Genomic DNA, 57,671 nt, shown 5'->3' on the forward strand with positions numbered 1-57,671 from the left:
GAGTTCTTGTGATTGAAAGTTTGTATTCACGGTGACAAGAACGGCTCCAATCGACGCGCAGGCGAATTGCAGCATGAGCCATTCGGGTACATTGGGCGCCATGATGGCGATATGATCCCCTTTTTGAACCCCTAATGCCATAAGACCTTTTCCGGTTTCCTTGACTTCTCGATAAAACGCTTCATATGAATAACGTAAAGAACGTTCTGGATACACAATGGCTTCATGTCCTGGATGCTGATCCTTTTTCTCTTTTAATAACGAGCCGATTGTCTGTGGATGAATCGACATCATGGCTTTCCTCCTCTATTGATGGTAAGCGTTTTCATTATCGGATTACGCTAACAGTTGTCTTGCGATGACTAGACGCTGAATTTCAGAGGTCCCTTCTCCAATTTCCATTAGCTTGGCATCTCTCACAAGCCGTTCTACACCACATTCTTTCATGTAGCCTGTTCCCCCGTGAATTTGAACAGCATCAAGACTTGCTTTTGTCGCCATTTCAGAAGCGAAGAGTTTGGCATAGGCAGCTTCTTTTGTAAACGGCTTGCCGTGATCTTTCAGCCAAGCGGCTTTCCAAACCATTTGTCTAGCGAGCTCTATTTGCATCGCCATATCTGCCAGCTTAAACTGAATCGCTTGGAAGGAAGAAAGGGTCTGCCCAAATTGCTTTCTTTCTTTTGCATGCGAGAGCGAAGCATCTAGTGCAGCTTGTGCGATGCCAACTGATAACGCAGCAATTGAAATGCGCCCCCCGTCTAATGTATATAAAAATTGCTTAAAGCCTTTCGCTGGGTCTCCTAAAATATTCTGGGCTGGTACACGTACACCGTCTAAAATGATTTCTGCTGTATCTGAACCGCGCACGCCCATTTTGTCATATGGATTTGTAATGGTCAGCCCTTTTTGCCCTTTCTCCACAATGAAGGCGGAGATGATCGGGCGGCCGTTTTCATCTTGATCCGAGACAGCAGTGACGATAATGGTTCTGGCAAAATTGGCGTTTGTGATCCAGCACTTTTCCCCGCTAATGACATACTCTTGTCCGTCTTTGACTGCTTTTGTTTTCGTCCCTTTTGCATCTGACCCTGCATTTGGTTCTGTTAATCCGAAGGAACCAAGTGCTGTTCCAGAAGCCAGCGGGACAAGGTGGTCCATCTTTTGTTCCTCTGTACCGAAGTAATAAAGCGGGCTTGCGCCTAAGGAGACGGCTGCGGCATAGCTAAGACCTGTACTACCGCACTGTTTTCCGATTTCTTCTACAGCGAGTGCATATGATATCGTATCTCCTCCTGAGCCGCCGTATTTCTCTGGAAAGGGGATGCCCATAAAGCCGAGCTCCCCCATTTTTTGAAACGTTTTGGCTGGGAATACGGCCTGTTCATCAATGGTTTGAGCGAGTGGTGCAATTTCTGCTTTGGCGAAATCTTTGACCATCTGGCGGATCATTTGTTGTTCTTTCGTTAATTCAAAATCCATCTTGCTTCCCCCTTTAGCTCTTTTCTATCATATTTATTAATCAAGCAGCTGCTTCATGCCAAGCTTGATTGAATTCAGAAAATTAAAACAAGAATAATAGAAAAAAAGCATGAACGAAGAAAATCTCACTCATGCTTTTTCTGTTATTTCACTATTTTTGTAGAAGGCTTGCTTTCGTGATGAAGACGATTCAGAGCCGTAATCTTGTAAGTATCCATTTTCTTTTGATTGACTGGGAGGTCTTTAATCGTTGTTATGGCGCCTTTTTCTTTTCTAACCGTTTGCAGCAATTCATATGTTCCTTTATTTGTTAATCGATAGACTGCATAATAGGATACGGTAGAATGCGGATCATTTTTGATTTGTAAAGCCGTACCATCCGATGTCTTTTTCACAGATTGAATGATTGGTTTTTTAGGTGTTTTCTGATGAAGCCAAGGCATTTCTGGAATGAGAGCTGGTTTGCGGTATGACTCTTCTATCAATCGATCCTTTACATTCAAAGGGTTGCGATTGAGATCCTTCAAGCTGAAATGCATGCTTCCCTGCACAAGCTGTGACTGCCTGTTCAGCTCAATCTGCCTAAAATATTCTTCCGGGTCAGACCAAGCAGGGTCACTGTTTTGATTAATTTTATATGCCGCCTGCCCAATGTACAGGTGAACCGGCTCCCCTTTCACCTCATTTGACCACCATTTCGTCAGCACATCATAAGCGGCAGCTTGAAAGCCGATGCTCCAGTAAATTTGCGGAGTAACATAATCAATATCGTGCTGCTGAATCCACTCTCTTGTATCAGCATACAAATCATCGTAGTTGGTCATTCCTGCAGTGGTGTTTGAACCAGTCGGGTCATCTTTTATGTTGCGCCATACCCCAAATGGACTAATACCAAATTTCACATACGGTTTTTCTTTCTTAATGGTGTCATTGATTTGCTTCACCAGCTGATTCACATTATCTCTTCGCCAATCTTCTATATGAGTAAATGCTTTTTTTCCATATGTTTCATACGTTTCTTGATCTGGAAATGGTACACCGGCTATTTTATATGGATAAAAATAATCATCCATATGCACTGCATCAATATCGTAGTTTTTCACAACTTCTTCGATACCGCCGATAATGAAGTCCTGAGTTTCAGGAATACCAGGATTGTAATATAGCTGATTACCATACGTAATCGTCCAATCAGGATGTTGTCTTGCAGGGTGATCGGCAGACAAACGGCTGAGATCAGTATGATTCATTGTGATTCGGTAAGGGTTAAACCAAGCGTGAAATTCAAGGCCGCGTTTATGAGCTTCTTCGATCATAAACTCAAGCGGATCGTACCCCGGATCTTTCCCTTGTGTTCCAGTCAAATATTCTGACCACGGCCCGTATGCTGAAGGATAAAAGGCGTCTGCTGTTGGTTTAATTTGCATAATGACGGCATTCATATTCATCGCTTTGATTTCGTCTAACAAACGAATAAACTCTTGCTTCTGCTCTGCTACAGGCAGCCCCTTCTTTGAGGGCCAATCTAAGTTATAAACAGATGCAATCCATACCGCGCGCATCTCTCTTGTGCTCTCAAGCTTCCCTTTTGGCACTGCACGAGCTGCTAGACTGCTAGAAGGAATCAATAAAAATACAAACATCAACATCAGTGTTAAAACTGTCATACTGATCTTTTTCAGCATGTTTTGCATCACCTCATCTTAAGTTTATTCCGCTTTTTGTGATGGAATGCCAGCAGATGGTGTAAGCAGAATGTTTTTCATTTCATTGAGCTGAGCTTCAGGGACTTTGCAGGCTTCAATTAAATACCGCTCTGCACTCCCGTATGTCTCCAGCATTTCGTGCAGCACATCTTCAAGATAATCTTGCTGCACACCAACAAGCGGCTGAATTTGTTCTTTTGACACCCGGTATAAACTCATCAATCGGACAAATCGTTCCTGCCTTCTGACGAGCATTTGCACGCCTTCATTGGAACGCATGTATTCACTTAAAACGACAGTCAGCGGTACACCTGCCACCAACTGAATCAGGGCAGATAAAAAACCTGTACGGTCCTTGCCACTCGTGCAGTGAAGCATCAGCGGGTAATGGCTTTGATCTGAAAGCAGTGTGAACAGCTGCCGAATCTCTTCTTTACGCTCTGTCAGCATGCTTTGATATAACTCTTTCATGATCGGTGTAAATGAGAGAGACTTCCCTTCTGTTACCAGCATACGAAACATGGTCCATTTACTTGGCATCTTACTGTCAGGCTGCATCGGAATATGGACGATTTTGTCGTGTTCCTTGATCTTTGGCGGATGTGATTTACGTTCTGAGGCTGTACGGAGGTCACAAACGGTTTGAATTCCGAGTGCTGAGAATATCTCGATGTCTTGTTTCGACAAACGGGATAAGTCTGCGGATCGATAAATCATTCCCTGTTTGATCACCATCCCATCTGTTGTTTGAAGCCCCCCTACTTCTCTAAAATTCGCAAGCTTTGAAAATGGGTTGTTTGATTGATTCATAGAAGTGAAAGTTCCTTTCTGGTTTCTTTCTTTTTTCTATCATACGCTTTTATATCAAAGGAGAAAAGAGAATCAATTGACCTAATCCATGTAAGAGAATTTATTGGTATAATGAAAAAAGGACATTCGGATTGATTGGAGATATGAAGTATGATAAAAACAAAACGGATTCAGCAAATCAAAGAGTATGTGTTTGACCGGGAATCTGCCTCACTTGATGAGCTTGTGGCACATTTTGGTGTCTCAAAAAACACGATACGCCGAGATGTACAGGCTTTGGTCGAGTCCGGCGTACTCAAAAAAGTGTATGGCGGAGTGGCTGTGAACCACTCAACGTTAGTGGTGTATCAAGAGCGAAAGGTCCGTCAGCTCAGTAAAAAGCAATTGATCGGTCAGACGGCTGCTGCTTTTGTGGAAAACGGAGATATGATTTTTATTGATTCTGGTACGACAACGCTTGAGCTGCTCCCCTATTTGACGGAGAAACAGGTGACCATTGTGACCAATAATGTCGATTTCATTACACAAGCGATGCCTTATGAAAATCTCACCATCTTTTCCACTGGCGGGATGCTTGAAAGAAAAACGAATTCTTTCGTTGGGTATCAAAGTGTTGAGCGCTTAAAAGCTTACAATGTCAATAAAGCCTTTATCGCGTCAACTGGTTTATCCATTGATCACGGCGTCACGAATTCGTCTCCGCTTGAAACCGATATTAAAAAGACGCTCGTTCAAAAAAGTGCCAAAACCTTTTTATTAGTGGATGATAGCAAATTCGATCATTACGCCTTGACCACATTTTGTGATTTGCACGAGATTGATATCGTCGTGACCAATCAGGAGCCAAATGAAGATTATCTTCAATATGGAAAAGAGCATGACGTGCGGTTTGTCACGCCTTCATCAAATGAATAGAGGGACAAAAAAACGGCTCAGGAATTTGAGCCGTTTTTTGATTCATTGATTTCAAGCTGCACGATCATACGGAATAAAAATCGGTATACGGCCGAGATGACGTCAATGAAAGCCGTATCTTCGTGAATATCCTCAAGCTCAAGAATCTGTAAGTTCACATCAAATAAGCCATCTTGGCCATTAAATTGAAGCTGAGCACCATTTAATGGCGATAGCACGTCCTTTAGAATATTCGTGTCTTTTTTAGGACGTTTTAAACCGAACAGCACAGTATACGTTTGAAACACTTCATCCCATTCAATGGCCAAGCCATCCACTTTCACGACATCAAACCACTTGGATTCGATATAAATGAATTCTTTTTGATGTTTTTTCACATATGTAAGCGGTGTGTTTAGAAATGAGGCGTTTTCTGTTTGAATCATGTCTTCTGATTCCTTGTCTACACGCTCTATATATACATCGCCAAAACGGGCTTCTTCTTTTATTCGCGCCCCTTCTAATGTCCAATTGCGGCGCACCGCTTCATCATATTCAAAGTCGGTCAGCGCCTGTCCTTCTTTCAGTAAGTCTTGTAAGCGATTTTGCAGTGACATGGCTATGTCTCCTTTCTTCTCCTTCATGTGTGTTTATTATTTTAGCATAACTCATGAAAAGAAAGATATGTCCCAGCATATGATGGTATGATAGTGTCAAAAGAAACATCTCGGAGGGGTACGTTTTGCTCACAATGACACTGGCAGAAAAAATCGTAGACGAGGTTAAAAAGGTGCTGACTGAGGAAATCATCATCGCACAAACAAACGGCACCATCATTGCAGCAACAGATCCAGCGCGCGTTGGACAATTTCATGAAGGAGCGTATCTGACATCTTTTGAAGGACAGAAACGAATTCTCACAAAGGATGACCAGCAGCACATGAAAGGCGTCAAAGCTGGCATCAATCTGCCTATTTATTTTAAGCAAGAGGTCATCGGGGTCATTGGAATGACAGGAGATCCTGTACATGTATCTCCTTTTGGCGAAATATTAAGAAAAATGACCGAGTTGCTTATTCATGAACATGAATTTTTTCAAGAAACTGAAACGGATGAACGTCAGCTCGAAGCGTTTGTATTCGACTGGCTTCATCTGCCAGAGACAGCGGTTGATCTCACTGAAAAAGCGTCGCGGCTTCAGCTTGATATCAACAAGGAGCGCGCAGTTGTCCTGATCGATTGTCAGGATGAATCGTTTATGAAGCAAAATCAATACAAAGAATTGAAGGAAACGCTGCATCTCAACAGCCAGGAGATCATCGTCCGCTGGGGGCATGGCCGCTTTTTACTCATGCTGCAATCAACAGCAGATGATCGTAAAGCCTTGCAGCAGCGCCTGTTTCACATCCATGCCTCCCTCACGGCCCGGAGCACGCCTGGGGTTTTGATTGGTGCGGGAAAACCAGCAGCTGCTCATTTGATGAAGCAATCGTTTCAACAAGCCTTTCGAGCATTAAAAATGGCACATGCTGATACGCCGATTGTATTTGATGAAGATTTAACGCTCGAACTTTTTATGGAGGAAGTAAGTCAGGAAACAAAAGAAGTGTTTCTTGATCGAACGATCGCCCCTCTTCTCCCCTATCCTGAATTAGTGAAAACATTGCGGGTACTCATGACATCAGATTGTTCATTGAAATATACCGCAGAAGCGATGCATGTCCATATCAATACACTGCATTACAGGCTAAAACGAATCCAAGATTTAACGACACTTGATCCAAAACGCATGCAAGATGCCATGCTCTTTTATTTAGCCTTCATGCTATTAGATGATGATCCAAAAAAACGAAGCAAACAGCCCGATATTTTGTAGAATCGTCCATAGGCATGAGGCGATTCTTTTTTTATACTGAAAGAAACGATACGTCTCATCAATAGGAGTTGAATACGTATGTTACATTCTGAATTTTTAAACCAATTAAAAAAGATTGTTGGCGCATCTTACGTGCAGGACAGTAAAGCTGATCGGCTTGTCTACTCTTATGATGCAACACCAAATTTTCAGCATATGCCAGATGTCATCGTAAGCCCGCATACGGCTGAGGAAATCCAGCAAATTGTCCGGCTCTGCGCTTCATATAACATACCGATCGTGCCGAGAGGATCAGGAACGAACCTTTGTGCAGGCACATGTCCCACTCAAGGCGGACTTGTGCTGCTGTTTACAAGAATGAACCAATTAATAGAAATAGATGAAGAAAACCTGACAGCAACGGTGCAGCCTGGTTTGATCACACAGGAACTTATTCGCCAAGTAGAGGGGAAAGGCCTCTTCTATCCACCTGATCCAAGCTCTATGAAAATCTCTACATTAGGCGGAAATATTAATGAAAATTCAGGTGGTCTCCGGGGGTTAAAGTATGGAGTGACGAGAGATTATGTCCTTGGACTTGAAGTCGTTCTGCCAAACGGTGACATCATCAAAACAGGCGGCAAGCTTGCAAAGGACGTGGCCGGGTATGATATGACCCGTTTGTTCGTAGGTTCAGAAGGAACGCTCGGGATTGTCACTGAGGCCACGCTGAAGCTTTTGCCGCTTCCAGAAACAAAACAAACGATGCTTTGCTTATATGAAAGTTTAGAGGAAGCCGCCGCTTCAGTGTCGGCGATTATTGCAGAGCGTATCATCCCCGCCACATTAGAATTTATGGATCAGCCGACTCTGGAAGTCGTTGAAGACTTTGCAAAAATCGGTTTGCCGACTGACGTTCAAGCGGTGCTGTTAATCGAACAAGACGGCCATCCTGAAGCGGTTGCCCGTGATATGCAGCGCATCGCAAAAGTGTGTCAGCAGCATGGTGCAAAAGAAGTGAATATCGCACATTCTGAAGAAGAGGCAAATGCACTTTTAACAGCGAGACGATCCGCTTTATCTGCCCTCGCCCGCTTAAGCCCGACGACCATTTTAGAAGATGCCACAGTTCCCCGGTCTGAAATTGCCAGCATGGTGCGGGCGATCGAAGACATTGCGAAGCAGTACAAAGTGAAAATCTGTACATTTGGTCATGCAGGTGATGGCAATTTGCATCCTACTTGTGCAGCAGATGCAAGAAATGAAGAAGAAATGAAACGGGTGGAAGAAGCCTTTCAGGCCATTTTTGAAAAAGCAGTCTCACTTGGCGGCACCATTACGGGTGAACATGGCGTGGGTCTTATGAAAGCCCCTTACTTAGAACTAAAGGTTAAAAAAGAAGGCATTGCTGCAATGAAAGCGATCAAACATGCGCTAGACCCGGAAAATATCATGAACCCTGATAAAGTGTTCGGAAAAGCCGCAAGAAAGCGGGTGGTGGTCTCATGAGTTCTAAACAAACAGAGATTCAGCAAGCATTTCAGCAGCAAATGGACGAAAAAGAGATGCTCAATTGCATGCGCTGCGGATTCTGCCTTCCTTCCTGCCCTACTTATATTGAATCTGGTCAACAAGAAACACACTCTCCCCGGGGCCGAATTGCTTTAATGAAGGCGGTGAGAGACGGCGTCATTGAGCCAGATGAAGATGTCGAGCATTCACTGAATCTTTGTCTTGGCTGCCGTGCATGTGAACCGGTCTGCCCTTCCGGCGTTAAATATGGACGGTTACTTGAAGATGCAAGAGACATCATTCAGCAGCACAAAAAACAATCCATTCCTGTCAAACTTGTAAGACGTGTCGTGTTTAAAGGTCTCTTTCCTTCACAAAGCCGAATGCGGAAAGCAGCAGGACTTCTTCGTTTTTATCAAACATCTGGTCTCCAAACGGCTGCCCGCAAAACTGGCATGCTGAAGGTGCTTCCACCGCACTTACGCCTGATGGAACAGGCGCTTCCAAAGGTGCCGCGTCAACGAAAAAGCCGTTTGACGGAATACAAAGCCGCCGGCCCAGCGAGAAAACGGGTCGCCTTTTTTACTGGCTGTTTAATGGACACCGTTTTTTCCAGCACAAACGAAGCGACCATCCAGCTTTTGCAGCTGGCAGGCTGTGACGTCATCGTCCCTCCTATTCAGACGTGCTGCGGAGCGCTCCATGGCCATAGCGGTGAAAAAGAACAAGCGAAACAGTTAGCAAAGCGGAATATTGAAGCGTTTGAAGAGATAGATGCGGATGCCATAGTCATGAATGCAGGCGGTTGTGGCGCTTTTTTAAGTGATTATGATTATTTGCTTTGTGATGATCCGGATTTTCAAAAGCGAAGTGAAGCTTTCTCAAAGAAAATCATGGATATATCAGACATTTTAGTGGAGCTGGAATTTCACCGCCGCATGCCGCTTGCTTTGCCAGAGCAGGTCATCACCTATCAGGATTCTTGTCATTTGCGGAACGGAATGGGTGTACAGCATGCACCAAGGGTGCTGATGAAGGCCATTCAAGGTGTATCATTTAAAGAAATGAAGGATTCGGGCCGGTGCTGCGGCTCAGCTGGCATTTACAACATCTTGCAGCCAAAGATGTCGATGCAAATCTTAGATCATAAAATGACAGAAGCCACTCAAACAAAGGCCGCTGCCATCGTTACGTCTAATCCAGGCTGTCAGCTGCAAATGGCAGCAGGCATCAAACGCTCAGGGCACTCACCAAGCATGCGTGCCGTCCATCTAGCTGATTTATTATTAGAAGCCGTTCTATATGGAAAAAAAGCGTCCAGCCCATCAAGCTGAACGCTTTTTTCATGCATATCTTTAGACAATCGGTTAGATAATAGAGGCAAATCGCCGAAGGAGCTGGTCCAAATGCTGAAGAAAAACAAACAACAAAAGGACCCGAATTCAGTATTTGAAGCATTGTCACGTTCTGCTGATTTTACAAATGAGCTGTCTCGGGATGGAGATTTTCTGTATAGGATTTCCTTTTTTCGTTCATTGATTAATGGACATCTTCTACATGAACAAATTCTCCCCTCCCTCAAACAACTGCACCTGTCACCCACTCTTGAAGAGCTGAAAGAACGAATTTCCATTGAGCAGGCTGTCATCACGAGCGATCTTCAAAAAGTGCAAGAAGCCCTTCACCGGGGCAGTATTGCGATTAGACTTGAGACAGACTGGGGCAAAACGCTTCTTTTGCCGATTGAAGAAAAGAAAGGCAGACAAATAGGTCCGCCTGAGATTGAATTTGGGATTATCAGTGCTCAGGAAGCATTTGTGGAGGTTTTAGATACCAATTTAAATTTGGTCAGACGGCGGATGCCGACGCCTCACCTAAAAGTTGAGGAAAAGACGGTTGGTACGCTCTCTCAAACAAAAGTTGCCGTGTTATATATTGAAGAAATCGCCAACCCGGAAAACATCGAAACGGTTCTTCAACGAATTGAGGACGTTGATTATGATCAGATTTTAGATGCGAATTACCTCGCTCAAATGCTTTATGATGTATCCAATACGATCTTTCCGTTGTTTTTGAATACAGAAAGACCCGACCGCGTGTCTTCAGGCTTATCAGAAGGGAAAATTGCCATATTAGTGGATGGCTCGCCTCATGTCTTGCTTGCCCCAACTATTTTACTTGAGTATTTTTCCACGATGGAAGACTACAATATGTCATGGATTGCAGCTTCTTGCTTTAGGCTGTTACGCATATTTGCTGTGATATTTTCCATTTTTGCGACACCTTTATATGTTGCCGTTTTAACCTTTCATTATGAACTGATCCCTAAGGATTTATTAGAAACCATTGTCTCCTCGCGCTATCTTGTGCCATTTCCTCCGATCATTGAGGCACTATTTTTAGAGATTTCGATTGAATTACTAAGAGAAGCAGGTTCAAGGCTCCCAGCTAAAGTCGGTCAGACGCTCGGGATTGTTGGAGGGATTGTCATTGGACAAGCTGCTGTAGCAGCAGGCTTAACGAGCAATATTTTACTCATTATTGTTGCCCTGTCTGCTCTCGCCTCATTTGTCACGCCTATATACAAAATGGGCAGTACCATTCGGCTGCTGAGATTTCCTTTTTTAGTTGCAGCACAGGTTTGGGGCGCATTAGGTATTGCTGTGATGGGATCTTTTCTGCTCACCCATTTAATGAAATTAACTTCAATTGGCCGGCCGTATTTAGAGCCTATTTTTCCAATGCGCCTTGCTGATTTAAAGGGCAGTTTGATTCGTCCTCAGCTCCGTTTTTTGAACAAAAGGCCGGAAAATTTACGTCCGCAAAATGAAACCATCCATCGCTCTAAGCCGAAGCAAGGCCGCAAGGGGAAAAATGATTTTTATGAATAAGGAAGTGAAGGCATGAGCTCTTCTTCTGTCAAAGAGAAATTTCAAGTATCCCCTTATTTTGTGTTTTTTTTCATCAATGCCAATCAAGTCGGTGTCAGCATTTTAAACTTTCAAACAAACCTTGTTCGTTCTATCAATAATGATGGATGGATCGCTATTTTGATTTCTGGCATGAGCGTCAATGGGATGATCTTTCTCATGTACTTGATGTTTAAAAAGGCCCCTTCGGATGAATTTGGTGAAATCACGCAATATGTATTTGGCAAATGGATTGGGCAATTATTGAACATTCTTTATATCTTATATTTTGCTTCTTTGTCGCTGACCGTTCTTATCCATTACATGGATGTGATCCATGTTTGGCTGTTTAAAGAAATCCCTGGTCTTTTGTTTGCATCTGTACTGATGCTGCTTGTGTATTACATTCATACCGGCGGCTTTAGAACCATTGCTGGATGGGCATTTTTTAGTGTTGTACTGACGTATTGGATGACGTTTATTTGTTTTTATGCCATGAAATATAGTCATATTCGTTTCATGTTCCCAATGTTTGATCATACATTTTCGCAAATGCTTGTGGGAGTCAAAGATGCCTCCTTATCCATGTTTGGTTTTGGCACGCTGCTTGTCTATTATCCCTTTATTAAACAAGCTCAGACATCTCAAAAATTTGCTCACATGGGGGCATTATTTACGACATGCTTAAGCTTGCTCACTTTTCTCGTCTCTATTGCGTATTACTCAAGTGCTCAGCTCAAATTAACAAAATGGCCGACGCTAACGTTAACGAGCATTGTGAAGCTTCCATTTATCCAGCGCTTTGAATTTATTGAAGTGTCTCTTTGGCTGCTTCTGATCATTCCAAATATCGCGATTCCATTATGGGCAGCGAGCCGAATGGCAAAAAGAATGCTTCATACGAGCCAGCGCGTCACGTTCATCGGGCTCAGCATCCTCATTCTGATCATGTTTTCGTTTTTTGCCAGTGCAACTTCTTTTGAAACCTTTAATCAATGGGTGGAATTTAGCGGATTCATTATGATCTATGGATTGATTATCTGTATGGTCATTGGACTGATGCTGAAAAAAAGGAGGGGAAAAAAACGAGCATGAAACGTTATATACTTACGGGCCTCATGTTGTGTAGTCTTTTGTTAACCAGCTGTGCAGAGCCCCGCCTTTTAGATGAATTAAATATCTCTCAGGCGGCAGGATTTGATTTATTGGAAGATGGAGAAATGAAGGGCTTCTTTGTCTTCCCTGTCTTTAAAAATCAAGAGCAAGGAAGTTATCAAATATTAAGCGCAAAGTCAAACACCATTAGTAATATTCAATTTCTCGTGTCAGAAGAATCACCTTTTCCAGTAGTCATGGGCCAGGTGCTCGTTATTTTAGTCAGTGAAAAGTTAGCAAAAGAAGTCGGCATGATCGATTTAATGAATTATATTTATCGTGATCCTATTATTGGTTCACGCCAAGTGTTTGCGATTGTAGACGGAGAAGTTAAAGAGTTATTATACACAAAAATGAATCAAACGAACTTAAATATAGGTGTATATCTCTCTGATCTGTTGGCCCAAAATATGCGAAATGGCAATGAACCTGTTACCAATCAGCATATTTTTATGAATCAGATGCTGGCAAAAGGGGTCGATGCATACCTCCCCTACATTAAGAAAAAAGGCAATGGCATCAAGATCACAGGAGTCGCTCTGTTTGATCATGAAAAAATGGTCGGTCATATCCCCGGAAAAGACACGTTCACATTTAAAGCGATGATTGAAAATCATAAAAATGGCATCTACGAATTTCAATTGGCTGATCATGCAAAGACCCATGTCGTCATTGAAAATATCAAATCCCATGTGTCTTACCGAATTAAACCGACGGAAAACCTAACAAAGAAGCCTCAGATCATGATTGATATCAAACTGAAAGGTGAATTAAAAGAATTCATGAAGTCCAAAAAGATTGATAAACCATCTATATTGGACCATGTTGAAAAAGAAGTAGAAAAACGTGTCGCTCAGCAAGGACAAGACCTTGTTCAATCCTTTAAAAAGCAAAACATAGATCCGCTTGGGCTGGGCCTGAGGTATAGATCAAAAGACAAAGCAGTAACACCAGGAAAATGGAAAAGCATTTATCCTGATGCAGAAGTACAAGTTAATTGCCACATGAAGATTGTTCAAACCGGAGTCAGCCAATAAAAAGGCTTATTCGAATATGTCTTGTTTATTCTCCAAAATTTTGGATACTTTCATTTTCGCTCGTGGAACCGGATCTTTTTGATGAACATCATGTAAAATCTTTTCCACTTCATTTTTATCAGTTTTAAGGATTTTAGGTGAATATTGTCGGTCTATTCCCTTTTGCACAGTTTGCCATTGTATCTAGTGCAATGAAGCTGAAAGGTCTTCCTTTGTTTAGCCAAGATCTCATTCTCTCCCAGGTTGGGCAGCTGACGGCTGCCAGCCTTCCCCACTGATCGTGAAAATGGGTGCAATTTGACTCCATCCAATCCAATATTTTGTGAGAAAGGAAACGATGCAGGCAAATAAAAGCCTCTAACGGCAATTCTTTTTCACTGATTGATTTCAATTTTCTAATATATGGTGCAATCCCTCATCTCCCGGCAAACTGCTGGCTGCTGCCCACGAAAATGGGTAAAGGAATTCTTCGTCCGTCTGATCCAAAAGTTCCCTGACCCATTCAGCGGCAAATGTATCTAGAACATCAGCCGTGATCTCTAACATTCGTGATTTCACTTCGGCATGATCCGTTTCATAAAACCTACTTTGTGATGACGACGTCCTCCTCTAGTCGGAAAGCCTGTCCGTCCTCTCCATAAAAATCATCGCGGGAGTAAAAATTGTTTAGGAGAATGGAGAACAGCTAGATTATACCAGTCAATAGGCCGTAATGAATAGCTGAGTAGTCTTTCGTGGCATTGATGGCATAATGGATAAGGCTGTTTCGGTTCATCAGACGATTCTACAACGTTCATTTCGTTTTTTTGACAGGTTTCACATAAAGTAGTTGTCCCCATTGTTTTTACTTCCTTTTACTGCAAATGAATGGTCATTCTGCTTCTTTCATCTTTCATTCGAGAAAGCATAAGGTGAAATAGAGATTATTCTATCTATCACCCGGGGCCATTGATCCATGTTGAATCAACTGAAGAGATATTCTAATCTTCATCCTTTACATCGGGGTCTTCCGGAATCGGTTCATTTAAAATCTCTTGGACGAGCTCTTTATATTGTTCGAGCTGCTTCAAATGTGTTTGAAACTGTCCTTGATAAATGAGATAAGATTCCCCGTCAAATACGTAACGAATCTTTTTTTGCTGGATTAATTTTTCAATATACGTTTCTGATACTTCCAAGTATTCAGCTGTTTCTGCGATTGTTAAATACATGTTTGTGCACCACCCGTTCGTTTCATCTAGCAAATTATATCATGTTCTGCTGAAAAAACGGATGCAGCCTATTTTTTATGATGACCATTTTTCATATATCAAGTAGATCGTCTAAATGCCGGCAAATATGGTATGATAAAATCTGCTAGACGAGAGCTTTTTAACATAGACTTGACCGCAAGCCATGCTGGCATATAGAAAGCATACTCATGAGAAAAGCAAAACAAGCATAGGCTCTTATAAGGATGCTTGAAGAAAATTCGTATTTAAAGGCAGAGTGAAATGAATGGGAACCTTGTTTAATGAAATTTTGACCTGGCTGACAAGCCTAGGTTACGCAGGTGTTGCACTTGGACTGATGATTGAAATCATTCCGAGTGAAATCGTACTTGCCTATGGCGGATATATGGTATCAACAGGCACAATAGGTTTTGTTGGAGCTGTGATTGCCGGCGTCATTGGAGGTACGCTCGCCCAGTGTTTTATTTACTGGATCGGTCTGTACGGCGGACGACCTTTTTTAACAAAGTATGGAAAGTATTTATTCATCCATGAACATCATATCGCGACTGCAGAGCGCTGGTTTGACCGGTATGGAACCGGTGTAGTCTTTACCGCCCGCTTTATCCCTGTTGTCCGTCATGCCATCTCGATTCCAGCGGGTATTGCCAAGATGCCTTTTTTGAAATTTGTTTTCTTGACAGGATTAGCTGCCATCCCTTGGTCTATCTTATTTATCTACCTTGGCATGCAGCTTGGGACAAAATGGGATCATATTCAAAGTGTTGCTCATGCTTATACAACCCCTATTATGGTCATTGCCATCGTCCTGATTGTTCTCTACTTTGTATTCAAAAAAATTCGGACGAATCGAAAACGGACAATCTAACAAAAACGCCTTTCACTGATCTGGTGAAAGGCGTTTTTTTATATGTGTGCTGATTGTTTTTTCATATATTGGGATAATTCTATAATCATTGCTCCCATCCTCTCAAGTGACGGGGCAAGAATTCGGTCTATTCCCTCTTCTTTTAAAGCTTCAGCCGTGACTTTCCCGACAGCTACTGCCAGTACGTCCTGCTCGAATAATACTTGCAATTCTTCTTTTCTGCCCCATTCTGCGGCTAATTTGAAAAAGGCGTGGACCTGGACAGCGGTTGTAAAACAGACGGCATGAACTTGTCCATCTTTCATTTCTTGCAGCAGCGTTTCAGCTGCCTCTGGTTCAGGAGGTGTGTGCTGATATGGTAAAAGCGGCAAAACATCTGCCCCTTTTTCATGTAAAAACTGAATGAGAGCTGGTGCATTTTCACCATGTAGCTGCACCATCACGCGTTTTCCTTGAAACTCCTTGTCTTCAAGCTTTGAAATCAAGTCACGAACCGTTCCGTCTTCATCAGAGACCTCTGGCTGAATTCCGCGTTTTTTCAGCGCAGCAAAGGTTTTGTACCCTCTTGAAGCAATATGTGCGTTTGATAGAATGTTCATAAATTCTTTACCAAGCTGCAGCTCTTCTGCACTCTCAATCAATGTATCTGTACCGATGCCTGTTGTCAAGATCACCCAGTCGGCCCCTTGCCTCACAAAGGTTTCTATGCCTGGCTTTAAATCCTCTTTGGCTAAAAATACGGTTCCTTGAAGAGAGCGAATAACGGCTTGTCCTCCTTGTTTTTCGACAAGTGTACGCATTTCTTCTGTTTTTCTTGTTCCACAAATGGCAATCGTTTTTCCAGATAAGCCTTTACTCATGTTATCCCTCTTTTTCTATCACATTTGATATGTATTCAATATAGATTTATTTGGAAGACGATGCAAGTATCTACTAAAAAAGAGCTTGACGTTTCTATCGAATTCGAGTATCTTTTGTAAGTGCAAATTGTAGGAGGTCATTATGGAAAAACAGAATGTTCAAGCAATTCGATTATCAATTGCAGACCCAACACCACTTGGTTTGTTTGGTTTAGCAGTGGTGACGCTCGTTGCGTCCTCACAAAAACTAGGAATCACAGATGGCACTTCCCTTATTTTACCTTGGGCTATCTTCCTTGGAGGAATCGCGCAGCTGATCGCGTCCATACAAGATTCAAAGCATCATAATATTTTTGGAGCCACTGCTTTTGGCGCATTCGGTCTTTTCTGGATGGGCGTTGGAACCACTTGGCTCATTCAAGCCGGCGTCTTTGGGAAAACGCTTGCGGGAGCAGCAGATCCAAAACAGCTAGGCTTTTCGTTTATTGGTTATTTGATTTTCAGCTTGTTTATGACGATTGGTGCAATGGAAACACATAAAGTGTTATTTTTGATTTTCGTCTTTATTGATTTCTTATTCATTGGTCTTTCCCTTAGTACATTTGGTGTGATGTATGATGTGACTCATACCATGGCTGGTATTGCAGAATTGATCATTTCCCTGCTTTCATTTTATGGTTCTGCAGCTGTTGTCCTTAATACACATTTTGGCCGTATTGTTCTGCCAATCGGACAACCATTTCGCATTTTTACAAAAGCTTAAATAAAAAAGAACTGCTCTGTGCAGTTCTTTATTTATGTTTATTTTTCTTGTGCCTCTTGAAAGATCTCTCCGATGATTTCATACGAGCGCATTCTTTCTTGATGGTCAAACATATCCGAATTAATCATCACTTCATCTGCTTGAGTAGCTTCTATAAAGGCTTCTAATTCTATTTTCACCTTTTCTTTATCCCCAATGATAGTCGAGCTTAATTGTTCATCCACCATCGCCTTCTCATATGGACTCCAAAGACCGTCCATGCTGTCGACAGGCGCCTTCAGTTTTCCTGGCGTGTTGCGAATGAGACTTAAAAACCGCTGATAATGAGAGGTTGCCAAATATTCAGCCCATTCTGTTTGATCTGCAGCAAAAACCGTTACACCGACCATGGCATAAGGCTCTTTTAATACATCAGAAGGTCTAAATGACTGTCTGTACAACTCTAATGCAGGAATTGTATTTTTAGGTGAGAAATGTGCTGCAAAGGCAAATGGCAATCCAAGTTCTCCTGCAAGTCTAGCGCTGAAACCGCTTGAACCAAGGAGCCAAATTGGAATGTCCAGGCCTTCTCCTGGAACAGCTCTTACATGTTTTTTCACCTGACCGGTCGGTTTGAAATATTGACGAAGTTCTTCAAGCTGCTCAGGGAAATCTTCTCCGTTATGAAGATTACGTCTAAGCGCACTTGCTGTTAACTGATCTGTCCCTGGTGCTCTGCCAAGACCTAAATCAATTCTCCCCGGATACAATGTCTCAAGTGTGCCAAATTGTTCGGCAATGACAAGTGAAGAGTGGTTTGGCAGCATAATCCCGCCAGATCCTACTCGAATTTTTTCGGTTCCTCCCGCAATATATCCAATTAAAACAGACGTTGCAGAGCTCGCTACCCCTTCCATGTTATGGTGTTCTGCCAGCCAGTATCTATGATAACCCCACTTCTCCGCCTTCTTTGCTAAATCCATACTACGATCAAAAGATTCTTTAATGGTACCTCCTTCTGTCACTGAGGATAAATTTAAAACGGAATAGGCTTTGCCTTGTAAAACTGATTGACTCATAAATGATGTCCCCATTTCTTTCAAAAATCATACTATTTTATACTTTCAACACCATAACACAAATCCATGAAAGATTTAAATGATTTGATTCGATGATTTTCGAAATGATGATTTTCTAGGTTTTACTTCCAATTTGAAAATTTGCACATAGAATGAAATATCAATTCTAGGAGATGGGCAATTTGTACAATCAATTCGAACACAAATGTCCCTTTTGCGGTAAATACCATGAACAGCCTCATTACAAAAGATCACGTCATGACCGTCCTCGAAAAAAAGACTGTCCATTCATTAAACAAGAATATTCAAAACAAAATATTTCTCAAGGGAATCAAGCTTGCCACATTGCAAAAGGAAAAAAACAATCAAAACAAAATCAAAGAGCTGGACCAAGAGGCCCGGCAGGCCCGGCAGGCCCAGCAGGTCCCCCTGGGCCAACCGGACCTACTGGACTTGCTGGCGGGTTAACCGGCGTCCTTCCTTTTAATCCCTCACAATCACAAGATTACGATGCAGGGCAAGTGGTCACGTTTGATGGCAGTACTTACATTGCCAATGTTGACGCTCCATCAGGTATACCTGGACTTTCCCCAGACTACACTCTTTTGGCTGCTTCTGGAGAAACTGGACCAACTGGGCCTACTGGGATTGGATTAAGTGGTGTTGAAGCCTATGATCCTGTTATGGCACCAACATATACAGTAGGTCAGGTGGTCACTTATGGTGGTGGTACGTATATTGTGGATTCTGCACCACCTTCAGGTACGCCAGATACGTCGCCAGATTACACACTTTTAGCAGCACCAGGTGAAACTGGTCCTACCGGGGCCACGGGGATTACCGGATCAACCGGGACTACTGGTCCTACTGGTGCAACGGGTAGTACTGGACCAACAGGTCCTACCGGCGCAACGGGGATTACCGGATCAACTGGAGCTACCGGTGCTACAGGTAGCACTGGACCAACTGGTCCTACTGGTGCAACGGGTAGTACTGGACCAACTGGTCCTACCGGTGCAACGGGGATTACCGGATCAACCGGGACTACTGGTGCAACGGGGATCACTGGGGCTACCGGACCTACTGGCGCCACTGGGATTACCGGATCAACAGGTCCTACCGGGGCCACGGGGATTACCGGATCAACCGGGCCTACTGGTCCTACTGGTGCAACGGGGATTACTGGATCAACCGGACCTACTGGTGCTACTGGGATTACTGGAGATACCGGACCTACTGGTGCTACTGGGATTACTGGAGATACTGGAGATACGGGGGCTACTGGGATTACTGGATCAACCGGACCTACTGGCGCAACGGGGATTACCGGATCAACCGGGACTACTGGCGCTACTGGGATTACTGGACCAACAGGTCCTACCGGCGCAACGGGGATCACCGGATCAACCGGACCTACTGGCGCAACGGGGATCACCGGATTAACCGGACCTACTGGTGCAGCGGGGATTACTGGATCAACCGGACCTACTGGTGCTACTGGGATTACTGGAGCTACTGGGACTACCGGCGCAACGGGGATCACCGGATCAACCGGACCTACTGGCGCAACGGGGATCACTGGATCAACTGGAGATACCGGCGCTACTGGGATTACTGGATCAACTGGGACTACTGGCGCAACGGGGATTACCGGATCAACTGGAGATACCGGTGCTACAGGTAGCACTGGACCAACTGGTCCTACTGGTGCAACGGGTAGTGCTGGACCAACAGGTCCTACCGGCGCAACGGGGATCACCGGATCAACCGGACCTACTGGCGCAACGGGGATTACCGGATCAACTGGTCCTACCGGGGCCACGGGGATTACCGGATTAACCGGACCTACTGGTGCTACTGGGATTACTGGAGATACCGGACCTACTGGTGCTACTGGGATTACTGGAGATACTGGGACTACTGGCGCAACGGGGATTACCGGATCAACTGGAGATACCGGTGCTACAGGTAGCACTGGACCAACTGGTCCTACTGGTGCAACGGGTAGTACTGGACCAACAGGTCCTACCGGCGCAACGGGGATCACCGGATCAACCGGGACTACTGGCGCAACGGGGATTACCGGATCAACTGGTCCTACCGGGGCCACGGGGATCACTGGATCAACTGGAGATACCGGCGCTACTGGGATTACTGGATCAACCGGACCTACTGGCGCAACGGGGATTACCGGATCAACCGGGACTACTGGCGCCACTGGGATTACCGGGTCAACTGGTCCTACTGGTGCAACGGGGATTACTGGATCAACCGGACCTACTGGTGCTACTGGGATTACTGGAGCTACTGGAGATACGGGGGCTACTGGCAGCACTGGACCAACCGGACCTACTGGCGCAACGGGGATCACTGGATCAACTGGAGATACCGGCGCTACTGGGATTACTGGATCAACCGGACCTACTGGCGCAACGGGGATCACTGGATCAACTGGAGATACCGGTACTACTGGGATTACTGGGGCTACCGGCGCTACTGGCAGCACTGGACCAACCGGACCTACTGGCGCAACGGGGATCACTGGATCAACTGGAGATACCGGCGCTACTGGGATTACTGGATCAATCGGACCTACTGGCGCAACGGGGATCACTGGATCAACTGGGACTACTGGCGCAACGGGGATTACCGGATCAACTGGAGATACCGGTGCTACAGGTAGCACTGGACCAACTGGTCCTACTGGTGCAACGGGTAGTACTGGACCAACAGGTCCTACCGGCGCAACGGGGATCACCGGATCAACCGGACCTACTGGCGCAACGGGGATTACCGGATCAACTGGTCCTACCGGGGCCACTGGGATTACCGGGTCAACAGGTCCTACCGGTGCCACGGGGATTACCGGATCAACCGGGCCTACTGGTGCAACGGGGATCACTGGGGCTACCGGACCTACTGGCGCCACTGGGATTACCGGATCAACAGGTCCTACCGGTGCCACGGGGATTACCGGATCAACCGGGCCTACTGGTCCTACTGGTGCAACGGGGATTACTGGATCAACCGGACCTACTGGTGCTACTGGGATTACTGGATCAACCGGACCTACTGGTGCTACTGGGATTACTGGAGCTACTGGAGATACGGGGGCTACTGGCAGCACTGGACCAACCGGACCTACTGGCGCAACGGGGATCACTGGATCAACTGGAGATACCGGCGCTACTGGGATTACTGGATCAACCGGACCTACTGGCGCAACGGGGATCACTGGATCAACTGGGGCTACCGGTACTACTGGGATTACTGGGGCTACCGGACCTACTGGCGCTACTGGGGTTACTGGAGCTACTGGAGATACGGGGGCTACTGGCAGCACTGGACCAACCGGACCTACTGGCGCTACGGGGATCACTGGATCAACTGGAGATACCGGTGCTACTGGGATTACTGGATCAACTGGGACTACTGGCGCAACGGGGATTACCGGATCAACTGGAGCTACCGGTGCTACAGGTAGCACTGGACCAACTGGTCCTACTGGTGCAACGGGTAGTGCTGGACCAACAGGTCCTACCGGCGCAACGGGGATCACCGGATCAACCGGACCTACTGGCGCAACGGGGATTACTGGATCAACTGGTCCTACTGGCGCAACGGGGATCACCGGATCAACTGGTCCTACTGGTGCCACGGGGATTACTGGATCAACTGGCCCTACTGGTGCCACGGGGATTACCGGGTCAACTGGACCTACTGGTGCCACGGGGATTACCGGGTCAACTGGACCTACCGGTGCCACGGGGATTACCGGATCAACTGGACCTACTGGTGCCACGGGGATTACCGGGTCAACTGGACCTACTGGTGCCACGGGGATTACTGGATCAACCGGGCTTACCGGTGCCACAGGTAGTACTGGGTCAACTGGAGCTACCGGCGTTACAGGGATTACCGGATCAACCGGGCCTACTGGCTCTACAGGCATCACAGGCGCCACGGGTGCGACGGGTATCACTGGGGCTACTGGTCGTACTGGTGCAACGGGGATTACCGGATCAACCGGACCTACTGGTGCGACCGGTGTTACTGGTGTCACTGGAACAGGTGGTTTTACGGATACAGCACTTTATGCTGCTAATAGTTCTGGATCTACCATTATCACTGTAGCTGGTGGAACGAATATCCCTCTTCCGAATTTTCAAAACATTACTAACTTTACCGCAAACGGAACGAGCACTGTTTTTACAGTATTGCAAACTGGTAAATATTATATTACGTATCAAGTTAACACCACAGCAGCTCTTTTAATTAATACACGTTTGCTTTTAAATGGAGATACTGTGCCTGGTTCTGTTCAATCACCGGTTATCTCTACTTCGTTTCTCAATAATACTTTAATCGTCAATATAACAGCTGGAAGCACCATTTCACTGCAGTTTTTTGGGGCAATTGTCACAGCTATTTTAGTTGGCGGGGGCGGTGCTGCAGGTGCTAGCTTGACCATCATACGGCTTAGCTAAACTAAAAAAGAAAGGCTTTCTCAGCCTTTCTTTTTTATATCTTCTATTACAGTTATACAACGTTCAATATCATGAGATTGCAAAAGGTGAAATATAGATTGGATCATTGAAAACTCTAAATTCCACCATTCTAATAACTGCAGTTTTTCGATTATTTCGGATGAAAATCGATATTTCATGAGCTGCTGGGGATTTCCTGCGGCAATTGCATATGGCGGCACATCTTTTGTGATCACACTATTTGCCCCGATCACGGCCCCGTTTCCTATACATACTCCTGACATAATCGTCGCACCATATCCAATCCATACGTCATGTCCAATATGAACATCTCCCTTCGATTTGGGATGTCCTTTAATATGGGCAGCTTCTTTAAAAATTTGATTAAACGGATACGTTGTGACCCAATCAGTACGGTGTTCCCCGCCTAGAAAAATTTTCACTTCGTTTGCGATAGAACAAAACTTCCCAATATGTAATGTCGTTCCTTCCCCCCACGTCAGCACTTGGAAATCTGGTCCGGCATAAGAAAAGTCACCGATATTGTGCGAGCTCAGTTCACTTCTTTGATTCAAAAACATAGAAGATTCGGCCTCCTTAAAAGTGAGAGATCTTCGTATGTATATGCTGCCTTACACCTTTACATTATGATTGAACAAGCGAGACAATTTGTTTTTTCTTCCATACGAGCTGATAGTAGCTGTATTGGAGGAGTAAGTTTACAAAGAAAGCAGCAGGGTAGCCAATCCATATTCCTTTAATGCCAAGAGATGTATAGTGTGATAGCACATAAGCGACTGGTACTTCTACAAGCCAAATGGAACAAATACTAAAGATCGTCGGCCAAAGAACCGTCCCGCTTGCTCTCATTGTGGCTGCAACAATTTGGGCCGTTCCAAAAATGAGATAGCTCCATAGTGTAATGACGACCAAACTATAGGCAATGTCTATCGTCTTAGGATCTGTTAAAAAGATAGATAAAATCTGCGGTGCAAAAATATAAACGAAAATAATGATACATCCGCCTATGGCGAAGTTAAGACCTAACCCAATTTTAATGACATCTTTCAGTCGATTCATATTTCCTGCACCAATGAATTGTGCTGCAAAGATCGAGACCGCAATACCAAGACTCACTGCCGGCATCTGCACATAACTTACGACTTGGTTGACAACACCATAGGCAGCTGTCGCCTGTGATCCATAATCGTTGACGAAAGAAATAACGGCAATTTCTGATAAAGAAATGAGGATCATATTAATGCTTGATGGGATACTGAGCTTTAATAACGTTTTTAATAGATCCCCTTTCATCAATAAATGCTTTCTAACTGATGAATCAATGCGAAGCGGGTGCTTTGTCTTATATAAGTAGATATGTAGAATGATAAACGTCACAATTGTTGAAATCACAGAAGCATACGCAGCGCCGTATAAGCCGAACGCTGGCAGTCCCAGCCAGCCAAATAATAAAATGGGCAGCATCAAAATATTCGTTGCCGTACTAATCATTAAGAAATAAAAAGGTGTTTTCGAATCCCCTGTTCCCCTCAAGAAGGTCGTATAAACAAAATAAAGAAATAAGATCGGCATTGAGATGAATAGAATTCTGGCATATGCCGCACTTTCCTCCACGATATTAGCGGGTGTTCCCATGAGGTTTAAGATATCAGTTGCGAAAAAACCTCCAATGATCGCTAAAGATACTCCGATTAAAAAAGTGAATGAAAGCGTTGTGCCAATAATTTCTTTTAATTTCTGTTCATTTTTTGCTCCATACGCTTGTCCAATAAGGATCGAGCTTCCCGATCCAATACCAATGGAAAAAGAAACGAGTAAAAAGAAAAACGGAAAGAATGCAGAAATGGCAGCTACTGAATCCTCTCCAATCCATCTTCCGACAAGAACAATTGACACTAATTGTCCGATCGATTGCAAAATATTACTTAGCAAAAGCGGGATGAGAAAAATGGACATGGTTTTTACTAAAGATTGATTATTATCTAACGTCATGATGGTTCTCCTTCTCTCTCTAAATCTAAAGATTCTCAGCTAGTATGCTGACAATACGGTCTTCTATCTCTTTCCCTTTTTCGTCATCAACAAGGTGATTTAATAAAATGGAAAAAGCGAGCGTTTTTCCGCCCTGCGTGTCAATATATCCAGAAAGTGTACTGACCGTTGTTAACGACCCTGTTTTTGCACGTACTTTTTCTAGTGTAGCTGGTTCCTTCAATCTGTTCCTTAACGTTCCCCCCACCATTCGTTCACTTGCCCCTGCTAAAGGGAGCGCATGTTCATAGGTTTTAAACCATTTTTCCTTTTGAATGTTTGCCAAAAATAAAGTGAACTGGTTAGCGGAGACAAGGTTAATAGGTGATATCCCCGATCCGTCACGCAGCACTGTAAGCGAAGGATCAACGCCAAACGCAGGAAGCCGTTCATTCATGACATCCAGACCAGCTTCAAAACTCCCTTTGTTCTTCACTTTTTTGCCTAGTTCCTTTAGCAAAATTTCTGCATGGGTATTGTTGCTTAATTTCATCATAGGAACAAGCAGCTCTGATAATGGCATCGATGTATGGGAAGCAATTTTTTTGGCTTGTTTAGGAACTTGTTTCGATTTCAGCGGTCCCTTTACTTGAATCCCTTCCGCCTTTAACGCTCGTTTCATTAAGTCTAAAGCATAGGCGGCCGGATCCCATAAAGCTACCCATTGTTTAGATGAGCTTGCTTTAACCGGAATAGTTCCAGTCAGCGTAATCTTGTTGGTTCCGTGAGAGCGCTTAAAAGAAATTTTCTTTTTTCCGCCTTCTGGAACTGTTTTCACTTGATTGATGACTTGAGCGACATCCGTTTTCGGAATCATATCATAGGCGGCTTTCTGTCCTGCTTTTTTTCCTGGTTTTACTTCGAGAATCACGGTCCCTGCATCATAATCTTGATTCGGTGAAGCCGTGAGAGCAGAAATTTGTGCCCCGTAATATTGATCCTCATCACTCCAAGGCAGGTCAATCGAGTATCTCGTGTCATCAAACCAAGTGTCATCTGCCACAAGCTGTCCGCGAATGGTATGTATTCCGGCCTTTTTGACTTGTTTGGCGAGTGCTGCAAAATCCTCCTCTAATAAAGTTGGATCGCCGGTGCCGCGAAGATAAAGGCTGCCATGTAGCGTTTTCTTTTGAATGGAACCATCCATCCAGATGTCTGTAGGGAATGTGTGTGTTTCTCCAAGTATATCAAGTGCGATGGCTGATGTGAGCAGTTTCATATTAGAAGCAGGAGTAAGACGAATATCGGCTTGATGTTCATAAAGAAGAGAGGAGTCAGAAGTATCGCGGACGCTGATGCCAGAGATCGCGCCCTCTAAATCAGGTGCTGTTCGTATGAATTCGTCTAAAGCTGTCATCCATTGAAGTGAATCGTCACGAGCTTTGAGTTGTTCATCTTTCGCTGAAAAAGGGAGAAATAAAATCGACAGGATACATATTTGTAAAAACATGAGCTGTGAAAAACGCTTCACGCAATCCCTCCTTTTTGTTGCAGCCAATTTTAGAAGAATATGTTCATTATACACAAAAGAACGTTTGTTCTCAAAGGTTTTTTAAACAGAAAAGTCAGCTTTCTTTGACGAAAACTGACAAGCCCTTTACCTCTTTTCTGGATTCCAGCCATCGGCTCCGCCAAGAACAGCCTGAACTGTGATTTGACTTGCTTCATTTTGGGTTAAAATGGTTGACCATTTTACGCGGTTTGCTGGGCTGCTTCCTGCTCCTGTCGATCCAAATTCTTTGTACCTGGCCGTTCTTTCGTTGTCATGGTTATCCCAGTTATGCCATCCCTCGGCTTTTATATGGTCATCCATTTTTGTATGGAGGAATGTCACAGCCGAATAAGGTCTCCACGGACGTCCTAAATAAACCGATTGCGCAGCTGCCGTTCCCTTTTTCAACGTAGAATCTATGAATACATAGCCGTACCTTTGTGCTTCTGTTGTGGATGCTGCAGTAATATACCCATTTCCAAGACTTTTTATTTCAGCTCTTTTAAACACAGCTGTGGCTGATCCAAAAATAAAATCGACCGTGCCTTCAATATAGCAGTTTTCGTAATATTGCCTCCCTGTGCCTGTTGCATAAAGTGTATCTTGATAGCCTAACACACGTATTTGTTTGAACACAGTCCGGTCGCCAGACACATATAGCGCAACTGCCTGACCCGCATGTCTGCCAGCTGTATTTTGAAAAGTGATATTTTCTGCATAAAAATCGTTTGCACGAATCATTGTGCTTGAGCTGTTTGTTGTACTGCCGGTGCTTGCATTTGTATCATCATACGTAAGAATCGTTTTGTGCTGGTTTTCGCCAATAAAGGATACGTGTGGTTTATTTTGCGGAAGCAATATTTTTTCTTTATATACGCCATTTTTAATATAGATCGTTGCCGGTTGTTGATTGTTTGCTGGAATCGCATCAATGGCAGACTGAACGGTGCGGTATGTCCCGCTTCCCTTTTGATCAACAACAAGGACGCGGTTATGCCCGGCTTCTGCTGCTTGAAGTGAAGCTGGGTCAAAAAGAAAGAAAGACAAGACCATGACCATCCATATGTTTCTAAATTTCATCACATATCTCCCCCTCATTTTGTGAACGTTTTCATCAAACATTCTTTTTGATCCTATTCCGTACACGCACAAAAAAACACCCACGTTTTGGGACTGACCCCCGTTTTTGAGACAGGGATCAAAACACCTTTATACAGCCAATTGCCGATAGTTTATCGGTGATTGGTTGTTTAGTTTCGTTTGAATACGAATGTTGTTATAATAATAAATGTATTCTTTGACAGTGCGTTCTACGATGTTGGTCGTAGTTCGATCAATGCTGTTAAGATAGAACGTTTCAGACTTTAGTGAGGAATGAAACGATTCGATGGAGGCATTATCAGCGGGTGTCCCTTTACGGGACATGCTCATGGTAATGCCTTTTATATGAACAGCTTTCTGATACTCGTAAGATGTATACACAGAACCTTGGTCGCTATGTAACACGCAGTTCTCAGGCAGTGCTGGGAGCTGATCAAGTGTGTTTAAGATAAAGTCTGTGTCCTGCTTATCACCAATCGTAAAAGCAATCACTTCTCCATTATATAAATCCAATATACTGGAAAGGTACAATTGTTTCTGTCCATAAGGCAAATACGTGATGTCCGTTACTAGTTTTTCAAGAGGGCGATCAGACTGAAAGTTCCGATCGAGTATATTACCAGCCACGGCATAGGGCTGCCCATTCTTCTTACGCTTTTTCATTTTAACCCGGCATTGCCACTGGTTTTTCTGCATGATACGTTGAACAGTTTTATGGTTAATACGCATTCCCACTTTTAGTATGGCTGTAATTTTTCGGTATCCATATCGATACTTGTGCTCTCGGCACAACGTGCCGATTTGTTTCTCTAGTTGTCTTTTAGAATGATTCTGAGTCAGATTCTTTTTCCATCTATAGAACGAAGCGCGTGAGATGCCTAAATGGACACAGATGTCCTGTACTGTCATCTTTTTGCGCAATTCTTCTACCAGTTTGATTGACGTTTCCTTATCAACTTCCTTTCCAATTCGTTGTACTTTTTTAAAACTTCATTCTGTTGACTCAGATAGCGATTTTCTGCCCGCAGTCTCTCTAATTCGGAAGAGTACTCGGGACCCTTTCCATGGGTATATTGTTTTCCAACAGGCTGTTCGAACCGGTGTGTATCCCCAGCATGATGCCACCTCACCCATGTTTGAACCTGCGTTTTATTTTTGATATTCAATTCTTGCATGATCTCTTTCATAGGTACGCCTGCCAATCTCATGTCTACAGCCTTCTGTTTGACTTCAACCGGATAACTCACTCTTGTCCCCATAGAAAAACACCTCCATGTTTTATATCAGATCACAACGATCCGTTTTCAAACTTGAAGGTGTTTTTTATTTGTCTCATCTTATGGGGTCAGTCCCTTTTATGTTGTGGATGTTTTTTTAGACTTTTCATATTGCATCGCATAAATCCCTTCATCTTCAATCCATTCACAAAATAGGACGTCTCGATAAGAGGAAATATGCTGCTTTTTTAATTGCTCATTCAGCCAGGATTCATCAAAGCCGGCTTCTTGAAGATCTTTTTTTAAAATTTCGCCGTCAATAATAAATGTTCTAGGCAATTTCACTTCTTTTCCCTTCACGTTCACATCTTCTGCTGTGGCTGGTGCGTATTTCATTTTCGGAAGAACGCTGATAGAACCGTCCGTTTCCAAAATAGCATATTCAATTTCATTCAGAGCAAAATGGCCCTTTGCGCGAACCAGTGTCTGCAGCTGATTGATATCAAGCATATTTTTCTTCAACCGGTTGTAGTGAATCTTCCCCTTATCAATTACAAGAGTAGGTCTTCCTTCTAAAAAAGCGCGAATGGATTTAAAGCGCTGCGAAAGCCATTCAACTGTATAAATGAGAACGCCCCATACTGCAACAGCAAATAAAATGTGCTGAATCCGGACTTCTGGGTCAAAAATGGCGTTTCCGACCATTTCGCCTAAAATTAGTGCAGAAATAAAATCAAACGGTGTGATTTGTGCAAATTGTGTTTTCCCTAATAACTTTGTAATAAAAAATAAAGCAAAAAATCCGATAAAGAGTTCAATCAAAATATTAACGAACGGCACAAAAATTCCTTCCTTTCTTGCTGCATTTACATACAGCATATACATGAAAGGAAGGATCTAAACCATTTATGAAGGCAATAAAATAAAGACATTGTCCCCTTCAACGAATGTTTCATATGTTTTAACGCAACCGTGATCGGGTGCTTGAACGTTTCCTGAGGAAAGATCAATTTTCCAATCATGCATTGGGCAGAAAACGTGATTCCCGCTGACCATGCCTTCAGCCAGAACGCCGCCTTTATGTGGACAGCGATTTTCAATGGCTTTGAACTGCTTATTAGAGGTTTGAAAAACAGCTAATTTAAGTGTACCGGCTTCAACTGTTTTCCCTAGCTGCAGCGGAAAATCTGATAGGGTGCCAATGTGAACTTTAACAACTGAAACTGTCATATGATCTCATCCCTTCAATTGATTTATACGGAAGCCGTCGCTTTTTGAAATAATTGTCTCGTGTCTTTTTCACTCTCGCGAAGCTCCTGCCAAGGCTCTTCATATGTTGAAAGCGCAATGTCCATTCTTTCGATTAAGGCTGCTCGTTTTTCATCATCCAGGAGTACTGATTGAATATGATCTAACCCAAGTCGTTCAACCCAAGCAGAGGTTCTTTCTAAATAATTTGCCGTTTCTCTGTAATATTGCAGGTATGCTGCGGCCATTTGCTCTACTTCTTCTGCTGTACTGACCTTCATTAATAAATCTCCAGCCCGCAGGTGTGTGCCGCCATTTCCGCCGGCGTACAATTCAAATCCTCCATCTATCCCCACAATACCGAGGTCTTTAATACCGGACTCTGCACAGTTTCTCGGACAAGCAGAGACGGCCATTTTTACTTTATGCGGTGTCGCAAGACCTTCAAATTTCTTTTCAAGTGCAATTCCAAGAGCCATGGAGTCCTGCGTGCCGAACCTGCAAAATTGTTCTCCAACACATGTTTTAACTGTTCTTAAAGATTTCCCATATGCATAACCCGATGGCATATCTAGATCCGCCCACACTTTAGGTAAATCTTCTTTTTTGACACCTAGAAGGTCGATACGCTGACCGCCAGTCATTTTCACAAGCGGTATTTCATATTTGTCGACGACATCGGCTATTTTTCTCAAGTCATTTGCATTAGTGACGCCGCCGTACATTCGCGGAACAACTGAATAGGTGCCGTCGTTTTGAATATTGGCATGCATGCGTTCATTTACAAAGCGTGAGCTCTTTTCATCTTTGTATTCAAGTGGATAAAGCATGCCTAAATAATAATTCAGTGCAGGTCGGCATTTTGAACAGCCCTCTTCTGTATTCCAGTCAAGTACATTCATCACTTCTTTGACATGCTGCAAGCCTTTTTCTTTGATTTCATGAATGACTTCATCTCGTGAAAGAGTCGTGCAGGCGCAGATGGTTTCTTTTTGGGCTGTCCGGCTTGCATCCTCACCTAGCGTATGCCAAAGAATCTCTTCGACAACAGGCTGACAGCCTCCGCAAGATCGTGAGGCACTTGTACATTGCTTGACTTCCTGAAACGTTGTTAAGCCTTCTTTCTGAATGGCTTCTACAATCTGCCCTTTTGACACGCCATTACAGCCGCAAACGATATGGTCGTTTGCCATGCTGTCAATCATGCTTTCTTGCGCCGGATCATTGGAGGTTAAGACAGATACCTTCTCCATATCCGACATATCTATTCCTTCTTTAATGTACGAGAATAAACGAGGTCCGTCGCTTGTTTCTCCAAACATGACGGCGCCTACTAATCGGTTTTGCTGGAAGACGAGTTTTTGATAGATGCCTTTTTGTTCGTCAAAAATTTTAATCGCCTTTTTCTCATCGTTTTCAATAAAATCACCAGCTGAAAATACATCCACTCCTGATACTTTCAGCTGTGTTGACAGAACAGAGCCTTCATATGGAACAGGGTTCAAGCCGCATACATGCTTGGCAAGTACAGCCGCTTGATCGTATAAAGGAGCAACTAATCCGTACGTTTGTCCCCTGTGTTCCACACATTCTCCGACGGCATAAATGCCCGGGACACTTGTTTCCATAAAATCATTGACGATAATCCCACGGTTCACTTCAAGCCCGCTTATTTCTGCAAGCATTTTACTTGGTTTAATTCCCGCAGCCATGACGACTAGGTCTGCCTCAAGTGTAGTGCCGTCTGAAAATGATACACCTTCTACTCTTGTATCTCCTAAAATCTCATTTGTCTGTTTTCCAAGCAGGAATTTCATCCCCTGTTCTTCTAATGCTTTTTGAAGAAGCTGGCCTGCAATAGGGTCTAGCTGGCGTTCCATTAAATGAGAGCCAAGGTGAATGACACTCACTTCCATGCCTAAGTTTAATAGACCGCGTCCTGCTTCAAGCCCAAGAAGTCCGCCTCCGATGACTGCTGCTTTTTTGTACATCGTAGAGGCATTGACCATTTCCTCAGTATCTTGCAATGTACGAAAAGCCGTTACGCCTTGTTTATCATTCCCTGGAATTGGCAGGATGAATGGAAGTGACCCTGTTGCTAAAATCAATCGGTCATAATGTACGGTCCGTCCTTGATCACTGGTGACTGTTTGGTTCTCTGTATCGATCTTCACAATGGTCTCGTTTGTAAACAGCTGAATATCATGCTTTTGATACCAGTTCCAATCGTTTAACGTAATATCTACGACTTTCGTATCCCCTTGAAGCACTTTCGACAAAAGAATTCGGTTATAGTTAGGATGCGGTTCAGTCCCAAATACCGTCATGTCGAATCGTTCGCCGTCTGTTTTTAAAATGTTTTCAAGGCTTCGAATGCCGGCCATACCGTTCCCCACTAATACGAGTTTTTCTTTCATGAAAAAACACCCCTCATGTGATCATTTTTTAGAAAGTACCATAATCTAAACATAGATGGAAAATACATGTTAAAATTTCTCACATAGTTTTTCATTCACGCAGGCTGACAGCTGTACAGGACAATATTTAAAGCCTGGCATTTTACTGTGCGGATCTAGTTGATCATCGATTAATTGATTAATTGATTGATGTTTGCTCCAGTGAAATGGAACAAAGACGGTATCTGTTCGAATGGTGTCTGATATGCGGCATCTGATGATGACACTTCCTCTTTTTGACTTGATGGTCACGAGCTCCCCGTGCTGAAGTCCATACGTTTTCGCTGTGTCAGGATGAAGCTCTGCATATGCTTCAAACTGTCTGGCAACAAGAGAGGTGCTCCTTCTTGTTTGAACGCCAGTTTGGTAATGAGCCATCACCCTGCCGGTCGTTAAATAAAGAGGGTATTCTTGACTGACGGGTTCCTTTGCAGCCTTTTTTCCGTGTGTGACAACGGCAAATTTCGCTAAACTGTCAGAATGTGAGAATGCATGTTCAAATAATCTTTCAGTTCCCGGGTCTTCTAAATGAGTACAAGGCCACTTTATGCCTTGTTCCTTCCTCAGCCTTTCATAGGTTATGCCTGAATAATCAGCCTTTGCACCTTTCGTTACGGCTCTTAATTCCTCAAAGATCTCTTCTGCAGATGAAAAGGAAAAATGGCTGCCTTTGCCTAATACAGCTGCTATTTCACAAATGATTTGCCAATCGTGCTTTCTTTGGTGTTTAAGTGGATATGTTGCTTCTCTAAGCGTAACGCGCCCCTCTATGTTTGTCACGGTACCTTCATCCTCTAAATATGACGAAGTCGGTAAAATTACATCTGCCAGCGCAGCTGTCTCAGACATAAATAAATCAACGGCAACAAAAAAGGACAAGTTCTTGATGGCTTGCTGAATTAGGTGCGCGTTCGGCCCTGACTGGACAGGATTTGAGCACATTAAAAAGAGCGCTTTGATTTCACCTGCCTGCATTTTTTCAAACATCTCAAAAGCAGACACGCCCTTTCCTGGGAGTTCTTTTTCATCAATGTTCCATCGTTCAGCCATTTCTTTTCTGTGAGCAGGGTTTGAGATATCTCGATATCCTGGAAGCTGATCTGCTTTTTGCCCATGCTCTCTTGCTCCCTGGCCATTTCCCTGGCCGGTTATTGCGCCATAGCCGCATCCAAAGCGGCCGATCTTCCCAGTAACAAGCAGAATATTCAGGAAATTACGGACAGAGGCTGTACCGTCTATTTGCTGCTCAATGCCTCTTGCTGTAAAAATCATGCCTGTCTTTTCTTGCGCGAATTTCCTTGCTATTTTCTGCATCACATCAATCGTCACGCCGGTTTGCTCAACGATTTCTGGCAGGGAGATGCGTGAGATGTGCTCCTTTAGTTTTTGGAAACCTGATGTTCGTTGATGAATAAATGATTCATCGATTAAATGCTCATGCAGCATGATGTGCAATATGCCGTTTGCCAGTGCGGCATCAGACCCTGGTTTTAGGTTGACATGTAAATCGGCTAATTGGGCTGTCGGAGTTTTCCGCGGATCAATGACGATGAGAAATGCGCCATTGTTTTTCGCCTCTTCAATGTAGGGCAGGAAGGTTGGCTGACATTCCGCTATATTCGTTCCAACCAATATCAACACCCGTGCATGCTTGATGTCGCTTAAAGGAAAGGTCAGACCACGGTCAAGTCCGAATGTTTGATTTGCGGCAGTTGCTGCCGAAGACATACATAGTCTCCCGTTATAATCGATGTATTTCGTTTTCAGCGCCACTCTTGCAAATTTCCCGAGTAAGTACGCTTCTTCATTTGTAATTGAGGCGCTTCCGTACACACTGATCACATCATGGCCATGCGACAGCTGAAGGGATTCTATGTTTGTTTTGATTTCTTCAAGAGCCTCTTGCCATGTTGCTTTTACAAATTGTCCGTTTCTTTTGATCAGCGGGTGATTCAGGCGATCTTTATGAAGCGCGTGCTGGTGGGCATGCTGTCCTTTCATACAAAGTCTTCCGTGCGTAGTTGGATTGTGTACACCAATCGTTTGGCAGCGTGTTCTCCCTTCCACATGCTGCTCGATTAATTGCATTTTGCACTGCATACTGCAAAAAGGACATTGGGCTGGGAACACTCGCTTTTGTTCTTCCTGCTTTGATTTTTGCTGGGCATATTGTAAAAAAGATTGACTCATACCTTCACATCCTTATGTCTTACTTTTCCTTGTCTGCTTTGGTCAAATTGCGCACAGAGCTCTTCTCTTATTTCCTCATCAAGTAACTTTTCTCGAATAGAAATGTTCCCTTGCCGGGAAAGCCAATCACCAATGGATTCTTGAAAATAAGCATTTTTTCTATACTCTTCAAGCAGCGCTTTTAAAAAAGGAATAAGCTCACTTGAATGAGACAAGGTGTAAAAAAGCTGGCCTCCTATATAAATATTCCATTCACCCAGCTGCTTCTTCAGACAGATGTCTTCAATTGGAGCAAGTTTACACGTGCAGGAAGCACCGGTGATATGAACGGAGGTGACTGCTGGTAAAAGTGTATCTTCCACTTGTCTTTCCAGCTCTATCACAAGTGACGTGACAACTGGATCACTGCAATCGCATGAAAGGATATGCGATAGTCTTCTTTTCTCATTAGGCATAATTGGCCAATGATTTTTGACGATTTGTGCCGCCTGTTTTGACACACCGATGAGCCGTATTCGTTTATGCTTTGTCAGCTCTGCCTGCTCAATCAGCCTGCTCTCTAACAAAGACGTAATGATTTTCAAAAAATCCAGATCAAGCCGGCCTCCATATAATTGAGGAATCAACATGTCTTCCTGTTCAGCAGCGCCGATTTTTTCCACCGATCCTTGAAATTGCTCGAGATAGTATTGAATGGCCGGCCGGCAGATGCCGCAGCCGTGATTCGTTTTCCATTGAAAATGTCTTCTTATTTCTTCAGCATTCACCGGCTGCTGCTTTTTAATAAACGAAAAAATGGTCTGCTCATCTACTGCTGTACATGGACAAAAAAAGACCTGCGATTCCGTTTGTTCATGTGATGGTAACTGGCAGCAAGCACGGACGAGCTCTTGACAGCCGCCGCACCCAGTTGCTGCCCCAGTTTGTTTTTTCACCTCTTCTAAATTTGTCAGCTGATGAACCGAAATGCTTTTTAAAATCGTCCCTTTTGTAACGGTTTGACATTGGCAGACGAGGTCTTCCATTTTTAATGAATCTAGTGGGGATGATTGCTTTTCATGAAGGGCTTTCATGACCACACTTTTATCACGTCCCACTTTCAGATCTTGCAAAAACTGATCTGCATTTTCCAGCTCTCCGACGAATAAAATGCCTGCCAGCGCCTCACGTTCAAAGACGAATTTTTTATACACTTCTTGCTCTTCATCTAAATAAGTCACAGCTGACATAAACGGAGAATGATGTTCAATACATCCAGCAGAATAAATCGGCAAATCAGGTACTTTTAATTTTATTGAGTAAATGGGCTTGGGTGGATGTGTGATTTTTTCTCCTAAAAGATGCTTAGCGAGCACGCTTGCTTGTTCATAAATAGGCTGAACAAGGCCATGCACCATCCCTTTGTGCTCTGCACATTCTCCAATCGCATAAATATTCGGGATATTTGTCTCCATCACGTCATTGACAACAATGGCCTTTCTCGTGTGTATGCCATGATTCTCTGCAAGCTGTATATTCGGACGAATACCTGTTGTAAAAACAACAAGATCAGCATCCACGATGTCGCCATTTTTCAATAGAACACCTTCTACCCTCTCGCCGCCTAAGCATGCAATGGTATGGGCATTTGTTTTCACCTGAATGCCTTTTCGTATGAGTTGGCGCTGTAATAATCCGGCAGCTGTTTCATCTAATTGGCGCTGCATCAGCCGCTCCGTATGATGAATGATGGTGGTTTCCAGCCCCGCCATCTGCAGACCTGCAGCCACCTCCACACCAAGCACGCCGCCTCCGATCACTGCTGCTTGTTGATCATGCACCGCATCCGCACAAATGGCCTCATAATCATCAATGGTCCGAAAAGCGTAAATCCCTTTTTTGGACACACCTTGAATAGGAAGAAAATTCGGCGATGAACCCGTTGCAATGACAAGCTTGTCATAAGGAATTTCCCGGCGCGCATCTGTCATGACACACTTTCGTTTTGTATCGATATGTACAACTGATTCTCCTTTGTACAATGTGATGTCATGCGCGGTGTACCATTCTTTTTCCTTTAGTTCAATTTGAGCTAATGATTCGCTTTTTTGTAAAATCGCCGAAAGTTTTATGCGATTGTAGGCAGAGTGCTTCTCTTTTCCAATGACTGTTATGGCATAATGTTCTGGCTGCTTTTGAATGATCTCTTCGATACATTTCATACTCGCCATGCCGTTTCCGATAAACACAAGTTTGCGTTTTGCCATCTGAAATCAACCTTTCTAAGCCCCGTGCTCGAGCACATTGTATGGATTGATTATGGCATACACTTGTAAAAAAGTGTTTATTCATGTCAATTTTTCTCACATAATACTTTCATTACATAAGTGAACTCGTTATCTTTAAGTCAGAAAATTCAAAATAGAGGAGGCGTTTTATGAAACTCTCAGAATTAAAATCAAGTGGTCATCCTAAGACATTGTTTGGTTCCTTTTTATATTTCGATGTGAGCTTTATGATTTGGGTTTTGTTAGGGGCGCTGGGTGCTTTTATTGCGCAAGATTTTGCTTTATCAACCGTAGAGAAAGGCATGATTGTGGCCATTCCAATTCTATCTGGTTCTTTTTTTCGGATTGTGCTTGGTTTATTCACCGATCGAATAGGACCTAAAAAGACTGCAGTGATAGGAATGCTTTTAACGACGATTCCGCTTATTTGGGGGTTTATCGCTGGTACAACCCTTTCAGAGCTCGTACTGATTGGGATTTTGCTTGGAGTAGCAGGAGCAAGTTTTGCTGTTGCTTTGCCAATGGCAAGCCGCTGGTATCCTCCTCACTTACAAGGAGTAGCCATGGGGATTGCAGGCGCCGGGAATAGTGGAACACTAATCTCCACCTTATTTGGTCCAAGACTTGCGGAGATTTACGGGTGGCATGCCGTAATGGGGCTCGCTTTGATTCCGTTAAGTCTTGTCTTTTTGTTTTTTATTTTCACTGCAAAAGATGCACCAAATCAGCCCGCTCCTCAGCCGATTCGATCGTACTTTTCAGTATTTCAAGTGAAATCGACATGGTTTTTCTGTTTGCTTTATGCGATCACATTCGGAGGATTTGTCGGGCTTTCCAGTTTCCTCAGTATTTTCTTTGTAGATCAATATGGGGTTTCAAAGATTCATGCTGGTGATTTTGTGACACTTTGTGTGGCGGCAGGCAGCTTCTTTCGGCCTGTGGGCGGTCTCATTGCCGATAAAATAGGCGGAATGAAAGTACTGCTTGGATTATTCGGAATCATCGGCATCTGCTTAGGAGGAGTGAGCAGTCTTCCAGCTTTACCTGTGGTCATTGCGCTTTTATTTGTAGGGATGATGTGCCTTGGGATGGGAAATGGCGCTGTTTTTCAGCTGGTGCCTCAAGTATTTCATAAAGAAATTGGGATTGTGACCGGAATTGTTGGGGCTGCTGGAGGCATTGGCGGATTCTTTTTACCTAATATTCTTGGCAGTTTAAAAGAATTGACTGGCTCATATATGTTTGGCTTTTTGACCATTTCCCTTTTTGTTCTGATTGTCTTCCTCTGTTTAGTCGTATCGCAGCTTAAACGTAAAAAAGTGTTGATCAACCATACCTAAAAAGCCATGACCACACGTTGGTCATGGCTTTTCTTTATATTGTAACACCCTTTGTTTGACCTATTTTGGCAGAACCGAACTCCCCATTAAATAACGGTCTACCTCGTGCGCCACTTGTCTGCCTTCATTAATTGCCCAGACAATCAAGCTTTGCCCGCGTCTTGCATCTCCCGCTGCAAATACGCCTTCTACATTTGTTGTATATTCCCCGTATTTTGCGTCAATGCGATTGTTTTTGCTGTCCACGCCAAAGTGTTTCACAAGCGGCTGTTCAGTTCCTTCAAAACCAATTGCAATAAAGAGGAGCTGAGCAGGCCATACCTTCTCTGTCCCTGGAATCTCATGAAATTCAAACTTCCCTTGTTCGTTTTTCACCTTTTCCATTTGAATGGTGTGAAGCTCTTTTAATTTCCCATTTTTATCTGCCACAATTTTTGTGGTTTGAATTGAATATTGACGCGGATCTTCTCCGAATTTTGCCTGTGCTTCTTCATAAGCATAATCCAGCGAGAAGACATAAGGCTGTTCTGGCCACATGTTATCCCCTACACGTGTATCCGGTAGCTTTGGATGCTTCCCGAATTGAACAACACTTTTTGCTTTTTGGCGAAGTGCGGTTGCAACGCAGTCTGCACCTGTGTCTCCTCCGCCAATCACAATCACGTCTTTTCCTTTTGCATCAATGAAGTTTTTGTCTTTAAATCCTGAATCAAGCATGCTTTTTGTTGCGAGGGTTAAATAATCCATCGCAAGGTGAATCCCTTTTGTTTCCCGGCCTTCAATCAACAGATCACGCTGCTTTTGTGCGCCTGTACAAAGGATAACTGCATCAAACTGCTCTTTCAATTCATCAGCAGTAATATCCACGCCGACTTCTGTGTTCGTCACAAAGTCAATGCCTTCTTGTCTTAGAAGTTTGACTCTTCGCTCGACCACTTCTTTGTCGAGCTTCATATTCGGAATCCCGTATGTCAGCAGTCCGCCAAGGCGGTCAGAACGCTCGAACACTGTTACAGCGTGTCCTGCTTGGTTTAATTGATCAGCACTTGCAAGTCCTGCTGGTCCTGAGCCGACAATGGCAATTTTCTTCCCTGTACGGTTTGAAGGGATTCTTGGTGTGATCCATCCATTTTCAAAACCTTTATCAATGATCGTGCGTTCGATATTTTTAATCGAAACAGCCGGATCATTGATAGCGACTGTACATGACCCTTCACAAGGTGCAGGACATACTCTCCCAGTAAACTCTGGGAAATTATTTGTTTTTTGCAGTCTTTCGAGTGCTTCCTTCCATCTCCCTCGATAAACAAGATCATTCCATTCTGGAATTAAATTGTAGATCGGGCAGCCAGACACGCCGCCCCTGATCTCCATCCCAATTTGACAAAACGGTGTTCCGCAATCCATACATCTAGCGCCCTGCTTCTTCAATACGTCATCTGTATAAGGAGCTGAATATTCTTTCCAGTCATTTTGACGAGCGAGAGGGTCACGTTCATTTGGCTTTTCTCTTTTATAATCCATAAAACCTGTTGCTTTGCCCATTGTCCTCTCCCCTTTCTTAATGAGCGAGGGCTGCTTTTTGCCCGTTTGCCGTTTCTTGATTTTTTGGTTTTGTGTTTGCTTCAAAGGCAAACATCACCGCTTCATCATGACTGAGGCCCGCTTGTTTTTGTTCTTCAATACTTTGAAGCATCATTTTGTAATTTCTCGGAATGACTTTGATGAATTGATCCTTTTCTTGCTCCCAGTTTTCAAGAAGTGCTGCTGCTTTTGAGCTGTTTGTATAATCAAGGTGTTCCTTGATCATTTGCTTTACTTCTAGTTCTTCTTCATGATCTGTGAGCTTTTCAAACATGATCATTTCCATATTGCACATTCTTTTGAACTGTTTTGCATCCGATGTATGGATGTAAGCCACACCGCCAGACATACCTGCACCAAAGTTTTTCCCAACGTCTCCTAAAATAACGACACGTCCGCCAGTCATGTATTCACAGCCGTGATCTCCAATTCCTTCAACAACCACATGTACACCTGAATTACGAACAGCAAATCGTTCACCAGCACGCCCGTTAATATAAGCTTTTCCGCTAGTTGCGCCGTAAAATGCAACGTTTCCTACAATGACGTTTTCATGTCCATTTTGTACAAAATGATCAGACGTTTTGACAGCAATTTTGCCTCCTGAGAGTCCTTTGCCGATATAGTCATTTGAATCACCTGTTAAATAGAGAGACATGCCCTTTGGCACAAATGCGCCAAAGCTTTGTCCAGCTGAACCAGTGAATCTGAGTGTGATCGTATCCTCTGGCAAGCCCTCTTCCCCGTAGCGCTTAGACACTTCACTGCCAGTAATGGTTCCGGCCACACGGTTAATATTGCGAATGTTCAATGATAGATCAACCGGTGTTTGATGATTCAGCGCTTCTTGCACATAAGGAAGGATTTCATTCATATCCAGCGATTCGTCAATTTTATGATTTTGCGGTGTTCTGAATGTCCGCGCTCCTTCTGGCTGATAAAGCAGTGTTTCAAGGTTTAGCTGACCTGCTTTCCAGTGAGCTTTTGCTCGTTCACTGACCGCCAGGACATCCGTACGTCCGATTAATTCATCCATTGATGTAAAGCCAAGTTCTGCTAAGATTTCTCTTACTTCCTCTGCAATAAACATCATGAAGTTCACAATGTGATCAGGGTTACCCATGAATTTTTCACGAAGCTCTGGGTTTTGTGTGGCAACACCAACTGGGCAAGTATCTAAATGACATGCTCTCATCATGACGCAGCCCAGCACGACAAGCGGAGCTGTCGCAAAGCCGTATTCTTCTGCTCCTAAAATCGCAGCCATCACAACGTCGCGGCCAGTCATTAACTTTCCGTCTGTTTCAAGAACGACTCTCTCGCGAAGACCATTTAACACAAGGGTTTGATGCGCTTCTGCCAATCCAAGCTCCCAAGGAAGCCCTGTGTGTTTAATACTCGTTTTCGGTGAAGCTCCTGTACCGCCATCATAACCGCTGATGACAATGACGTCCGCAGTTCCTTTTGCTACACCTGCTGCAATCGTGCCAACGCCGGCTTTAGATACAAGCTTGACACTGATGCGTGCATCACGGTTCGCGTTTTTCAAATCATGAATCAGCTGTGCCAAATCCTCAATGGAATAAATATCATGATGCGGCGGTGGTGAAATCAATCCGACACCTGGCGTAGAACCACGTACATCAGCCACCCAAGGATACACTTTATTTCCTGGCAGCTGTCCGCCTTCTCCAGGTTTTGCTCCTTGCGCCATTTTAATTTGCAGTTCATCTGCATTGACCAAGTAATGACTTTTCACACCAAATCGGCCAGAAGCGATTTGTTTAATTGCACTTCTGCGGTCATTACCTTGTTCATCTACTGTAAAGCGGGCAGGATCTTCTCCGCCTTCTCCGCTGTTACTTTTACCGCCAATTCGGTTCATCGCAATCGCAAGTGCCTCATGCGCTTCTTTACTTAAAGATCCAAATGACATGGCCCCTGTCTTAAAGCGGCGCACAATGGATTCAGCAGATTCAACCTCTTCCAGACGAACTGGCTTTTGTTTTGGCTGAAATGCAAACAAGTTTCTGAGGAAGCCGATTCTTTCTTCATCCGCTGCTTTTGTATATTGTTTAAATAGATCGTAATCTTCATTACGGCATGCCCATTGGAGCGTATGGATCGTTTTTGGATTAAAGGCATGATGCTCTCCATTTTTTCTCCACTGGAATTCACTGCCTGATTCAAGTGTCTGGTCAGCTGCTGCTTGATACCCTGCTTCATGGCGAAGTTTCGCCTCATGAGCAATGGTCTCAAGATCAATCCCGCCAAGCTGAGAAGCTGTTCCTGTGAAATACGCTTGAATGACGTCTTCACTAATCCCGACTGCTTCAAAGATTTGCGCGCCTCTATAGCTTTGCACAGTAGAAATTCCCACTTTGGACATGACTTTGACGACACCTTCTGTCACGCTTTTACCAAACTTTGTAACAGCTTCATCAAAGCTGATCGAAATCGCTTCGTCTGCAATCAGCTGTTTGTACGTTTCATAGACAAGGTAAGGGTGAATCGCATCTGCGCCGTAGCCAATCAGTGCGGCAAAATGATGAACCTCTCTCACCTCTCCAGATTCAACGATCAAACTGACCTTTGTCCGTAGACCTTGACGCACAAGGTGCTGATGAAGTGCACTTAGCGCAAGAAGTGGTGGAATCGGTACTTTTTCTTCTGTCATTTCACGATCTGAAAGGATTAATAAAGAGACACCTTCTCTGATCGCTTTTTCTGCCTCTTCAAACATCGCATCCAGCCCGCGCTTTAAATCATCGGTGAAAAGTGTATGAATGGTTTTGCTTTTAAAGGCATTATGAACAATCGTTTTCAAGCCGTTAAATTGCCCGCTCGTTAAGACCGGTGTATAAAGTTTAATTCTTCGGCATGAATATTCATTCGGATGTAAAATATCGCCTTCGGCACCTAACCAAGTCATGGTTGATGTCACGAGCTGCTCACGAATAGCATCAATCGGCGGGTTCGTGACTTGTGCAAACAGCTGCTTAAAATAATGAAAAAGAGACTGCGCACGATCTGATAACACAGCAAGCGGTGTGTCACTTCCCATTGAACCGATTGGGTCCTTGCCTTCCTCTAGTAAAGGAATTAAATACTTTTGAATGTCTTCATACGTATAATGGAACGCACGCTGACGCGTCAATAAATCATCCATTATACTAGAATTTTCTGAATTTTCTTCCGAGCGATTGACGTGGACCATTTCTTCATCGAGCCATTTTTGATAAGGAAGTTCATTCGCAATGGTCGATTTCACTTCTTCATCAGAAATAATTCGTCCTTCTTCTAGATCAATGAGCAGCATTTTGCCAGGCTCAAGACGATCTTTATACTTCACATCTTCTTCATTTGTGTCAATTACGCCAACCTCAGAAGAGAAAATGATATGATCATCATTCGTGACATAATATCTTGCCGGTCTCAATCCGTTTCGGTCTAAGATCGCCCCGATTTGTTTGCCGTCCGTAAAGGAAATGGCTGTTGGTCCATCCCACGGTTCCATGAGAGAACTATGGTATTCATAAAATGCCCGTTTCTCTTTCGACATGTGCGTGTTTTCCGTCCAAGGCTCAGGAATCAGCATCATTGCTGTATGAGCAGGTGCACGGCCTGCAAGCACAAAGAATTCAAAGGCATTGTCTAAAATGGATGAATCACTTCCGTCTGCATTCAGCACTGGCAAAATCTTGTCTAAATCGTCTCCGAAGGCTTCAGATACGAATTGTTGTTCTCTTGCTCTCATCCAATTGATGTTTCCTCTTAATGTGTTGATTTCTCCGTTGTGAATTAAGTAACGGTTTGGATGGGCTCTTTCCCATGTAGGAAATGTATTTGTACTAAATCTTGAATGAACAAGTGAAAATGCAGAAACAAATGTTTCATCCTGTAGATCAAGATAAAATGCATCAACTTGATCTGATGTTAAAAGCCCCTTGTATACGATGGTTTGACTCGAGAGACTGACAAAGTAAAATTGCTTTTCCTCTCTTGTTCCCCAGTTCTCAGCCTGTTTACGGATGACATATAATTTTCTTTCAAATGACAAACGATCTGTGATGTTGTCGTTTGCTCCGATAAAGACCTGTCTCACAACCGGACAGCTCTTCGCTGCGACAGTACCAATTTTTCCCGGATCGACAGGAACCGTTCTCCAGCCAATTAATGTTTGGCCTTCTTGTTTAATGAACCCGTTGATTTTCTGTTCGATGGCTTGACGCGTTTTTTCGTCATCATCTTTTGAAAAGAAGACCATTCCTACCCCGTAACGGCCTTTTTCAGGAAGTGCAAATTCTTTGCAGTTCTTTCTAAAGAAAGCGTCTGGCAGCTGTACCATTAAACCGGCACCATCACCTGTATACGGATCACTGCCTTGCCCGCCGCGATGATCAAGCTGGCACAGCATTTGTAATCCCTTTTTGACGATGCTATGTGTCGCCTCCCCTTTTAAATGGGCGTACAGTCCGATTCCACATGCATCATGTTCAAATTCAGGACGGTAGAGACCTTGTGGTTGTGGTAGTTGATTATAAGTCATCGTTTCTCTCCCCCGTTTAAAAGATCCGTTTTTTCACAGTAATAAAATCTCACAAACTCTGTAACTTATTTTAAGTTTTCAAATTGATATAAACAATATATAATTTAGATCAAAACAATCTCTTTTTGAGATAGATGGGTGTGAAGTGCAAAAATGGAGCTTCGTCAGTTACGTTATTTTGTAGAAGTCGCAGACCGTGAACACGTGTCAGAAGCGGCTGAAAACTTACATGTTGCCCAATCTGCCATCAGCCGGCAGATTGCGAATTTAGAAGAAGAACTTGGAGTGGCCTTATTCGAACGAGAAGGACGAAATATCAAATTAACGAAGATCGGCAGACAATTTTTAGATCATGTCAGAACTGCACTCAAAGCCATTGATTATGCGAAAGAGCAAATTGATGAATACTTAGATCCGCACAAAGGAACGGTGAATATTGGCTTTCCTACAAGTCTAGCAAGCCAAGTGCTCCCTTCTGTCATCTCCGCCTTTAAGCAAGAATATCCAGAGGTCGATTTTTTACTTCGTCAAGGATCCTATAAATTTCTCATTGAAGCGGTCAAAAATCGAGATATCGATCTCGCCTTTTTAGGACCCGTACCGACAAACGATTCTCAAATAGAAGGAAATATTTTGTTTTCCGAAAGCATATATGCCCTTTTACCGGTTAGCCACCCCTTTAGCGGACAAAGGAGTATTCATTTAAGTGATTTAAGAAGGGATCATTTCGTGTTATTTCCTGAAGGGTATGTGCTGAGACAAATTGCGGTTGATGCTTGCAAGCAGGCAGGCTATGAGCCTACCATTTCATCTGAAGGAGAAGATTTGGATGCGATTAAAGGTCTCGTCTCGGCAGGTATGGGTGTTACCTTATTACCCGAAAGCGCCTTTTATGAAACAACACCGCGATTTACAGTGAAAATTCCGATCGATTTTCCTCAAGTGAGACGAACGGTTGGAATTATTGCATCTAAAACGCGCGAAATGTCTCCTTCTGCCCATGATTTTTATGTGTTTGTGAAGGATTTCTTTTCTAAAATTGAACAATATAAATAATTCACTAAAACAAGACATTTCATTTGTAGAAATAATCCCTCTTTGTATATGATGGGTTACAGAACAAAAGACTATATGGAAGAAAGGTATTCGTATGAAATCAATTTTATCGTTTTTAAAGCCGTATCGGCTGTCCGTAGTGTCCATTGTCATTCTCACCTTTTTAAGCAGTATGCTCCAGCTGTATTTACCGACGTTAACAGCAGATATCGTTGATGTCGGTATCGTCCAGGGAGATATTGCTTACATATGGAAGGTTGGCGGCTGGATGGTGGCTTGTTCTTTACTTGCCATTTTGCTCACCATTTGGAAGTCTTACTTGTCATCAAAGACAGCACTTGGCTTCGGCCGTGATATGAGAAGACAGCTGTTTGTGCATGTCGAACAATTTTCATTAGAAGAATTTCAAAAGATCGGCACATCTTCCTTTATTACTAGATCAACAAATGATGTGAAACAAGTCCAAGATGTGACGATCATGATTTTACAAATGATGACGCGGGCCCCGCTCATGCTTGTGGGCGGAATTATTTTGGCTGTTTCCAGGGATGCTGTCCTGTCTCTTATCTTTTTAGCAGCCCTTCCCCTTCTTGGCGGATTCATCTATTTGGTGTCAAGAAAAGCCATCCCGCTATTCGGCCAGCTTCAGAAAAAAACAGACCGGCTGAATTTAATTATGCGGGAATCTCTTTCAGGCATCCGCGTCATTCGTGCATTTAACCGTGTGGATGATGAAAAGGAGCGATTCCAAGAAGCCAACACGTCCTATAAAGACACTGGTCTTAAAGTCAACCGATTAATGGCTTACTTGTTTCCATTTATGCTGATTATCATGAACTTCACGAATATCGGTATTGTCTGGCTTGGTGCAAACCGAATTGATGCCGGAGAAATGGAAGTTGGGAATCTGATTGCCTTCATTCAATATGCGATGATGATTTTAATGGCACTGATTATGCTGTCGATGAGCTTTATTATGGTCCCAAGAGCACAAGCATCAGCTAAACGCATGAATGAAGTGTTAAACATGGAACCAAAGATTAAAGATAAAGAAGAATCTATGACTGAGCTTCACGAGCCCGCCCATTCCATTCGCTTTGAGGATGTGTCATTTTATTACTCAAATGCTGAGAAACCGGCCGTTCAAGGTATCACGTTTGAAGCCAAAACTGGTGAAACGACAGCCATCATCGGAAGTACGGGTTCTGGGAAAACAACGCTTCTCCAGCTGATGACGCGCTTTTATGAAGTGTCAGAAGGCCGGATTACACTAGATGGTCTAGACATTAGAGAACTGCCTCAGGAGAAACTGAGAAACCAAATGGGCTATGTCTCTCAAAAAGCTGTTTTATTCAGCGGAACCATTGCCGAGAATGTACGCTTTGGCAAACAGGATGCAAGCGATCAAGACGTCTGGCAGGCGCTGCGAACTGCGCAGGCCGAAGAATTTGTTTTGCAAAAAGATGGCGGAATCGATGCAGAAATTGATCAAGGTGGTTCCAATCTATCCGGCGGCCAAAAGCAGCGGCTTTCCATTGCAAGGGCGCTAGTGCGAAAACCATCATTCTATCTGTTTGACGATAGCTTTTCAGCACTTGATTACAAAACAGATGCGAAGCTGCGGGCATCATTAGAAGCAGAAAAAGCTCATGCAGCCCTCATCATTGTGGCTCAACGAATCAGTACAGTGAAGCATAGTGATAAAATCATTGTACTTGATGAAGGGAAAATCGCAGGTATCGGAACACATGAACAATTATTAAAGGACAATCTTGTGTATCAAGAGATTGTTGCATCACAGGAAGGTCAGGAGGTGAGCGAGGTTGAGTAAGAAAATGTCTTCCGGCATGGGCCATAAAGGCGGCCACCCTAAAGGGCCAGCCGCAAAACCAAAGGAATTTAAGAAAACACTGCTTCGTTTGACAGGCTATTTAAAACCAAGAAAATTTCAGCTGATCATCGTCTTTATTGCAGCAATTGGTTCAACTGTCTTTAACGTCATTAGTCCAAAGCTGCTTGGGGATGCCACCTCTTCCCTATTTGACAGCTTTACGAATGGAACAGGCGTTCAATTTGATGTCATTTCACGGATTTTATTGCTGCTTGTCGCGCTGTACGTCGTTGCTTCCCTCTTTTCATTCGTTCAGCAATATGTCATGGCTGGTGTGTCTCAACAGACCATTGCTGAATTACGGCAGGAAGCAAATGACAAGCTCACACGTCTCCCCCTTCGTTATTTTGATAAAACAACCCACGGGGACACGCTAAGCCGTGTGATGAATGATATCGATAATATTAATACATCGCTTCAGCAGGCGCTCACCCAAGTGATTACATCTGTGATTACAGTCATTGGGATTGTCGTCATGATGCTCTTCATCAGTCCGCTGCTTACGTTGCTTGTTTGTTTGACGCTGCCACTCAGCCTGTTTGCGATTCGCGGCATTACGTCATTTTCTCAAAAGCATTTTAAAGCGCAGCAAAAAGAGCTTGGCACGATCAATGGACATATCAATGAGATGTTCACAGGACATCAGACAGTTCGTGCGTATGGCTACGAAAAGAAAGCAATCGATACATTTGATGAATTAAACGAAAGGCTGTATGAATCCTCAAGGAAAGCGCAGTTCATTTCTGGTTTAATGATGCCAATGATGACCTTTATCGGGAACCTTGGTTATGTGGCAGTCAGTGTAGCCGGCGGGATTCTTGTCATTAACGGGAATATTCGTGTCGGGGATGTGCAGGCGTTTATCCAATACACACAGCAAATGTCTCAGCCGCTTGTGCAAGCATCAAGCGTCGCAAACTTAGTTCAATCGGCGATCGCTTCTGCTGAAAGGGTCTTTGAAATCCTTGATGAGGAAGAAGAAAGTACCGAAGAAGATGCGGAAATTGATCTTGCATCACTCTCAGGCGATGTGAGCTTTGAACAAGTTCAATTCGGATATGAAAAAGATCATCCGATTATTAAAGATTTGAATTTAGATGTGCAAGAAGGACAGACGGTTGCCATTGTCGGACCAACAGGCGCGGGAAAAACGACCATCATTAATCTTTTAATGCGTTTTTACGAATTAGATCAAGGCTCCATACGCATTGGCGGTGTCAAAACAACTGACCTCAGCCGTCATCAAGTACGAGAATTATTTGCGATGGTTCTTCAAGATACATGGCTCTTTGAAGGAACGATTTACGACAACATTGCCTATGGCAGGCAGCACGTTTCCAAAGAGGATGTCATCAAAGCCGCCAAACATGCCTATGCAGATGATTTCATCCGCACGCTTCCAGATGGATATGACACACTGTTAACAGAAGATGCAGGCAACCTGTCTCAAGGTCAGCGCCAGCTGTTAACCATCGCCCGTGCCATTTTATCTGATCCAAAGATCTTGATATTAGATGAAGCGACAAGCAGTGTGGATACACGGACAGAGATGCATATTCAAAAAGCAATGAATGAATTGATGAAAGGCAGAACGAGCTTCGTGATTGCACACAGACTTTCAACGATTAAGGATGCAGACCTTATTTTAGTCATGAAGGATGGAAGCATCATTGAAAAAGGATCGCACAACGAACTTTTAAAACAAAAAGGCTTCTATGCAGACTTATATATGAGTCAATTTGCCGAAAATCAAGTGGGATAACACTAAAAAAAGAGGATAGACACGCATGTCACATGCTGTCTATCCTCTTTTCAATTGTCATCTGCTCGCTTCTTCACTTTTACACTGAGCTTCGTTATATACTCTGCTTCATCTTTAGACATGAGCGAATGAAGTAAATACTCCTCAAATACATCTCCATCCAGCATCATGCCCTCTTTCTCGATTTCATCTAACAAATGCGAATAAGCAGATTCGATCTCATCAAATGTTCCTTGATCATACATCACCGCATAGAGCCCGCCAGGTTTTTTGACTGCCCCCGGGCCATCCATTCGGCAGAACAGCTGATCTGACTGATGATAGTGCCGCTTACGGAACTGCTCCTTTTTTAAGACAGAACCATTTGCCGCAGCCCCTTTTATGCCAACTCCCTTTAAAAATTCCCCTACAATACGTGATATTTCTTCTACAGGTGTATTGAAGTCGATCGGGTTTGATGCACTTAGTACAACAGGTTCTTCTGGCAGCTCTTGAAACAGGACCTCCCCTATTTTCACATTTGCTAATTCATGTGTCGTCTCCATCACCCGCATAAGAAAAGCTTGGATGTCTTGAAGCTTTTCAATCTCTTGTTTGACCTTTTTTATTTGGTCGGCCGCTAGGCTTTGCAGTCTCTCGCGGGAAGGTTCTGTGAAATATTGTTTTAACTCTTTGATCGGAAATTGAACAGCCCGCAAGGATTGAATCGCAATAAAATGGTCAAATTGCTCAAGTGTATAGTAACGGTATCCATTTTCGTGAACACCAGCCGGCTTAAATAAATCGATTTTATCATAATACAGAAGCGTATCTTTTTTGACATCAAATAGCTTGGCAAATTCTCCAGTAAAAAACGTTTTTTGCACATCATTGATCATGATGAAGGCTCCTTTCTTGACTATGGAGTAACTCCATCCTTTATTATAACATCCAGAAACATCACTACGCATGGAAAGGATAAAAAAATGAACAAAATAACTCAACATGAAGTAACATTAGCACAAGCAAATAAAGAGGACTTCCCTTCAATGAAAAAAGAGCTCCAAAAAGCTTTTACAGCTGGTGTGATCGATGCATTTGGCGATGCGCATGATGGACCAATTCCTCCAGATGAAGTGATTGATGAATCTTTTCATTCGAATGAACACATTGTTTATCATATTATGCTAAATGGTGAAAAGGCAGGAGGCGTTGTGATCAAAATCAACCAAGAGACACATCACAACTCGGTTGATTTGCTATACATTTCATCATCCTTTCACGGCCAGGGCATTGGTCAGGCAGCATGGAAAGCCATCGAGGCGCAATATCCAGAAACGATTGTATGGGAGGTTGTGACTCCATACTTTGAAAAACGCAACATTCATTTTTATGTCAATAAGTGCGGCTTTCAAATCGTTGAATTTTATCACTTACACCATCCAGATCCAAACGCACCTCATGAAGCACATCAAGGCAATGAACCTTTAGCACCAGAGGAATTTGAATTTTTTAAATTTGAGAAGGTCATGAAACCAATAACAAATAATTGAGATCCTTTCAACCAAAAAGTCGATCCTTCTACTATTCGAAGATCGACTTTATGATTTTTATTAATCTAGCGTTATTTTAAAACCGTCATATGCAAACATCATATCCTCAGGTAAGTATTCACCTCGTTGAATGATGTCTATGTCATGTGATAAGTGTGTTAAGATCATTTTTTTCGGTTGTAACTTTTGTTTTAACTCCATTGCTTCATTCACATCATAAACCGACCTTTTATTGGGCGGCTGATTTTCTTTCCAGAAAGAAGTCCCGAATATCAATGAATCAAGGTGGTAGAAAGGCAACCATTGCTCATCAGTTACTTGAAAGGAATCAGATAAATAGGCCCATTTATATCCATTTATTTTTTGAACTAAAATTCCATAAGACGAACCGTTATGACCATGATTTACTTTATGAAAAGAAATTTTATTGCCATCACTTACCCATTTCGTTGTTCCTACAAAAGTTAGCCCTTTTCTATTGTTTAAGTAAGGAAATCGCTCCTTTAACTGATTAATTACATCTGGAGGACTCACTATTTGTACTTGTTGATTATGCCAGAAGCATAAATCTGCAAAGTCACCTAAACCACCGATATGATCGTTATGAGAATGAGTTATAAACACAACTGAAGGAATTGTTCTATTATTATAAGTTTGAAACTGGATCTTGAAATCGGGTGAAATATCGATAAGATAGCTCTTGTTGCCTAAATGAAATTCACAACTCGGTCTAGTTCGTTGATTGTCTGGTAAGCCCGATTTACAAACTGGACACTTGCATAACAATCTAGGTACCCCTTGAGCATCGCTTGTTCCGTAAAATGTAAGTGAATCCATCTCATTTCTCCTTTTATAACTCAGCTAAATTTTAGATTTATTCTCTAATGAAACTTGCTATTCTCCATAGTTAATCAAGATTTGTAACCAGACTACCAATTATAGTTTTAAAAGTAAATATATAGATTGTGATTTAAATATTCAATCATTCGTATAGACTCACTAAAAAACACTACCTCATAAAAAAGGTAGTGTTTCTTGAATCTTTCTAGCTTCTAATCTGACCGTCACCAGACAGAAGCAGCTTAGTTGTCGTGAGTGCAGGAAGTCCCATTGGCCCTCTGGCGTGCAGCTTTTGCGTGGAGATGCCGATTTCAGCTCCATAGCCAAGTGCACCGCCGTCTGTAAAGCGAGTCGATGCGTTATGATAAACAGCCGCTGCATCGACTTCGTTTAGAAACGTGAGTGCATTTTTTTCATCTTCTGTCACGATCGCTTCTGAATGTTTTGTGCCGTACTGATCGATATGGCTGATGGCTTCCTCAACTGAATCGACTACCTTTACTGCAAGATCCAGACTTAAATACTCATCTGTCCAATCCACTTCCCCAGCAGGAACCGCGTTTGAGAAGTAAGACTCTGCTGCCTGGTCGCCATGTACAGTGACACGATGCTCCTGCAAAGCTTCATTTAATGAGGCTGCATTCTCTTTCAGCCAATCGCGATGAATGAGCAGCGTCTCAAGTGCATTACATACAGCCGGACGATTCGTTTTTGCATTGATCACAATCTCAATGGCTTTTTTCACATTCGCGGTTTGATCAATAAAGACATGACAGTTTCCTGTCCCTGTTTCAAGCACTGGGATAGTGGATTCTTCTACCACCGTTTTGATTAACGAAGCTCCGCCTCGCGGAATTAACACATCGATCCATTCTTTTAGTTGAAACATCGCCTGAACCGATGAACGATCTGTTTGTTCAATCAATTGCACCGCATCACGAGGAATCTTTGTTTGATCCAATGCTTCATGGATTACACTGACGATGGCTTTGTTGGAAGAAATAGCGGAGGAACCGCCTTTTAAAATCACTGAGTTGCCTGCCTTAAGGGCAAGGCCTGCTGCATCGACAGTGACGTTCGGTCTCGCTTCATAGATCATCCCGATCACACCGAGCGGTACTCTTCGGCTTTTTACGTGTAAGCCGTTATCAAGAGTCCATTCATCCAATATTTCTCCAACAGGATCTGTTAATCTCGTCACGAGCCGCAAACTTTCAGCAAACTCATGAATTCTTTCTTCATTTAACATTAATCGATCCAAGAGTGCCTCTGAGAAGCCTTTTTCTTTCCCGGCATTTAAATCTTTTTGATTCTCCTGTAAAATAAAGCGGCTGTTTTGCTCTAATGCTTCTGCCATTTTAAGAAGCGCGTTATTCTTTTCCTCTGTTTGAAGTAAACTTAGTTTTTTTGAAACATGCTTTGCTTTTTTCGCTTTTTCTTTGACCGATGTGACAACTTCAGCTGTCAGTGTCATGGAATTCCTCCCTTTTGGTTAACAAACTGGAATCGATAAATCTAAATGACAAACAAATGCTTCAAGATCGACGACATGCACGATCTCATCTTGTAACAAATCACTCTTACGTGCGAGTTCATCTGACGCATAATTCACAATGCCAAGACCTATTTCTCTTCCATCTTGATCTAAAATACGGACAACATCGCCTTTTTTAAACGAACCTTTTACGTTGACAATCCCATCAGAATCAAGGCTTCCCTCTCGGTGCATAAGGAATTCCTGTGTTTTCTCTTGAACCACGATCTCACCCTTTGGTCCAGAATGAAAGGCAATCCACTGCTTCTTATAATTGAGCGGCGCTACATTTTCGTCAGCGGTAAAATAAGTACCGTCCTCTGTCCCATTGATGGCTTTGTCTAAAATGGCAGGCGTATCTGCTTTTCCTAAAAAGCCGTTGATCCCTGCGGCCATTGATATTTTAAACGCATCGAGCTTTGATTTCATTCCGCCTGTACCTACGCTGCTGCCTGCGTCTCCAGCAGCTGCTTCGATGTCTTCTGTGATGTCTGTCACTTCAAGAATTCTCTTCGCGTTTGGATTTGTATGAGGATTATCTTCATACAAGCCATCAATATCAGATAAAATGGCAAGGAAATCCGCATCAATGAGTCCAGCTACTTTTGCAGACAATGTATCGTTGTCTCCAAACTTCAACCGATTGATCGTCACTGTATCATTTTCATTAATAATTGGGATGATGCCTCGATCTAATAACACGTTCATTGTGTTACGCACATTTTGATAGCGCGTTTCATCAGAAAAATCACTTCTTGTAATTAAGAGCTGTGAGGCAATATAACCGTGTGATAAAAATAAAGTAGAATATGATTCCATTAAAAGCCCTTGCCCAATTGAGGCAGATGCCTGCTTTTCCGGCAGTGTTTTGGGTCTATCAATAAATCCTAGTTTTCGGTAACCAGCTGCAACCGCACCAGATGAAACCAAAATGACTTCGTGTCCTTCATCTTTGAGTTTCACAATTTGATTGACGAGGTTTTCTAGTTTTTTCAAACTAATCTCACCTTGAAAGCTAGTAAGAGAGCTGCTTCCAATTTTCACAACAATTCGTTTTCTCTCTTTATCTGCGTACACCTAATCACTCCTGTACCTGAGCTCTATTTATATAGATACTTTTTGTTTTTGCTGATTGCTTATCTCTTTTGATCGATTGGCAGCATGTTTGACAGCCTGCTTGATCGCTTCTCCTCCGCCAAAATCATCTAATGCATTGAGTCCTGCAGCAGTTGTTCCATTTGGTGACGTAATTTTCTCTCTTAAGACAGAAGGATTTTCCTCTGTTTCTTGCAGCATTTTTGCCGCACCGAGGAGTGTCTGCGCGCCAATTTGGCGAGACAATTCCTTTGATAAACCTGCCTCTTCTCCTGCTTCTTCGATTCTTTCCATTAAGAAATAAAAGTAGGCGGGCCCGCTTCCAGCAATTCCAGTGAAAATATCCATTTGCTCTTCCTGAATGGTATAGACTTCGCCCATTTCAGATAAAAGAGCCTGGCTTATGCTCATATGGTCGTTTTTCACGTAACGTCCAGCAGATAAAGCAGTCGCTGACGCCCCGATCGTACTTGATGTATTTGGCATGACCCTCATAACAGGCTGGCCTTCGTGCAGCATGTCTTCAATATACGATAGCTTAACACCTGCAAGGACAGACATGATGATTTGATCTGGCCGAATATGAGGTTTTAATGATTCAAGGGCTGCTTCAGCATCCTTTGGCTTCATGGCCAGGATCAACATATCCATTTCTTCAAAAGGAAATGAATCCATTGCGGCTGTTTGGATTCCGTATCGTTTCGTTAGTTCATTCAATCGAAGTTGATTTTGTCTGTTTGTGGCGTAAATTTGGTCTAGCGGCATCTGTCCTGATCGCACAATCCCTGCAATCATTCCTTCCGCCATAGAACCTGCTCCAATGAAAGCAACTTTCTTTTGATCAATGATATTGATCCTCTCCCTTGTTCGCTTTTTGTTCGTGTTTTTCGCACGTAAGTAATCGTAACATGATGAGAAATCGTGTCAAGAAAGAGCCAGCGCTTTTCAAAAGTCCCGAATGGATGGCCGGAAGCTTGCTGCAAGTATGTTAGCCGTGTTTTTCAAATACAGCGATTTAGATCAAAAGAACTATGATCATTTGAATCATAGGGCCCTTTCGTTCGACTGGATTCACCATTTTATTTTTGGTTTCGGTGACTTCAATTCTATTTTTCAGAAAGCGCTCTCATTTTAATGACTTTCTATTTTCCTATATAGTGAATGTGCTTGAATCTTTCGATTAGACTATTGACATATTTTAGAAAACATGTCCGTTGAAATGATATTTTACTGGTGATACCGTGAAAGAGAAATCATGTGAAAAAGGAGCGTTCATAATGAAAGTGAAAGAAAACTATGTCAATGTGATTCCAATGAAAGAAATCCGTTCTACCGATGACCTTCTTTTCCCATTCCCAATTTACAATGAGCTGCGTGCAGAGAGTGATATTAGATATGATGAGACAAGAAAGTGCTGGGATCTCTTTCGATATGCGGATATCCAGTCTGTTCTAAAGCAGCCTAAAGTGTTCTCTTCACAGCGAGGAAGAAGCACGTCTAAAACAAGTATTTTAACGATGGATCCTCCAAAACATACAAAGATGAGAGCGCTTGTGAATAAAGCGTTCACCCCAAAAGCGATCAAACAATTAGAAGATAAGATCAAAGACCTGACACATGATCTATTAAATCAAGTCAAGGATCAACGTACGTTTGATATTGTGCAAGATTTAGCAGCTCCCCTGCCAGTAATGATCATCGCTGAGCTTCTCGGTGCAGAGGTGCAGGACAGAGCGCTGATTAAAAAACATTCTGATGCCCTTGTGGCAGGCGCTAAGGATGAATCAAAGGAAGCCATTCAGGCTGTTGTAGATATGCAGAAACGCGCTGAAGAGGAGCTGTCCGTTTATTTTGCTCATTTGATCAAAAAACGAAAAGAAACACCTGCCGATGACTTGATCTCGCTTCTTATTCAAGCGGAAATCGATGGAGAGCGTTTAACGGAGAATGAACTGCTTGGCTTTTGTATTCTACTACTCGTTGCAGGCAATGAGACAACGACCAATTTAATAACCAATGCCGTACGACTGCTGACAGAGCAGCCGCATATCGCTGAATCAGTTCGGCAGGACCCCTCTCTTATTCCTCAATTGACTGAGGAAACGTTACGGTATTATCCCCCTGTTCAAGCCATTGGCCGAATCGCCGCAGAAGATGTTGAAATTGCAGGCGCACGCATTGAAAAAGGAGACTACCTCATAAGCTGGGTTGCTTCGGCAAATCGGGATGAACAGAAGTTTGAAGATCCAGATACGTTCCGCCTTGACCGAAAATCAAATCCTCATATAAGCTTTGGGTTTGGCATTCACTTTTGTCTCGGTGCACCGCTTGCCCGGCTTGAAAGCAACATTGCGCTTGACGTTTTACTCCATACGTTTCAAGACATCACCTGCGCTACAGATGAGCTAAAACCTATTCAAAGCACGTTTGTTTTTGGGGTAAAAGAATTTCCTGTACAAGTCACCCGTTTTTAAAAGTCCCTTTTTCAGGGGCTTTTTTTCATTTTCTTCAATTCATCATCTCTTTCTTACCTTCCACCTCCGAACATGCTAAAATAAAGTCCATACAAAGTGATAACGGAATGCAGAAAGGAAGCCGAAAACACATGACCGATTATACAGCGATGAAAGACGGAATATTCAAATCAGTTTGTTCGTTAGACTGCCCGGATCAGTGCGGTCTTTTAATACATAAAGAAAATGGAAAGATCGTGAAAGTGCAGGGAGATCCGGACCACCCTGTCACACAAGGAAATATATGCAACAAAGTGCGTAATGTCACAGCCCGTTTATATGATGAAAAAAGACTGACCACTCCTTTAAAACGTGTTGGCCAAAAAGGCGAAGGTCAGTTTGCACCGATTACGTGGGAAGAAGCCATTGAAACCATTCGGCAAAAATGGACAAAGTTGATCGAAGAAAAAGGACCAGAAAGCATTCTGCCTTACAGCTTCTATGGAAACATGGGCAATCTCAACGCAGAAGGAATGGACCGCCGCTTTTTTTATCGTCTTGGTTCAAGTCAGTTAGACCGGACAATCTGTCAGTCAGCAGGAACGACTGGCTATAAATATACAATGGGCGCAAGCATTGGGACAGATCCTGAAGAAACCATTCATACGAAACTATTTATCTTTTGGGGCATCAATGCCGTGTCGACAAATATGCACCAAATCACCTTGGCACAAAAAGCACGAAAGCAAGGAGCGAAGATTGTCGTAATTGATGTTCACAAGAACCAAACCGGCCGGATGGCAGATTGGTTCATTCCGCTTCGGCCTGGTACTGACAGTGCACTTGCCCTTGGCATCATGCACGTCCTTTTTAAAGAGGAACGTACAGATGAAGCCTTTTTAGAGGCTTACACGGTCGGCCATAAGGAGCTGCGCGAGCATGTAAAGCAGTATGATCCAGACACAGTTGAGCGGATCACGGGTGTTCCTAAAGGCGATATCATTACACTTGCAAGAATGTACGCTGAGACATCGCCCTCTCTTATTCGCATTGGGAATGGTTTACAGCACCATGATAATGGCGGGATGAGTATTAGAACCATTTCCTGCCTCCCTGCCCTGACTGGTCAATGGCTGCACAAGGGCGGCGGAGCGATGAAATCAAACTCTTCTTTTCTCAGTTATAATGAAACAGCTCTTCAGCGGCCGAATTTATTAAAAGAACGCACGCCTAGATCATTTAATATGAATCAGCTGGGCAGCGTGCTGACAAACGCAGAGCCTTCCGTTGATTCTCTCTTTATCTACTCGTGCAACCCAGCGGTTGTGACACCTGAAGCGAATAAAGTCAGAGAAGGTTTGCTGAGAGAGGATTTATTTACAGTGGT

44 protein-coding genes (2 of these 44 cut by a window edge) are annotated in these 57,671 nt (G+C 43.3%); 17 read left to right on the plus strand and 27 right to left on the minus strand.

Features of this window, described 5'->3' with window-relative positions:
• From M1D81_RS09600 to M1D81_RS09615, 4 genes are all read right to left on the minus strand, one after another.
• Positions 1-294 carry the 5' portion of an AMP-binding protein gene (locus tag M1D81_RS09600; protein WP_431020445.1) on the minus strand. Its footprint begins 1,344 nt before the window's first position, so only the first 294 of its 1,638 coding nucleotides appear in the window; its start codon is at positions 292-294; its stop codon lies beyond the left edge, outside the window.
• Positions 295-336: 42 nt separating this feature from the next.
• A complete protein-coding gene (locus M1D81_RS09605) occupies positions 337-1,479 on the minus strand; it encodes an acyl-CoA dehydrogenase family protein (protein ID WP_025093170.1) in 1,143 nt (380 codons plus the stop codon).
• A 143-nt stretch (positions 1,480-1,622) separates the two neighbouring features.
• Complete coding sequence (locus tag M1D81_RS09610; protein ID WP_456267073.1) at positions 1,623-3,164, minus strand: glycoside hydrolase family 10 protein; 1,542 nt, start codon at positions 3,162-3,164, stop codon at positions 1,623-1,625.
• Between the two features lie 24 nt (positions 3,165-3,188).
• Positions 3,189-3,995: a tyrosine-protein phosphatase gene (locus M1D81_RS09615; RefSeq protein WP_257802810.1), complete on the minus strand. Its 807-nt coding sequence runs from the start codon at positions 3,993-3,995 to the stop codon at positions 3,189-3,191.
• Between the two features lie 150 nt (positions 3,996-4,145).
• Here M1D81_RS09615 and M1D81_RS09620 point away from each other — a divergent pair, with 150 nt between their 5' ends.
• Positions 4,146-4,910 (plus strand): DeoR/GlpR family DNA-binding transcription regulator, encoded by a 765-nt coding sequence (locus M1D81_RS09620; protein WP_087977569.1) that lies wholly within the window; start codon positions 4,146-4,148, stop codon positions 4,908-4,910.
• A gap of 17 nt (positions 4,911-4,927) precedes the next feature.
• On the opposite strand, the gene M1D81_RS09625 is transcribed toward M1D81_RS09620, so the two are convergent.
• On the minus strand, positions 4,928-5,506 hold the full coding sequence (locus tag M1D81_RS09625) for a branched-chain amino acid aminotransferase (protein ID WP_456267072.1): 579 nt from the start codon (positions 5,504-5,506) through the stop codon (positions 4,928-4,930).
• Positions 5,507-5,631: 125 nt separating this feature from the next.
• On the opposite strand from M1D81_RS09625, the gene M1D81_RS09630 reads away from it, so the two are divergent.
• From M1D81_RS09630 to M1D81_RS09655, 6 genes are all read left to right on the plus strand, one after another.
• Positions 5,632-6,765 carry a CdaR family transcriptional regulator gene (locus M1D81_RS09630; RefSeq protein ID WP_456267071.1) on the plus strand — a complete coding sequence of 378 codons (1,134 nt, stop codon included), beginning with the start codon at positions 5,632-5,634 and terminating at the stop codon, positions 6,763-6,765.
• A 78-nt stretch (positions 6,766-6,843) separates the two neighbouring features.
• Complete coding sequence (gene glcD, locus M1D81_RS09635; protein WP_456267070.1) at positions 6,844-8,253, plus strand: glycolate oxidase subunit GlcD; 1,410 nt, start codon at positions 6,844-6,846, stop codon at positions 8,251-8,253.
• Positions 8,250-9,590, plus strand: a complete 1,341-nt coding sequence (locus tag M1D81_RS09640; RefSeq protein ID WP_456267069.1) for a (Fe-S)-binding protein — start codon at positions 8,250-8,252, stop codon at positions 9,588-9,590. Before glcD ends, M1D81_RS09640 begins: the two co-directional genes overlap by 4 nt.
• A 72-nt stretch (positions 9,591-9,662) precedes the next feature.
• Entirely contained in the window at positions 9,663-11,147 is a 1,485-nt protein-coding gene (locus tag M1D81_RS09645) for a spore germination protein (RefSeq protein WP_456267068.1), read from the plus strand.
• A gap of 12 nt (positions 11,148-11,159) precedes the next feature.
• The gene (locus tag M1D81_RS09650; RefSeq protein WP_456267067.1) at positions 11,160-12,260 is read left to right on the plus strand and encodes a GerAB/ArcD/ProY family transporter; all 1,101 of its coding nucleotides are present in this window, start codon (positions 11,160-11,162) and stop codon (positions 12,258-12,260) included.
• Positions 12,257-13,357: a Ger(x)C family spore germination protein gene (locus tag M1D81_RS09655; RefSeq protein ID WP_456267066.1), complete on the plus strand. Its 1,101-nt coding sequence runs from the start codon at positions 12,257-12,259 to the stop codon at positions 13,355-13,357. The genes M1D81_RS09650 and M1D81_RS09655 overlap by 4 nt, the downstream gene beginning before the upstream one ends.
• A gap of 387 nt (positions 13,358-13,744) precedes the next feature.
• Here the strand turns inward: M1D81_RS09655 and M1D81_RS09660 are convergent, their stop codons facing one another.
• The 3 genes from M1D81_RS09660 to M1D81_RS09670 form a co-directional block, all read right to left on the minus strand.
• Positions 13,745-13,903: a hypothetical protein gene (locus M1D81_RS09660; RefSeq protein ID WP_456267065.1), complete on the minus strand. Its 159-nt coding sequence runs from the start codon at positions 13,901-13,903 to the stop codon at positions 13,745-13,747.
• Positions 13,904-14,001: 98 nt separating this feature from the next.
• Complete coding sequence (locus M1D81_RS09665; RefSeq protein WP_456267064.1) at positions 14,002-14,196, minus strand: hypothetical protein; 195 nt, start codon at positions 14,194-14,196, stop codon at positions 14,002-14,004.
• A 141-nt stretch (positions 14,197-14,337) separates the two neighbouring features.
• The gene (locus tag M1D81_RS09670) at positions 14,338-14,568 is read right to left on the minus strand and encodes an excisionase family DNA-binding protein (RefSeq protein WP_456267063.1); all 231 of its coding nucleotides are present in this window, start codon (positions 14,566-14,568) and stop codon (positions 14,338-14,340) included.
• A gap of 286 nt (positions 14,569-14,854) precedes the next feature.
• Between M1D81_RS09670 and M1D81_RS09675 the strand changes: the two genes are divergently transcribed.
• Positions 14,855-15,457, plus strand: a complete 603-nt coding sequence (locus tag M1D81_RS09675) for a DedA family protein (protein WP_456267062.1) — start codon at positions 14,855-14,857, stop codon at positions 15,455-15,457.
• Positions 15,458-15,495: 38 nt separating this feature from the next.
• On the opposite strand, the gene M1D81_RS09680 is transcribed toward M1D81_RS09675, so the two are convergent.
• Positions 15,496-16,317 carry a uroporphyrinogen-III synthase gene (locus tag M1D81_RS09680; protein WP_456267061.1) on the minus strand — a complete coding sequence of 274 codons (822 nt, stop codon included), beginning with the start codon at positions 16,315-16,317 and terminating at the stop codon, positions 15,496-15,498.
• A 142-nt stretch (positions 16,318-16,459) separates the two neighbouring features.
• On the opposite strand from M1D81_RS09680, the gene M1D81_RS09685 reads away from it, so the two are divergent.
• Positions 16,460-17,080, plus strand: coding sequence for an acetate uptake transporter (locus tag M1D81_RS09685; protein WP_456267060.1), 621 nt, complete (start codon positions 16,460-16,462; stop codon positions 17,078-17,080).
• 38 nt (positions 17,081-17,118) lie between these two features.
• Here the strand turns inward: M1D81_RS09685 and M1D81_RS09690 are convergent, their stop codons facing one another.
• A complete protein-coding gene (locus M1D81_RS09690) occupies positions 17,119-18,138 on the minus strand; it encodes an LLM class flavin-dependent oxidoreductase (protein ID WP_456267059.1) in 1,020 nt (339 codons plus the stop codon).
• Positions 18,139-18,311: 173 nt separating this feature from the next.
• On the opposite strand from M1D81_RS09690, the gene M1D81_RS09695 reads away from it, so the two are divergent.
• Positions 18,312-22,625, plus strand: coding sequence for a beta strand repeat-containing protein (locus M1D81_RS09695; RefSeq protein ID WP_456270874.1), 4,314 nt, complete (start codon positions 18,312-18,314; stop codon positions 22,623-22,625).
• 20 nt (positions 22,626-22,645) lie between these two features.
• Here the strand turns inward: M1D81_RS09695 and M1D81_RS09700 are convergent, their stop codons facing one another.
• The 10 genes from M1D81_RS09700 to M1D81_RS09745 form a co-directional block, all read right to left on the minus strand.
• Positions 22,646-23,206 (minus strand): CatB-related O-acetyltransferase, encoded by a 561-nt coding sequence (locus M1D81_RS09700; RefSeq protein WP_456267057.1) that lies wholly within the window; start codon positions 23,204-23,206, stop codon positions 22,646-22,648.
• Between the two features lie 64 nt (positions 23,207-23,270).
• A complete protein-coding gene (locus M1D81_RS09705) occupies positions 23,271-24,638 on the minus strand; it encodes an MATE family efflux transporter (RefSeq protein WP_456267056.1) in 1,368 nt (455 codons plus the stop codon).
• Between the two features lie 25 nt (positions 24,639-24,663).
• Positions 24,664-26,148, minus strand: a complete 1,485-nt coding sequence (gene dacB, locus M1D81_RS09710; protein WP_456267055.1) for a D-alanyl-D-alanine carboxypeptidase/D-alanyl-D-alanine endopeptidase — start codon at positions 26,146-26,148, stop codon at positions 24,664-24,666.
• 126 nt (positions 26,149-26,274) lie between these two features.
• On the minus strand, positions 26,275-27,249 hold the full coding sequence (locus tag M1D81_RS09715) for a pectinesterase family protein (protein ID WP_456267054.1): 975 nt from the start codon (positions 27,247-27,249) through the stop codon (positions 26,275-26,277).
• A 129-nt stretch (positions 27,250-27,378) separates the two neighbouring features.
• Positions 27,379-28,529 (minus strand): IS3 family transposase gene (locus tag M1D81_RS09720; RefSeq protein WP_456266625.1). Its coding sequence is split into 2 segments (ribosomal slippage): positions 27,379-28,256 and positions 28,256-28,529, totalling 1,152 coding nucleotides; the frame shifts between segments, so codons are not numbered across the junction.
• Positions 28,530-28,625: 96 nt separating this feature from the next.
• Positions 28,626-29,327, minus strand: a complete 702-nt coding sequence (locus M1D81_RS09725; RefSeq protein WP_456267053.1) for a DUF421 domain-containing protein — start codon at positions 29,325-29,327, stop codon at positions 28,626-28,628.
• 66 nt (positions 29,328-29,393) lie between these two features.
• Positions 29,394-29,717 (minus strand): nitrite reductase small subunit NirD, encoded by a 324-nt coding sequence (gene nirD / locus M1D81_RS09730; RefSeq protein ID WP_456267052.1) that lies wholly within the window; start codon positions 29,715-29,717, stop codon positions 29,394-29,396.
• Positions 29,718-29,740: 23 nt separating this feature from the next.
• Positions 29,741-32,152, minus strand: a complete 2,412-nt coding sequence (gene nirB, locus M1D81_RS09735; RefSeq protein WP_456267051.1) for a nitrite reductase large subunit NirB — start codon at positions 32,150-32,152, stop codon at positions 29,741-29,743.
• 69 nt (positions 32,153-32,221) lie between these two features.
• Positions 32,222-34,381, minus strand: coding sequence for an assimilatory nitrate reductase catalytic subunit NasC (gene nasC, locus M1D81_RS09740; protein ID WP_456267050.1), 2,160 nt, complete (start codon positions 34,379-34,381; stop codon positions 32,222-32,224).
• Positions 34,378-36,627 (minus strand): FAD-dependent oxidoreductase, encoded by a 2,250-nt coding sequence (locus M1D81_RS09745; protein ID WP_456267049.1) that lies wholly within the window; start codon positions 36,625-36,627, stop codon positions 34,378-34,380. The genes nasC and M1D81_RS09745 overlap by 4 nt, the downstream gene beginning before the upstream one ends.
• 170 nt (positions 36,628-36,797) lie before the next feature.
• Between M1D81_RS09745 and M1D81_RS09750 the strand changes: the two genes are divergently transcribed.
• A complete protein-coding gene (locus tag M1D81_RS09750) occupies positions 36,798-37,988 on the plus strand; it encodes an MFS transporter (protein ID WP_456267048.1) in 1,191 nt (396 codons plus the stop codon).
• Positions 37,989-38,048: 60 nt separating this feature from the next.
• Here the strand turns inward: M1D81_RS09750 and gltD are convergent, their stop codons facing one another.
• Both gltD and gltB read right to left on the minus strand, forming a co-directional pair.
• Positions 38,049-39,533 (minus strand): glutamate synthase small subunit, encoded by a 1,485-nt coding sequence (gene gltD / locus M1D81_RS09755; RefSeq protein WP_456267047.1) that lies wholly within the window; start codon positions 39,531-39,533, stop codon positions 38,049-38,051.
• 16 nt (positions 39,534-39,549) lie between these two features.
• A complete protein-coding gene (gene gltB / locus M1D81_RS09760) occupies positions 39,550-44,121 on the minus strand; it encodes a glutamate synthase large subunit (protein ID WP_456267046.1) in 4,572 nt (1,523 codons plus the stop codon).
• 153 nt (positions 44,122-44,274) lie between these two features.
• On the opposite strand from gltB, the gene M1D81_RS09765 reads away from it, so the two are divergent.
• The 3 genes from M1D81_RS09765 to M1D81_RS09775 all read left to right on the plus strand — a co-directional run bounded on the left by M1D81_RS09765 (position 44,275) and on the right by M1D81_RS09775 (position 48,830).
• A complete protein-coding gene (locus tag M1D81_RS09765; RefSeq protein WP_024422648.1) occupies positions 44,275-45,177 on the plus strand; it encodes a LysR family transcriptional regulator in 903 nt (300 codons plus the stop codon).
• A 94-nt stretch (positions 45,178-45,271) separates the two neighbouring features.
• Positions 45,272-47,008 carry an ABC transporter ATP-binding protein gene (locus M1D81_RS09770; protein WP_456267045.1) on the plus strand — a complete coding sequence of 579 codons (1,737 nt, stop codon included), beginning with the start codon at positions 45,272-45,274 and terminating at the stop codon, positions 47,006-47,008.
• Complete coding sequence (locus tag M1D81_RS09775) at positions 47,001-48,830, plus strand: ABC transporter ATP-binding protein (RefSeq protein ID WP_456267044.1); 1,830 nt, start codon at positions 47,001-47,003, stop codon at positions 48,828-48,830. The genes M1D81_RS09770 and M1D81_RS09775 overlap by 8 nt, the downstream gene beginning before the upstream one ends.
• A 50-nt stretch (positions 48,831-48,880) precedes the next feature.
• On the opposite strand, the gene M1D81_RS09780 is transcribed toward M1D81_RS09775, so the two are convergent.
• Entirely contained in the window at positions 48,881-49,708 is an 828-nt protein-coding gene (locus M1D81_RS09780; RefSeq protein ID WP_025093145.1) for a MerR family transcriptional regulator, read from the minus strand.
• An 87-nt stretch (positions 49,709-49,795) separates the two neighbouring features.
• Here M1D81_RS09780 and M1D81_RS09785 point away from each other — a divergent pair, with 87 nt between their 5' ends.
• Positions 49,796-50,362, plus strand: coding sequence for a GNAT family N-acetyltransferase (locus M1D81_RS09785; RefSeq protein ID WP_456267043.1), 567 nt, complete (start codon positions 49,796-49,798; stop codon positions 50,360-50,362).
• Positions 50,363-50,422: 60 nt separating this feature from the next.
• Here M1D81_RS09785 and M1D81_RS09790 read toward each other — a convergent pair whose 3' ends face one another.
• The 4 genes from M1D81_RS09790 to proC all read right to left on the minus strand — a co-directional run bounded on the left by M1D81_RS09790 (position 50,423) and on the right by proC (position 54,638).
• Positions 50,423-51,199, minus strand: coding sequence for an MBL fold metallo-hydrolase (locus M1D81_RS09790; protein ID WP_456267042.1), 777 nt, complete (start codon positions 51,197-51,199; stop codon positions 50,423-50,425).
• Between the two features lie 208 nt (positions 51,200-51,407).
• Complete coding sequence (locus tag M1D81_RS09795; RefSeq protein ID WP_456267041.1) at positions 51,408-52,676, minus strand: glutamate-5-semialdehyde dehydrogenase; 1,269 nt, start codon at positions 52,674-52,676, stop codon at positions 51,408-51,410.
• Between the two features lie 18 nt (positions 52,677-52,694).
• Entirely contained in the window at positions 52,695-53,813 is a 1,119-nt protein-coding gene (gene proB / locus M1D81_RS09800; RefSeq protein WP_456267040.1) for a glutamate 5-kinase, read from the minus strand.
• A 27-nt stretch (positions 53,814-53,840) separates the two neighbouring features.
• Entirely contained in the window at positions 53,841-54,638 is a 798-nt protein-coding gene (gene proC / locus M1D81_RS09805; protein ID WP_456267039.1) for a pyrroline-5-carboxylate reductase, read from the minus strand.
• Between the two features lie 470 nt (positions 54,639-55,108).
• Between proC and M1D81_RS09810 the strand changes: the two genes are divergently transcribed.
• Entirely contained in the window at positions 55,109-56,305 is a 1,197-nt protein-coding gene (locus M1D81_RS09810; protein WP_456267038.1) for a cytochrome P450, read from the plus strand.
• Positions 56,306-56,436: 131 nt separating this feature from the next.
• Positions 56,437-57,671, plus strand: the 5' portion of a protein-coding gene (locus M1D81_RS09815; protein ID WP_456267037.1) for a molybdopterin oxidoreductase family protein. Its footprint extends 808 nt past the window's final position; only the first 1,235 of its 2,043 coding nucleotides appear in the window; it begins with the start codon at positions 56,437-56,439; the stop codon falls past the right edge of the window.

The organism is Bacillus sp. JZ105 (assembly GCF_053903125.1).

Coding starts and splice junctions, on each gene's coding strand:
- M1D81_RS09605 (WP_025093170.1), bottom strand. CDS start 1,479: ATGGATTTTGAATTAACGAAAGAACAACAAATGATCCGCCAGATGGTC.
- M1D81_RS09610 (WP_456267073.1), bottom strand. CDS start 3,164: ATGCTGAAAAAGATCAGTATGACAGTTTTAACACTGATGTTGATGTTT.
- M1D81_RS09615 (WP_257802810.1), bottom strand. CDS start 3,995: ATGAATCAATCAAACAACCCATTTTCAAAGCTTGCGAATTTTAGAGAA.
- M1D81_RS09620 (WP_087977569.1), top strand. CDS start 4,146: ATGATAAAAACAAAACGGATTCAGCAAATCAAAGAGTATGTGTTTGAC.
- M1D81_RS09625 (WP_456267072.1), bottom strand. CDS start 5,506: ATGTCACTGCAAAATCGCTTACAAGACTTACTGAAAGAAGGACAGGCG.
- glcD (WP_456267070.1), top strand. CDS start 6,844: ATGTTACATTCTGAATTTTTAAACCAATTAAAAAAGATTGTTGGCGCA.
- M1D81_RS09640 (WP_456267069.1), top strand. CDS start 8,250: ATGAGTTCTAAACAAACAGAGATTCAGCAAGCATTTCAGCAGCAAATG.
- M1D81_RS09645 (WP_456267068.1), top strand. CDS start 9,663: ATGCTGAAGAAAAACAAACAACAAAAGGACCCGAATTCAGTATTTGAA.
- M1D81_RS09650 (WP_456267067.1), top strand. CDS start 11,160: ATGAGCTCTTCTTCTGTCAAAGAGAAATTTCAAGTATCCCCTTATTTT.
- M1D81_RS09655 (WP_456267066.1), top strand. CDS start 12,257: ATGAAACGTTATATACTTACGGGCCTCATGTTGTGTAGTCTTTTGTTA.
- M1D81_RS09660 (WP_456267065.1), bottom strand. CDS start 13,903: ATGTTAGAGATCACGGCTGATGTTCTAGATACATTTGCCGCTGAATGG.
- M1D81_RS09665 (WP_456267064.1), bottom strand. CDS start 14,196: ATGGGGACAACTACTTTATGTGAAACCTGTCAAAAAAACGAAATGAAC.
- M1D81_RS09670 (WP_456267063.1), bottom strand. CDS start 14,568: ATGTATTTAACAATCGCAGAAACAGCTGAATACTTGGAAGTATCAGAA.
- M1D81_RS09675 (WP_456267062.1), top strand. CDS start 14,855: ATGGGAACCTTGTTTAATGAAATTTTGACCTGGCTGACAAGCCTAGGT.
- M1D81_RS09680 (WP_456267061.1), bottom strand. CDS start 16,317: ATGAGTAAAGGCTTATCTGGAAAAACGATTGCCATTTGTGGAACAAGA.
- M1D81_RS09685 (WP_456267060.1), top strand. CDS start 16,460: ATGGAAAAACAGAATGTTCAAGCAATTCGATTATCAATTGCAGACCCA.
- M1D81_RS09690 (WP_456267059.1), bottom strand. CDS start 18,138: ATGAGTCAATCAGTTTTACAAGGCAAAGCCTATTCCGTTTTAAATTTA.
- M1D81_RS09695 (WP_456270874.1), top strand. CDS start 18,312: ATGGGCAATTTGTACAATCAATTCGAACACAAATGTCCCTTTTGCGGT.
- M1D81_RS09700 (WP_456267057.1), bottom strand. CDS start 23,206: ATGTTTTTGAATCAAAGAAGTGAACTGAGCTCGCACAATATCGGTGAC.
- M1D81_RS09705 (WP_456267056.1), bottom strand. CDS start 24,638: ATGACGTTAGATAATAATCAATCTTTAGTAAAAACCATGTCCATTTTT.
- M1D81_RS09715 (WP_456267054.1), bottom strand. CDS start 27,249: ATGAAATTTAGAAACATATGGATGGTCATGGTCTTGTCTTTCTTTCTT.
- nirD (WP_456267052.1), bottom strand. CDS start 29,717: ATGACAGTTTCAGTTGTTAAAGTTCACATTGGCACCCTATCAGATTTT.
- nirB (WP_456267051.1), bottom strand. CDS start 32,152: ATGAAAGAAAAACTCGTATTAGTGGGGAACGGTATGGCCGGCATTCGA.
- nasC (WP_456267050.1), bottom strand. CDS start 34,381: ATGAGTCAATCTTTTTTACAATATGCCCAGCAAAAATCAAAGCAGGAA.
- M1D81_RS09745 (WP_456267049.1), bottom strand. CDS start 36,627: ATGGCAAAACGCAAACTTGTGTTTATCGGAAACGGCATGGCGAGTATG.
- M1D81_RS09750 (WP_456267048.1), top strand. CDS start 36,798: ATGAAACTCTCAGAATTAAAATCAAGTGGTCATCCTAAGACATTGTTT.
- gltD (WP_456267047.1), bottom strand. CDS start 39,533: ATGGGCAAAGCAACAGGTTTTATGGATTATAAAAGAGAAAAGCCAAAT.
- gltB (WP_456267046.1), bottom strand. CDS start 44,121: ATGACTTATAATCAACTACCACAACCACAAGGTCTCTACCGTCCTGAA.
- M1D81_RS09765 (WP_024422648.1), top strand. CDS start 44,275: ATGGAGCTTCGTCAGTTACGTTATTTTGTAGAAGTCGCAGACCGTGAA.
- M1D81_RS09770 (WP_456267045.1), top strand. CDS start 45,272: ATGAAATCAATTTTATCGTTTTTAAAGCCGTATCGGCTGTCCGTAGTG.
- M1D81_RS09780 (WP_025093145.1), bottom strand. CDS start 49,708: ATGATCAATGATGTGCAAAAAACGTTTTTTACTGGAGAATTTGCCAAG.
- M1D81_RS09785 (WP_456267043.1), top strand. CDS start 49,796: ATGAACAAAATAACTCAACATGAAGTAACATTAGCACAAGCAAATAAA.
- M1D81_RS09790 (WP_456267042.1), bottom strand. CDS start 51,199: ATGGATTCACTTACATTTTACGGAACAAGCGATGCTCAAGGGGTACCT.
- M1D81_RS09795 (WP_456267041.1), bottom strand. CDS start 52,676: ATGACACTGACAGCTGAAGTTGTCACATCGGTCAAAGAAAAAGCGAAA.
- proC (WP_456267039.1), bottom strand. CDS start 54,638: ATGGCGGAAGGAATGATTGCAGGGATTGTGCGATCAGGACAGATGCCG.
- M1D81_RS09810 (WP_456267038.1), top strand. CDS start 55,109: ATGAAAGTGAAAGAAAACTATGTCAATGTGATTCCAATGAAAGAAATC.